Genomic DNA, 57,671 nt, shown 5'->3' with positions numbered 1-57,671 from the left:
GTCCATTATAATGTGCCGATCACTGCGAATACAGCAACCACAGAAATTAACACGACATTTTCTGTAAACGATAACTAAGGCTTTTCTATTACTTTAAACAGGTACCCAAATGCAGTAATGGATAAACTAAGAGTGGTATTGCAAACGAAAGGTGAGTTTAGATTGAAAATTATAAATGGACGAGACCTATTTATAGTACCTTTTAATACAGACGAAAACAGTTTAGATTTGGAAAGCTTATGTAACGGACTCTATTTTTTGTAGGTTAAAACATCTAAAGGTAATTCAATTAAAAAAATAATTAAAGAGTACCTTTTATCAGTTATATTGAGGAACACTAATTACTGTAAAACATTGCGCACCATTGAAACATAAAAAATGGCATATAACTCTATTACTTCTATTATTATGGAATGTGTTATTCGCGCAGCAGTATACCAATTATTCTACTAAAGACGGCTTGCCAAGTAACCACGTCTATACAATTATGCAAGATGCTAAAGGCTATATGTGGTTTTTAACAGATAAAGGAATGGTAAAGTATAATGGTAAAACTTTTAAAACTTTTACAACTAAAGAGGGGTTGCCAATTAACGATGTTTGGGATGCTTTTGTAACACCAGATGGTAAAATTTGGTATTTATCTAAATCTTCGCGCTTAGGTTTCATTGAAAATGACAGTGTTTTTTCATTTCCTAACATGGCGAAAAACGAAATTATGAATCCCATTTTTTCCTCTCAAATACAAAATAGCGTGTATCCCAATGGGCCTAATAAGATGTTCACTTTAAAGGATACCATTTGGGAACAGATAAAAGAGCCTGAAAATAAATTAGGTAACAAAGATTTTGTTAAAATAATCAATAATAGTAATGTCTCTTATTTAACGTACAGTTACACTACAGATAATTTAATTGTTTATGATGAAAATAGCACTATTCTTAAACAATTTCACGCAAAAAATACAGTATACCACAAGACATCGAGAGGTCAAATAACAGAGAACTTGTTTTTTTGGGTATCAGATAAAAAATATTACATTTTAAATTTTGATACATTAGAATTCAAGACCTTTACTTTTAAAGATGAAATCGACATAGATTCTGTAAAACACGCCAGAATAAATGTGGTAGGTGATACATTTCAAATTTCTGGAGCTTCTTTTGTTGGGTATTTAGATGAGAACTTTCATATTTCTAAACCCTTTTTTTTTCCGCCGCATTTAAATGCTCATTTTGGTTTTATAGATAATAAAAATACAATCTGGTTATCTACTTTTAATAAAGGCGTTTACAAACTGCCTGACCTTAAACAAAATATTATTTATGATTTTGAAGGTGATAAGATTCAAAATTTAAACCGTATTCATAATAATTTAATTGCGAGTGTTTACAATCAAGGCTTTTTTAAGTATGCTGAAAGTGATAAAACATTTAAGCCTTACCTCTCTGTAAACGACTATATTTATGGCGCATCTGAAATCACGGCTCTTAATACAGCCTATTATTTTACGCCAAACATTATTTTTAAAGAATTTAGGGGAGAGAGACCAATTGCAACGTTTAAAAAAGAGTCTTTAAATCCAGAATATGCTACTAGACATTTAAAAAAGGTTGTTCTTTTTAATTCAGAGTTATATGCAATTTATTCCTTTGGAATCTATAAAATAGATGATGAAACCTTTAAGATTAAAGCTGATATCTCTCAGAGAGGGAGTAACGACTTGTTAGTTTTTAACTGTCGCTTAATTATTGCTACCAATAGTGGTTTAAAGGAAATAGAAAACGATGCTGTAAAAAACGTCATTTTTAAAACCCAAACTTTTAAAAAACCTGTATTAAGTATTAAACCACTTTCTGAAACTGAACTATTAATAAATACAGATGGTTTTGGAAGTTTTATATCAGATTTAGACACCATTAGGCCGTTAAATGGTTCTGAGTTTTTAATAGTTCAAGATGCCTTTGTTAAAGATAATACCATTTGGTTAGCTACAAATACAGGTGTATTGCATCTTGAAAAAAACAACGGTGAGTACCAATTAGTAAAATCTTATGGTGTAAACGATGGACTGCCTAATAATAATGTAAATTCTATTTTTGTAGACAATCAAGATTTAATTGTGGGTACTAACAATGGGTTGGCTATTTTACCTATCCACCAAGAAACACAAAATTTGTTACTTGATGTTTTTATAGAAAAGGCCACTTATAATGATGAGGTTATTACGGAGTGCGACAACACTTTTTTGTACACCAGTAATAATGTGGTTAACTTAAAATCTGATATCATAAATTTCTCTGAAGATAATGAAATCCTTCTTAATTATAAATTAGAACCTATTCAAAACGAATGGATAACAACGTCATCAACTATTTTTAATTTCAATAATTTAAAACCCGATCATTACACTTTTAATTTAGAATCCGGTACTATTAAAAAGCAACTCAGCTTTACAATTTTGCCTTTGTGGTGGCAAGCGTTATGGGTAAAAATAATGTTAGTTTTAATTGTGGTCGCTGTAATCGCTTATTTAGTTTGGGTGGTGAGTAAAAGCGTTCAGCTTAAAAAAAATAACGCCCTCATTCAAGAAAAAATGATGATTGAAATTCAGCTCAAAGCGTTGCGCTCACAAATGAATCCTCATTTTGTGTTTAATTCTTTAGCTGCGATTCAATATTACATAAATAACAATGAAATTGAAGCTTCAGAAACTTATTTAGTTAAATTTTCTAAGCTTATTCGCCAGTTTTTCGAATTGTCTAAAGAAACTGAAATCAGTTTAAATGAAGAAATTAAGCTCATTCAAAATTATTTGGATATTGAAAAATTACGATTTAAAGATAAGTTTCAATACCATATTAATTGCGATGATACAGTGAATACTAAGCAGGTAAAGTTGCCAACAATGTTATTGCAACCTATAGTAGAAAATGCCATTAATCACGGTATTTTTAATAAGGTAGAAAATGGAAATGTCTTTGTAAATGTTCTCTATATTTCAGAAAAAAGCTTTAAAGTTGAAATAATAGATGACGGTGTAGGATTTGTAAACACCCAAAAGCCGAATAATCGTAAAATAAAATCTTCGAATGTGTTAGAAGATCGTTTGAAATTTTTGAACAAAACAGGGCAGTGGTCTATATCTTGCACCGAAGAAGAATTAAACCCCAAATTAAGTGACAGAGGTAGCGTATCGACTTTTATAATCACACAACTATAATTTATGAGCAAGATAAGCGCTATTTTAATTGATGATGAAATTACTAACCTGAAAGGTTTAAAGCAGAAACTCGGAAAATTATTTCCAGAAATACAAGTAGTTCATACTTTTCAGAAGCCAGAAGACGCAATAAAAGGGTTGCAAGAGACCCAACCAGATTTGGTGTTTTTAGATATTGAAATGCCTCGTATTAGTGGTTTCGATGTGCTAGCTAAACTTGAGAAAATCGAATTTCAAGTTATTTTTGTTACCGCATACAGCGAATATGCCGTGGAAGCCTTTAAACAAAATGCTGTAGATTATATTTTAAAACCAATCGATGACGAAGATTTAATAGTTGCAGTGGAGAAGGCGGTTAAAATAGTACAAGAAAAAAAAGACTTTAATACCAACTCCAAATTAGTAAACTTATTAACCAATACGCTCTCTAATAATAAAAAGATAATAGTGCCAACCGCTAAAGGGTTATCCTTTATACCGCAAGAAGAAGTCTTGCATTTAGAAGGGTATGAAGGCTATACAAAAATACATTTAACCAATCTTACCACAATAATTAGCTCTTATAATCTTGGACGTTTTGAGAAACTATTGAGCAACATTTTTTTTAAATGTCATAAATCTCATATTGTAAACTTAGAAAAAGTGCGTCATTTTGAAAACGAAGGCTACCTTTTGTTACAAAACGACCAACGTGTGCCTATTTCCAGAACCAATAAAAAAGCCTTTCTAGCACTTTTTAAGTAGCGTTTTTAAAGAGGCGCTTTTTACAATTTATTACAAGGAGTTTATGAGCAAGTATTAAAATTGAATTAAAAATAAAGACTAAAAAAAAGCCTAGAATTCTTATTCCAGACGCTTTACACTTTCTTTGTTACTTTTATTTAATTAGCTAAAGTATTACTTTCATTGCTATTAGTTTCTGCTTTCAACGTTTTACCGTCCTTTCCGCCTAAGTATATGCACTCTTTCAAATCTTGCATACGTGTAAAGGGAACGAGTGTTTTATTGTATTTAAAAGCACTACTTAATTCTTTGGTCAATTCTCTATCATTAATATTTAAATCGATATCATCCATTGTAAATTGGCAAGGGTGTTCGTAACCTGCGGCGTGCGTAATTTCTATAAATTCTTTTCTAAAGGTTTTAAAGTATTGCGCTAAACGAATGGATTTTAAAGTTGGGTCTATACCATTTTGTAACCACTTACTTTGGGTGGCAACACCACTTGGACATTTATTGGTGTGACAAATTTGCGCTTGAATACAACCAATGCTCATCATCGCTTCACGCGCCACATTTATACAATCTGCACCCATTGCAAATGCCATAGCAGCTTTCGCAGGGAAACCTAACTTACCACTTCCTATAAAAACAATTCTCTCGGTAAGGTCTCTTTCTTTGAACACTTTATATAAGTCACTAAATCCGTACACCCACGGTAGCGATACATGATCGGCAAAACTTGGCGGCGCTGCTCCAGTACCTCCTTCACCACCATCTACGGTAATAAAATCGGGGCCTTTACCTGTTTTTTTCATTAAGTTCGCTAACTCTTTCCATTGTTCTAATTTTCCTATGGCAGCTTTAATTCCGACGGGTAAACCGGTAACTTCAGCTATATCTTCAATGAGTTGAAGCATTTCTGGAACGGTGCTAAATGCCGAATGTGTTGGTGGAGAAAGTACATCTTGTCCTAGCGGGACACTTCTAATATTTGCAATTTCGGGAGTAATTTTAGAAGCTGGTAAAACACCTCCTTTACCTGGTTTTGCGCCTTGAGATATTTTAATTTCTATGGCTTTTATATAAGGGAAATCTTCCACTAACTTCTTCATTTTATCCATAGAAAAATTACCGTTATCATCTCTAACACCAAAGTAACCTGTACCAAAATGAAAAACAACGTCGGCACCATTTCGGTGATAATGAGATAAACCACCCTCTCCAGTATTGTGGTAAGCTCCAGCAATTTTAGCTCCCTTATTCATAGATTCTACAGCTTTTGCTGAAAGAGATCCAAAACTCATTGCCGATACATTTATTACAGAAGCAGGGCGAAACGGTTTTCTTCTTTTATTGAAAGATCCCATTACCTTTGCACAGGGCAAAAAAGCGGGGTCTACAGCATTTGGGTGATCTACAGGAAACTTATAAGCGAACATTGCATTATTAATAAAAATGTGCTGATGTGCGTAAATATCGCGATCTGTACCAAAACCTTCGTAATTATTTTGGTGCTTTGCTGAGGCATAAATCCAACCCCGTTCAATACGGTTAAAAGGTAATTCTTCGCGATTATTTGCAACAAAGTATTGGCGTAATTCTGGTCCTATACTTTCTAATAGATACCTAAAGTGTCCTGCAATAGGAAAGTTGTGACTAATGGTATGTTTTCTTTGTAAAACATCTCTAAGAGCAATAAGTATAAGGGCTATAAGAACCCACATCCACCAAGAAATATTAGATAGAAAATCTAGAACAGTATCCATAATAGTTTAATTGTAAATTTTTACTCAAAAATAATCAATTTATAATACAAAGACAATTATAGGGTGATAGAAAAACTTTAACCGATTAAAATGATGCGCTCTCTAAGTGCATTCTGTAGCTATTGCTAAATGTTTAAAATTATTACCTAAACCAGTGGGGTAATGCCAACGACAATTACTATTTTTATACCCTAAAAATAACAAGAGTTTGGAGAAGTATTTAAGTCAGTTAAACGAAGCACAATTAGCACCTACGATACAAAAAGACGGCGCAATGATTGTTATCGCAGGTGCAGGTTCTGGAAAAACACGTGTATTAACCTTTAGAATTGCCTATTTAATGAGTCAAGGTGTCGATTCGTTCAATATTTTAGCGTTGACCTTTACTAATAAAGCAGCAAAAGAAATGAAAGGGCGTATCGCCGAAATTGTTGGTAGTGGTGAAGCTAAAAACTTGTGGATGGGAACCTTTCACTCGGTATTCGCTAAAATCTTAAGATTTGAAGGACATCATTTAGGCTTTCCTAGTAATTTTACGATTTACGATACTCAAGATTCTCAGCGCTTAATGGGCTCTATTATTAAGGAAATGGGTTTAGATAAAGATGTCTACAAAACAAAACAGGTGTATTCGCGTATTTCCTCTTATAAAAATAGTCTGGTTACAGTTAAAGCATATTTTAAGAATCCAGAACTAATGGAAGCCGATGCTATGGCGCGTCGTCCGAAAATGGGAGAAATTTATGCAGAATATGTAGACCGCTGTTTTAAAGCAGGCTCTATGGATTTCGATGATTTACTTCTAAGAACTAACGAGCTCCTTACGCGGTTTCCAGCCGTTTTAGCCAAATATCAAGATAAATTTAGATATATTTTGGTCGATGAGTACCAAGATACCAACCACTCCCAGTATTTAATTGTTCGTGCTTTGGCCGATCGTTTTCAAAATATCTGTGTTGTTGGTGATGATGCGCAAAGTATTTATGCCTTTAGGGGAGCGAATATTAATAACATCTTAAATTTTCAAAAAGATTACGATGACGTAAAATTATATAGATTAGAACAAAATTACCGCTCTACAAAAAATATTGTAAATGCGGCAAATTCTGTTATCGAGCACAATCAAACTAAATTAGAGAAAGTGGTTTGGACTTCCAACGAAGAAGGGCCTAAAGTTGTTGTTCACCGGTCGCTTACCGATGGCGACGAAGGGCGATTTGTAGCAAGTAGTATTTTCGAAAACAAAATGCAACACCAAATGCCTAATAGCGATTTTGCTATTTTATACCGTACCAATGCGCAATCGCGTGCTATGGAGGACGCTTTAAGAAAACGCGAAATTCCGTATCGTATTTATGGCGGATTATCATTTTACCAACGAAAAGAAATTAAAGATGTTTTGGCGTATTTGCGTTTGGTGATAAATCCTGCCGATGAAGAAGCGTTAAAGCGTGTTATTAACTATCCGGCGCGAGGTATTGGTCAAACAACCATAGATCGTTTAATGGTTGCAGCCAATGGTTACAAAAAAACTATATTTGAAGTCTTAAAAAATATCGATAAAGTAGATATTAAAATTAATGGCGGAACACGAAATAAATTAAAAGACTTTGCAACGCTTATCGAAAGTTTTCAAGTAATGAATCAAACTGCGAATGCTTTCGATTTAGCAGAATACATTACTAAAACTACTGGATTACTTAAAGAACTTAATAAAGACGGTACACCGGAAGGTGTTGTTAAACTCGAAAACGTCGAGGAGCTTTTAAATGGTATTAAAGATTTCGTTGAAGGACAACTAGAACTTGCTGATGCTTCAGATTCGTTAGCCGAATTTTTAGAAGATGTGGCGCTAGCTACTGATATGGATTCTGATAAAGGAGATGAAAACCACGTCGCATTAATGACTATTCACTTAGCAAAAGGGCTAGAGTTTTCTCACGTTTATATTGTAGGGCTTGAAGAAGATTTATTTCCTAGTGGAATGAGTATGAACACGCGAAGTGAGCTTGAAGAAGAACGCCGTTTATTTTATGTTGCGTTAACACGTGCCGAAAAGCAAGCGTATTTAACCTATGCGTTATCGCGATATCGCTGGGGTAAATTAATAGATTCAGATCCTAGTCGCTTTATTGAAGAAATAGATGAACAATATGTTGAAAATTTAACGCCTATTGAAGAGCGTCGTATAAACCCAATGCTCTCCGAAGATATTTTTGGAGATGCACCACCTAACAAAATAAGATTTAAAAAAGCCGTGCAACCTAAACTCCAAAAGAAGTCGAATAAAAAGGAACCAGAAAATTTTAAATTAAGCGTTCCTAAAAAATTGAAAAAAGTTGAAAAAACAGCCGCTACGGCAGAGAATACTAATTTGTTCGATGGTGAATTGGCCGTTGGTAACTTTGTAAAGCATTTACGCTTTGGAAAAGGAGAAGTTCTTAAAATAGATGGCAAAGGCGGCGATATAAAAGCAGAAATTAGATTTGAAGTTGGTGGCGTTAAAAAGCTATTGTTGCGTTTCGCAAAGCTTAAAATTATTGGGTAACAATTAATAACTGTTTAGTACGTGTTTTGTAGTTTAACAAAAAAAACAGTTTAAGCGTAGTCTTTTAAGGTCTACTAGCAATAATAAATATACTAGCGTTCGTTCGTAGTTTAGAACGCCCCGTTAACTTTAAGGTGTATTTTAATTTAGCCTGATCAATAAGGATAATTTTAATTAATTAAATTATTAGTAATCAGCTTATTTGTAAAATTATAATTATTTTTAAGTACAAAAAAATACGGTTATGGCAGAATTAATAAGAATTTACGAAGAAAACCCAAATCCGAAGGAAATAAAAAAGGTCGTTGATTGTTTAAAACGCGGCGGACTTATTGTTTATCCAACCGATACGGTGTATGGATTAGGTTGCGATATTAACAACACGAAAGCGTTAGAGAAAATCGCTAGAATAAAAGGAGTGAAACTTGAAAAAGCTAATCTGTCGTTTATTTGTCACGATTTAAGTCACCTTAGCGATTATGTAAAACAAATAGATACCTCGACTTTTAAAATATTAAAACGAGCGCTTCCTGGGCCTTATACTTTTATTTTGCCAGGGTCGAAATCGCTGCCTTCAGTTTTTAAAAAGAAAAAAGAAGTAGGAATTCGTATTCCTGATAATGCGATTACGTTAGAAATTGTAAAAGCATTAGGAAACCCTTTGGTTTCAACTTCTATTAGAGATGAAGATGCCGTTTTAGAATATACTACCGATCCTGAATTAATACTTGAAAAATGGGGTAACCTAGTCGATTTAGTTATCGATGGTGGTTATGGCGATAACCACGCGTCTACTATTATCGACTTATCTGATGGTGGTGACAATCCTGTTATTATTAGAGAAGGAAAAGGAAGTCTGGAGATTTTTTAATTAACTTAAAATAGTGTCATAAAAAAAAGCCTAATCGAAAGATTAGGCTTTTTATAGTATATAAAATGAATAGGATTATTCTTTAGATAAACTCTTCATTTCTTCTTCAATCATATTATAAAACTGATCAATTCTAGGTAAGATTAAAATCTTAGTACGTCTGTTTGTTGCACGGTTTTCAGCTGAATTATTTTCAACTAAAGGCACATACTCAGATCTACCAGCAGCAATTAATTTAGAAGGATCTACCCCTAAATCTTGTAATGCTCTAACGATAGATGTACTACGTTTTACACTTAAATCCCAGTTGTCTAAAAGAGCATCTCTTTTTCCGTAAGGAACATTATCTGTGTGACCTTCCACCATAGCCTCAAAATTAGGCTTGCTGTTTATAACAGTTGCTACTTTAGCTAAAATTTCTTTTGCTCTCGTAGTTATGTTATAGCTTCCGCTTTGGAATAATAATTTATCAGATAGAGAGATAAATACAACACTTTTTTCAACGTTAATTTCAATATCTGGATCGTTTAATCCAACTTCTTTCTTAAGACTTGTAACTAAAGCTAGCGTAACACTGTCTTTTTTAGTTAAAGCATCTTGTAAACGCGTTATTTTTAAATCTTTCTCTTTTAAACTTTCAAGAGATTTTTCAAGATTAGTAGCGCCTTTAGTAGTAAGAACCGTCATATCTTTAGACGTTTCAATTAACGCTTGGTTAGTCGATTTCATATCGGCTAAACGTTCGCTAAGTCCTTTTGCTCTAGCTGCCGATGCTGCTTCATCCGCTAAACAACGATTTAATTTAACTGTTGCGGTATTTAGTAAGTCTTGTGTTTCCTTGTGCTTACCTTCTAATGCTAAGTATTCCTTTTTAGAAACACATGAACCCAAAGTAAGTAGTGCTACGGCACCAAACAATATGATTTTTTTCATAATTTTAATAAGATGGTTTAATTGTTGAACAATATCAAAAGTATATAAAAATTAAATGTTAAAAGAAGCATTAACAAAACTTTTACTATAACAGTTACAAATCTCTGTAATAACGCTTTTTTTGAGCGAAATACAGCCATACAATACTGTTTTTGGTGTAGTAGTTTTTAATTTGAGGACTCTTTGTACGCTTTTTTAAAAGCGTGCTAAGATGTCTATAAAAGCTAAAATGTGCTTGTAAAATGGCTAAAATATGTTTCGGTTTTAAATCAACTAAAAATTTTAAAGCAGCAAAACCATCAAATACCAAACGTACGAAAATTAAGGCGAATAGATTGCCAGAGGCATTTTTAGACAAACAAAACAAACTATTTCTAAAGTTTAAGTATGTTTTTTTAGGGTTTATAGCGTTTAGCGTTGCGCCGCCAACGTGGTAAACAGTGGAGGTTCCCACGTATTTCGTTTTATAATTTAAATTATAAGCACGCCAGCATAAATCAATTTCTTCCATGTGCGCAAAAAAGGATTCGTCAAATCCATTTAAAGCAGTGAAAACTTCTTTTCTTATAAAGAAACAGGCACCCGAGGCCCAGAAAACAGGAGTAGTGTCGTTGTACTGATTAGTATCTGCTTCAATGGTGTTAAAAAGGCGCCCTCGGCAATACGGGTAGCCATATTTATCTATAAATCCTCCCGCAGCTCCCGCATATTCAAAATGAGATTTCTTTTTATAATCTAAAATTTTAGGCTGAATGATTGCTGTTTCCAGTTCTGCTTTAAACGTGTTAATAATAGGAGTGAGCCAATTTTCGGTAACCTCTACATCGCTATTCAGTAAGCAAAATAAAGGCTCTTCAACGTGTTTTAAAGCGTCGTTATAGCCTTTTGCATAGCCACCATTACTTTTATTTTCTATGATTTTCACTGAAGGATAATGCGTGCGGATAAATGCCAGTGAAGCATCGGTAGAGGCATTGTCGGCCACATAAATCGTCGCGTTTTGTGAGTGTTTTACGACTGAAGGTAAAAAGGTTTCTAATAACTCTTTTCCATTCCAATTTAATATAACAACAGCTAATTTCATTCTTATTTTTTATAATTGGGAATCTCTTTTAGAAACTGATACTTTTCAGCATCAAAATCCATTTGACAATAATAGTGATTCAAACCATTAGTCACCATTAAATAAGTAGCATTTAACGCTAAATTATAACGCGCCACTTGGTCGAAGGTGTTTTGTTTTATAGCAATTTTCGGAGCTTTACATTCCACAATTAAGTGAATACTGCCATCGGGATTAAACACCACTATATCATAGCGTTTTTTTAAATCGTTGATGATAAGTTCTTTCTCAACATTAATAAGGGATTTCGGGTAGTTTTTCTCTTCGATTAAATACCACACACAGTGCTGGCGGACCCATTCTTCGGGTTGAAGAATTACGAATTTTTTACGAATAGCATCGAATATAGAAACTTTATTTTCGCTATTTTTGAATCGAAACGAATATGTAGGGAAATTTAATTGTTGCACTACACAAATTTGGTGAATTTTTTTTAATGGACGAAGTTAAACAGTTAGTAACTGATATAAAAAAGAAAAACCTAAAACCTATTTATTTATTAATGGGTGAGGAGGCGTATTACATTGATAAGATCTCAGATTTTATTGAAGACACCGTATTAGCCGAAGAGGAAAAAGAATTTAATCAAATGGTGTTGTATGGTCGCGATGTTACCATAGACGATATCATAGGGCAGGCAAAACGCTACCCAATGATGTCTGATAAGCAGGTGATTATTGTAAAAGAAGCTCAAGATTTATCGCGAACCATAGACAAGTTAAACGATTATGCTAAAAACCCACAACTCTCTACAGTGTTGGTTTTGTGTTATAAATATAAGTCGGTAGATAAGCGTAAAGCGGTTTACAAAACCATAAAAAAAATGGGGGTTATTTACGAAAGTAAAAAATTATACGATAATCAGGTGCCAGATTGGATTCGCCGTGTGCTCTCTACAAAGGGCTATACGATAGACCCAAAGGCCTCGCAAATGCTAGTAGAGTTTTTAGGAACTGATTTAGGGAAAATAAACAACGAGTTAGAAAAACTGCAGATTGTGTTACCTAAAAACTCCGAAATTACACCATTGCATATCGAAGAAAATATAGGGATTAGTAAAGACTATAATAATTTCGAATTACGAAAAGCTATTGGAGCAAGAAACGATGTTAAGGCGTATATGATTATTAAGTACTTTGGCGAAAACCCAAAAGACAACCCTATGGTTGTTACGGTGTCTTTACTGTTTAATTTCTTTTCGCAGTTACTTCATTTACATGGAATGAGCGATAAATCGCCGAGAAATGTGGCGTCAGCATTAAAAGTGAATCCTTATTTTGTAAATGAATATATAGAGGCCGCCCGAAATTTCCCAATGCGAAAAGTGAGCGGAGTTATTGGTCGTCTTCGAGAATTTGATGTTAAAAGTAAAGGTGTCAATTCTAACGCTACGCCGCAAAAAGATTTATTAAAAGAAATGTTGTTTAACATATTGAATTAAAACATTCTGCGTTTAACTTTTCAAGCCCGCCTCTTAACACTTTATATTAAATTCTCGTTAAAATTATGTTGTAATTATTTGAAGTTTTGATTTCTAAGTATATTTAATAGGAATTAATACTAATATTAAACATCAAAAAATGGAAAATTTAAATAAAAAAAATCGCAATCTTAGCGACTAATGGATTTGAAGAAAGTGAATTAAAAGAACCTAGAAAAGCACAGGAAGACGTCGGAGCAGAAGTACATATTATCTCAGAAAAATCTGGAGAAATAAAGTCTTGGGCCTATGGAAATTGGGGAAAAGCATATAACGTGGACAAAACCTAGAACGACGTATCTCAAAGTGATTATAAGGCACTAATGTTACCGAGAGGGGTGATCAACCCAGATACGCTAAGACGAAATGAGAAAGCAATTGCCTTTATAAAATCGTTTTTTGAAAACCACAAACTTGTAGGAGCTATCTGTCACGCACCTTGGTTATTAGCGGAAGCTGAAGTTTTAAAAGGGAGAAAAGTGACCTCTTACGGTTCTATTAAAACTGATATTGTTAATGCAGGTGCTAAATGGTACGATGAAGAAGTTGTGGTAGACGAAGGTTTAGTAACCAGTCGAGACCCTAACGATTTACCAGCTTTTAATGCTAAATTAATAGAGGAAATTTTCGAAGGGAAGCATTCAGGCCAAACACAATAATATAGCAAATAAATAAGGTCCTAAAAGCAAATCGAAATGATTTGCTTTTTTTATACCCCAATTTAAGTCGTTTACAAATCTTCAAGTTTTAAGTTAAAATCGTATTGTAAATCTTCGTGAAGTGCGGGGATTTTCTTTTTAATAATTACAATCTGCCTGTTGTAAATTAATAATAAGGTAGTATTGGTTTTTATAGAAGGTTTAAAAGCTTTTAGTTGTTCGCAAAAATAAATGAGAAGCTCTATTTCTGTTTCTTTCTGGCTAGAATAGCGCACATATTTCTTAATAATTCTCAGTATTTTCCGAACACTTTTTTTAATATAGAAATAACTGTTTGTGTTAATCTGCCGGAACTGTTCGCTTATTTCTTCTTTTATACTTTCAATATAATCGGCTTCATTTTGCGACGCGAAGAGTAAATAGGTGAGTAGCTCTTTGTTCTCTTTCTTAAAACGAGAGAGTCTTAAACATAAGTTCATTAAATCTTCTTGAGAGGTGTGTTTTAATTCGTCCTTAAGTTGTTTTACGGAAGCAGCTTTCATACTATTTATAGTGATTTCTAATAACTTTCTTAACGTACACCAAGCGTACAATGCCTACAATTAGTAGTAAAGGCGAACAAAATAATAACACAACTCCAAACCACTTAATATCCGAAAACCATTCCAGTTTTAGAATCGTTATACCCGAGCCTAAAAACACAATAAAGGTTCTAAAATAGGCCAAAAAAGTACGTTCGTTCGCTAATTTTGTGCGCTCAATGGCTAACCAATCGCGAGTGGTTAATTGAGGGTTTTCTGTATTTTGCATTGTACTATGGACTATTGTTTGCCGTAAGATAATACGTTTAAAGATAATTTATAAATAGCTAATATATTTTAATAAAAACTAATTGTTGGCTAATTACAAAGAAATAATAAATGTAAACATCCCTTTTAAAAAGAATGGCAGTTTACAATCCGACTATTTTTTAACCAAAAAACCTTTCGAACTGAATGCGTTGAAAGGTTTTAGGTTGTTATATTTATTCGAAAGGTAACTTATCTTAATTTCGGAAAATCTTTAGGGTTAACTTCGTTCATTATTTCGTAAACCGCTTCAAAAATATCTTCGGCAGACGGTTTAGAGAAGTAATCTCCATCCGTTCCATAAGCTGGTCTGTGTGCTTTTGCTGTTAATGTTTTAGGTTGGCTATCTAAATGCTTATACCCGTTTTGTGTGTTTAACACCTCGTTTAATAAGTACGCCGAAGCTCCTCCAGGAACATCTTCATCAATCACCATTAAACGGTTTGTTTTTTGAAGACTTTTCACTACATCATGGTTTAAATCGAAAGGTAATAACGATTGTGCATCAATCACCTCAGCATTAATACCAACTTCTAGTAATTCTTTAGCGACTTGCTCTACAATTCTTAACGTAGAACCGTACGATAATAACGTAATATCAGAACCTTCTTTTACGGTTTCTACCACACCTATTGGTGTTGTAAACTCTCCGAAATTAGTCGGTAATTCTTCTTTTAGACGGTAGCCATTTAAACATTCTATAATAAGTGCAGGCTCATCACTTTGTAATAATGTGTTATAAAAACCAGCAGCTTTAGTCATATTTCGTGGCACTAAAACGTGTACACCTCTCACTAAGTTAATAATACCACCTAATGGGGAACCAGAGTGCCAGATACCTTCTAAACGGTGACCACGGGTACGTATAATTAGCGGGGCCTTTTGGCGTCCTTTGGTACGGTAGCGTAAGGTTGCTAAATCGTCACTTATAATCTGTAAAGCATATAAAATATAATCTAAATATTGAATTTCGGCAATCGGGCGTAAACCACGCATCGCCATTCCAATACCTTGACCTAAAATAGTCGCCTCTCTAATACCCACATCCGATACACGTAATTCGCCATACTTCTCTTGTAAACCTTCTAGACCTTGGTTAACATCGCCAATCGCTCCTGAATCTTCACCAAAAATTAGTGCTTCTGGATATTTACTAAATATAGCATCGAAGTTGTCTCTCATTACAATACGTGCATCTACTTCCTCAACATTGGAAGCGTATTGTGGTTTTACTTCTTTTACATTAATTACTGAAGAGGCTGTATCGTTTACTAAATTATTACTGAATTCAGGTTGAATTTTTACAAAGTAAGCGTTTATCCACTCTTGTAATTCTTGTTTTGCTGACGAGTTTTCGTTTAAAACATAACGCAAAATTTTACGAGCAGAAGACAGAATGTCTTTTCTGTTAGGTTCGCTAATTTCTGATAAATCGTTAACTATTTTTTCAATAAATGCTTTGTTAGAACTCGCTGAAGCTACTTTATTAAGTATCTCTAAGGCTTCTTTACGTTCGGCTTGAAAGGGCTCTATAAAAGCAGACCAAGCGGCTTTTTTACCGTCTCTTACTTGCTTTTTAATTGTTTTTTCTATGTCTTTTAGCTCCTCGTCTGTAGCAATACTACTAGCGATAACCCAAGATCTCATTTTTACATTACAATCGTTTTCTGTTTCCCATTCTAAACGCTCTTTATTCTTATAACGTTCGTGAGAGCCTGAAGTAGAGTGTCCTTGAGGTTGCGTTAATTCGCTAACGTGAATTAAAACAGGAACGTGCTCTTCTCTTGCTATTTTTGAAGCTTCTTGATACGTTGCCATTAAAGCAACATAATCCCAGCCTTTAACACGTAATATTTCGTAGCCATTAGTTCCTTCTTCACGTTGAAAACCGTTAAGAATAGTAGATATGTTTTCTTTGGTAGTTTGGTGTTTCGCGTGCACCGAAATGCCGTATTCGTCATCCCAAATACTCATTACCATCGGTACTTCTAAAACACCAGCGGCGTTAATAGTTTCGAAAAACAAGCCCTCACTAGTACTAGCGTTACCAATAGTACCCCAAGCGACTTCGTTACCGTTAACAGAAAAATTATCGGCAGTGATGCCTTCTACATTTCTATATATTTTTGAAGCTTGCGCTAAGCCCAATAAACGTGGCATTTGTCCTGCGGTAGGAGAAATATCTGCACTCGAGTTTTTTTGTTGTGTTAAGTTTTTCCAGTTTCCGTTTTCGTCTAAACTATGAGTTGTAAAGTGTCCACCCATTTGGCGCCCTCCAGACATTGGCTCTTGCTCTAAATTTGTGTTACCATACAATCCTGAAAAAAACTGCTCAATAGAAAGTTCTCCTATCCCCATCATAAAGGTTTGATCACGGTAGTAACCTGATCTAAAGTCGCCATTCTGAAACGCCTTAGCTAATGCTAATTGTGGGACTTCTTTACCGTCTCCAAAAATCCCGAATTTGGCTTTACCTGTAAGCACTTCTCGTCTTCCTAATAAGCTACATTCTCGACTGGTTACAGCGGTCTTATAATCGTTTAAAACTTGTGCTTTAAAGTCTTCAAAAGACATGTCCTTTTTTAAGTCTGATAATGTTTGCATAATATGTGTAGTTTTCTGCAAAATTAGGCAAAATTTATAAATTTCACAATACCTAAACGGGTCTAATTATTGCGAATTATGGCGCAAAAAGAGGTTTTTATTGCGATATTTTTACTAAATGCGATAAATCGCGATTTTCGCTAATAATATAATAATGAGTTTTTGTTTTGTGTTAGCGATAGTAGCGATATCCTTTTATTTTTTCCAAATAAAAGATTTAGCGTATAGCGCGGTGCTAATTTTTTTTAATTAGTAAACACCATAAATTTAAATAGTAACATACTTAATACCAGCGTCTAGTGAACAGTTTTAAGAGTGTGTTGGGCGATAGTGTAACGATAAAACGGATACTTTTATCGTACTCTGGTTGTGCAATTTCCCAGCCTTTATTAGAGTAAATAGGGAAGTACAATTCGAAATAATTTTCGACTAAATTTAAACGGATACCACTGTCGTAAACAAACTTAGGGCTCGTATCGTGATTTTTTAAGACACCGACATCGCCGTAAGCCATAATGTAACGCCAAATCGTGGTGCTGGTATTTACGGTAGAAATCCATTGGTTTGCAAATGGCGTCTCTAATTGTGATTTGAAACCACCTTCGGCAATTATTAATTGCTGACTTAATATGCCGGCTTCTTCTGTACGCCCTAAATAATCGTAGTCGAAGAGGTAATCTGTTGGGCGGTCTAGGGCAAAACTAAAGAAATTGGTGTCTTGATACGTTTTATTGTAAATAAAGGTACCAAAATAGGCACGCAGATTGTATTGGCGATTGTTTTCGGTAAGGGTTCTAAATTCTAAAGTGGTCGATAATTTACCGAAATTTTGCGCGATTTGTAAATCAGTATTCCAAGAACTGTAGTTTTTTAAATTAGGATTCACCTCGGTATAGCTGGCGTTAAAAACGCTGTATTTTGGTTCGCCTTCCGTTTTAAATTCTCCCATTAAATCGATTTCACGATCGATATTTACGTATCTAAAATCGAGATATTTCTTTTTATTTTTGCGTAAATCGTCTGGGTTTCTAAATCTAAAACTTACGGACGGTGTAAAGGAAGTGTACGACAAGTTAGGCGCATAATTGTAGTATTCTCCACGAAGGGTATAGCGGGTAAAATAGTGATTGCTATCTTCTTTGCGATCGGCGTAACTAAAGTAGGCGCTACCCACTAATTGGTCGCTTTTAAAGGCGTATTTTGGACTAAATTTATATAGAAAATCTTTAGAGAGTACTGTTTTATTATACAGTTTTAAACCCGGTGAAAAACCGTCGTAAAAATTATACGCAAATTCTGGCATAAAGAAAATCTGACTGTAATCGGGGTCTTCAATGTCTTTAAATAATCGAAATTGAATAGGTTTATCTAGAAACGTATTAACGCGTTTCCAATTATTTCTAGTATTAACTTCTGGTATGATTTTGTTATAATTTATCGCTAAACGATCGGCATCGGAATTTGCTATAGTAATGGTTTTGCTATCTCGAAATCCAGAAATCCATTGTTGGGCAATTACGGAGTCGTTTTTTAGGGTATATAAAGAAACTGGCATTTCGTTATCTCTGCGATTTTGTAAGGTTACCCGTAAGGAGTCACCTACTTTTTTAACGCGCTTTATTTTGAAGTCTATTTTTTCGCTGGTCGTTACGTAATCGTTGTAAAACCAATCGATATCTTTATCTGTGTTGTCTTTTAAGTAGGAAATAAAAGTTTCTGCATTTGTTGGCTTTAGGGCATTGTCTTTAAAAAACTCTTTAATTGCTTTTTCGCCAAGCGCGCTGTTTGTATAATCGTCTAAATAACGCAATCCAGCACCAGCTTTGTATTTGTTTGCAATGTTTTCGTTAAACTTAAGTAGGGAGTCTTTAGCCATACTAAGCGGTTGGTCTAAATGAGCTCTTGCCATATGAATATAGCCTAAGTTGTATTGGTCGTTAAATTTTAAATCGGCGGCGTGAAAGGCGCGAAGTCCCCAAATGTTTCCTAAAGTGCCTGTAAGTTTAATTTCGGGGTAATAAATGTCTATATATTTTATTAATAAATACGTCTGAATCCCATCGATAACCCATTGCTCTTCTCTGGGATTGACAAGAACTGTGTTTTCTAGAAAATTTCGTAAACCTGTTTTCAGTAATTTTAATTCGTATTGAAAGGTGTCTGGAAATGGACGGATAAAACTTGGTAATAGGTTTAGGCCGTAAATAGGATCTCTTTTATAATCGATAGCCGTTAGTAATAGCTTCTCGTGTGGGTAATCTCCTAAATGATTAGTGATAAAACCTGACACCTTATCGGAAGCTAAAACCATTTGGGTGGCTTTTAAACCCTCATTATCGATATTAGACTGAATGGTTAAGAAATCGGTTTCTACGGTTTTAAACGTATTAGCTTTGTTTAAGAATAATTTTGAATTGATTCTTGCCTCTCCTTCTAACAGTGTTGTTTTCTGTGCGTTATTAACCGTCGTTTCTACGGTGTTTAATTCGGAAATTAAAGTGTAGTCTTCTGGATACGTAAATTGCACCGTAATATTAGATTTTGGTACATAGGCATCGTTTAAATCTTTATTGCTAAAGTAGTGCCATTCGCCATCGAAAACGGCGGGTGTTATGTACCAAAATCTTAAATTATAATCATTAGTATCTGTAACGCCATACCTCGTAAATTTATCGTTAGGGATCTGTAGCGTGTACTTTAAACTAAGATGGTACGCCTTATTTGGCAATAGCGGTGTGCTTAATGCTACTGCAATAATATCTGGATTATTTTTTAATCGGTTGTAAGTAACCCCTTTGTTTTCAGCTGTAATTTCTGACAATACTGTAAATCCACGGTCTTCGTTTTTCGCGAAATGAAATGTATTCTTAAACTCTTCGGCAAATCGGGTAGCCAACGGTGTGTTTTTAGTTGAATAACTATGACTCCAATCGGTTAAATAAATAGTGTCTAAGGTTTTATTAGAATCGTTAAAATACGTGATGTTTTGCTCAATATGAATGCTTTTTGTTTCAACATCCAAATCGGCAGTAATAGCCATTGTATTCTGACCAATAGTAGTAATACTGAAAAATAGACACGCGAGTAGTGTGGTGTAAAAATATTTCAATGGGGTGTAGCGTTTTTTTTAGTAATAACGAAAAAATTAAGAGATTAGCATAGCATAATGATTAAAAGTTTGGACTTAAGCGGTACTCCTTGTAGAAATCGTCCAAAATCGTAACCACTTCATCTTCGGTGTCTACTAGATGTATTAAATCTAAATCGCCAGGACTCACGTTGGTAAATTTGTCTAAAACGGTCTTTTTTATCCAATCAATTAAGCCTTCCCAGAAATCTTTACCGACAAGAATAATAGGGAATTTTTCAATTTTATTGGTTTGAATAAGGGTAATCGCCTCAAAAAGTTCGTCTAAAGTACCGAAGCCTCCAGGCATTACAACAAAACCTTGCGAGTATTTTACAAACATAACTTTCCGTACAAAAAAGTAATCGAAATCTAAAGATTTGTCATTGTCGATGTAGGGGTTGTCATGCTGCTCGAAAGGAAGGTCTATATTTAAACCTACCGATATACCGTTGGCTAAGTGCGCCCCTTTGTTACCTGCTTCCATAATTCCTGGTCCACCACCAGTGATAACACCATAGCCCGCTTCGCAAATACGTTGTGCTATAGCCTCTGTAAGCTTATAATATTTATGATCGGGTTGCGTTCTTGCCGATCCAAAAATGGATACACATGGCCCAATTTGACTCATTTTTTCAAATCCGTAAACGAACTCTCCCATAATTTTAAAAATGGCCCAAGAGTCGTTTGTTTTATTCTCATTCCAACCTTTGTGATGTTGTTCTTCTCTCATTTAATATAGTATTTGAATCGTGTTTATTTTGAATTGTTAAAAACAAATTTAATAGAATTTAGGACATAAAAAAGGTATTCAATTTTTTTTAAAAATTTATTTGTTTTGGCGTCCGTTATGTCCCAAAAAAAACGAGCCATTTGGCTCGTTTTTGAACGTGTTTTATCTATTTTTATAATGGTTTACGTCCAGTAATTATATTGTATAGTATAACTATTACAGCTATTACTAATAATATGTGTATTAAATTGTTAGTTCCAATGCCTGGCATCACTCCTAAAAAACCTAGGAGCCAAACAATAATACAAATTACGGCTACAAGCCAAAGAATACCTCTCATAATATTTTGGTTTTAAGTTATGTTACTAATATAGTAAACAAAATTTTATGATAACGTTAATTTTTTATCAAATAACTAATATATTAACGCGATAGTTATTGTAACTCTTTTTTCAGGAATTTTGCGGTGTAACTTTTCTTGTGTTTTGCAACGTGTTCTGGCGTGCCTTCTGTGATGATTTCACCGCCTCCTTTTCCGCCTTCGTAACCGATATCTATAATATGATCTACCGTTTTTATAACATCTATATTATGTTCAATAATTAGCACAGTATTGCCTTTATTGGCCAATTCGTTTAACACTATCATTAGCACTCTAATATCTTCAAAGTGAAGTCCTGTTGTGGGTTCATCTAGAATATAAAAGGTATTTCCGGTATCGCGTTTGCTTAATTCGGTAGCAAGTTTAATACGTTGGGCTTCACCACCGGATAAGGTTGTGCTTTGCTGCCCTAATGTAATATAACCTAAACCAACCTCTTGAATGGTTTTTAGTTTTCTATAAATCTTCGGAATGTTCTCAAAAAAGTCAACCCCTTCATTAATAGTCATATTTAAAACATCGCTGATGCTTTTACCTTTATAACGAATTTCTAAGGTTTCGCGATTAAAGCGTTTCCCTTGGCAGGTTTCGCATTCTACGTACACATCTGGAAGGAAATTCATTTCTATAACCCGTAAACCACCACCTTTACACGTTTCGCAACGTCCGCCGGAGACATTAAAACTAAAACGTCCGGGCTTGTAACCACGAATTAGTGCTTCGGGAATTTTTGCAAATAAACTTCTTATTTCTCCAAAAGTTCCTGTATAAGTTGCAGGATTACTTCGTGGTGTTCTACCAATGGGAGATTGATTAATATCGATTACTTTATCAATATGCTCTAAACCTTTAATGCTTTTATAGGGCATAGGTTTTTTTACGCCATTAAAATAATATGCGTTGAGAATAGGGTAGAGGGTTTCGTTAATTAAAGTCGACTTACCGCTTCCGGAAACGCCAGTAACGCCAATCATTTTTCCTAAAGGAAATTTAACCGATACGTTTTTTAAGTTGTTTCCTGTACAGCCTTTTAATTCAATAAAGTTGCCGTTTCCTTCACGGCGCTTTTTAGGGATTTCTATTTTTCGCGTACCATTAAGGTATTCGGCAGTTAGCGTGTGCTCTTTTAATAGTTGTTTTGGTGTTCCTTGACTTATAATTTCGCCACCGTATTTTCCAGCGCGCGGTCCGATATCAATAACATGATCGGCACGTTCTATCATATCTTTGTCGTGTTCGACAACAATTACCGAGTTTCCAATATCGCGCAACGCAATTAATGAGTTGATTAGTTTTTCGTTATCGCGTTGATGTAAACCAATACTTGGTTCGTCGAGAATATATAACACACCCACTAATTGCGAACCAATTTGAGTCGCTAATCGAATACGCTGTGCCTCGCCACCAGATAGTGATTTCGAGCTTCGGTTTAGGGATAAATAATCTAAACCAACATCGAGTAAAAACTGAAGTCTAGCTTTAATTTCCTTAATCACTTCCTCTCCAATTTTAAGCTGTTTCTCTGTTAGATTTTTGCTTAGCGTATCAAACCATTCCGCTAAATCTACAATGTCTTTACTGGCTAATTGTGCAATATTCTCACCATTCACTTTAAAATACAAAGATTCTTTACGTAAACGCGCACCTTTGCACACCGGACATTCTACTTTGTCCATATACTCTTTAGCCCAACGTTGTAAAGATTTAGATTCAGCAGTGTTGTATTGGTTCTCGATAAAATTAGCAATCCCTTCAAAATCTATTTTGTAATCTCTGGCGATGCCAAGCGTTTTACTGTCGACTGTAAATTTCTCGTTACCACCGTATAAAATAATTTTTTTAGCTTCTTCGGGAATGGATTTATAAGGATCGGTTAATTTAAAATTATAGCGCTGTGCAATAATTTCTAATTGCTTGAAAATCCAACTTTTTTTCTCTGGACCTTGCGGCGCTAATGCTCCGTTTTTTATCGATAAGCTCTCGTCGGGAACAATTTTATTTTCATTGACCTGATAGAGGTCGCCAATACCACTACAATTGCTACAGGCGCCTTTTGGAGAGTTGAATGAAAAATTATTAGGTTCTGGATTGGGATACGAAATACCAGAACTTGGGCACATTAAGTTTCGGCTAAAATAACGTGCTTCTTGCGTGTCTTGATCGATTACTAAAAGCACATCGTCTCCGTGATACATTGCCGTATTAATGGTCTCGCTTAAGCGTTTGTCATTTTCTGTTGTATCGTCTATTTTAAGTCTATCGATTACAATTTCAATGTCGTGCATTTTGTAACGATCCAGCTTCATTCCTTTTTTAAGGTCTACAATTTCGCCATCTGTTCTTACTTTTACAAACCCTTGTTTTGCAATTTGCTCGAATAATTCGCGATAGTGTCCTTTACGAGAACGGACCACAGGTGCTAGAATATTAATGCGTTTACCTTTAAAATCGGTTATAATTAATTCTTTGATTTGCTCATCGTTATAGCTCACCATTTTATCGCCTGTATTGTAACTGTAAGCATCGCTGGCACGCGCATATAATAGACGTAAAAAGTCGTAAATTTCGGTAATCGTACCCACTGTGGAACGCGGTGACTTACTTGTTGTTTTTTGCTCGATAGCAATAACAGGCGAAAGTCCGTCAATTTTATCCACATCGGGGCGCTCTAATCCGCCAAGGAATTGCCTCGCATACGCCGAAAATGTTTCAATATAACGACGCTGTCCTTCAGCATAAATAGTATCGAAGGCTAAAGACGATTTTCCACTTCCTGACAACCCTGTAATAACTACAAGTTTTTCTCTAGGAATGGTAACATCTATATTTTTTAAGTTATGTACTCTGGCACCTTGTACCTCAATATTATCTTCAAAATTGGTCATAAAATAGCTGTTTTGCCTCAAATTTTAGCAAGATGGCAAAGATACAATTTTTGCCAATGGTTTTGAAATGGAATACGTTAGGTTTTTCTTAAACTACATTGATGCGTCGTTGGGTGTTGTTTTAATATTTTCTAATTCAATACCCAAGACTAACATTTTATGAAAGGTTGGTAAAACGGCACCGGTCTCTGTGGTCGTCCAATCGTTCCAAGAGGCTTCTAGCCCGTTGATAGGTAAAACATCGACCCACATTTGAAAATGAGTAGGCTTCCCGGAATCGTCTAGATGCCACAAATACGAATCTCCAGGCGTTGTGCCACCAGAATTATAGGTAACCAACAACGCTTTCTTAGAGTTTTCTAAAGTAACAATTTTTCGGGTTACGCCGGGATCGAACACTTTGTAAGGTGCAACCAACCAAAAGGAATCGTTATTAAAGTATTTGGTTGCTTGTTCAATATATTGGTGCTTGTCGTCACCTTCAATTTTTACATTATTTTTAAATACCTCACTTTGCGATGGTGTGCCTAAATCTAGACTTACTTTATAGTCTTTCCATAAAACTTCACACGTATTTTTGGCTTTATTCCACTTAAAATGATGACGTCTTTTAAAGGTCCATTCTATATAATCGGTGTTTTTATAAGCTTCATAATTTAATTCATCCAGCATACGCTCTGCTAAAACATTGGCTTGTTCGTTTTCTATTCCCGTTGGGAGTTTTTCGTTGTATTTAAGGTATACAAAGCCAAAAAGAAGCAGCGAAGGCAAAGTGAAAAATATAATTATTCCGATGACTATTTTTAATCCTTTTTTCATTGACGTTTATTTTTATAGCGTTGATTTAAATCTGAATAGATTCTGATTTGTAACTGTAAATTTAAATAGATTTTTCGTTTGAAAGCCTTTAATACGCTTCAAATTAATCTTAAGCGGAGTCTGTACATTATGTTTTTAAAACCCAGCAGCTGCATCGTCGCCTCGTTTATCTGCACCACCTTCTAATGTGCCATTGTCTAATACTAAAACGCCATCTACTTTTCCTATAACTGGCGTTCGCGTTTCGTTAGTTATATATCCTTTTTCGTTTAGCTCTTTAATAATAGCCCCTGAAAAACTATGCGGTTCCATTCGTATTTCGTCTGGTAACCATTGGTGGTGAAAACGCGGCGCATTCACCGCATCTTGCATCGTCATTTTATACTCGTGAACGTTTAAAATAGTTTGTAATACCGATGTTATAATCGTCGACCCACCCGGTGTACCCACACTCATAAGTAGTTTGCCGTCTTTTTCTACAATGGTTGGCGTCATTGTGCTAAGCATTCTTTTTTCAGGGAGAATAGCATTTGCTTCGGCACCAATTAAACCATAGACATTTGGGACACCCGGTTTACTAGAAAAATCGTCCATTTCATTGTTTAAAAAGAAGCCCAATTCACTACAATATAATTTAGAACCGTACCCCGAGTTTAAAGTGGTCGTTACGGAAATAGCATTACCAAACTGATCGACAATAGAATAGTGCGTGGTTTCGTCACTTTCGATAATATCTACTTTTCCGTGTTCTATTTCGGTTGACGGTGTTGCTTTTTCAAATGAAAAGGTAGCCATTCGGTCTTTTAAATACGCCTCACTAATCAGTTGGTCTTGAGGTATGGTTACAAAATCAGGATCTCCTAAATAGTAACTTCTATCGGCATAGGCACGGCGTTCAGCTTCGGCAATCACTTGAATGGCTTTTACCGAGTTATGGCCCATCGCCTCTAAATCGAAAGGCGCGATAGATTTCATTATTTGTCCTAAAGCAATACCACCACTCGACGGCGGCGACATAGAAATAATGCGTAGATCATCGTAATTAAAAGTGACTGGTGTACGCCATTTGGCATCGTATTTTGCTAAGTCGTCTTCCGTAATAATACTGCCATTCTCTTTAAGAAAACGAACTAATGTTTTTGCAATGTCCCCTTTATAAAAAGCATCGGGTCCCTTTAGCATTATCGTTTCGAGTGTTTTTGCTAGATTTGGGTAAGCTATAGTGTCGTGTACTTTCCAATGTTTCGCTAAGTGAATGGTATCGGTATTCGTTACTAAAAAATCGTTGCGTTTTTCGTTTAAACGCGCTTCTTGTTTTTCGGTAACGACAACCCCTCTTTTTGCAAGAGCGATTACCGGTGTCAAGATGGTCTTTATAGGTAGCGTTCCAAACTTTTCGTGCGCTGCAAATACGCCGGCGATTGTACCGGGCACACCCACGGCCAGAGCACCACGTGTACTTAATTCTGGAATGACGTCTCCGTTTTTATCTAAATACATATTTGTAGTTGCGGCCGACGGTGCTTTTTCTCTATAATCTAACGCACCGATATCTCCATTATTTAGTCGGTAGACCATAAAACCACCACCACCAATATTCCCGGCGTAGGGATAGGCAACAGCCAAAGCGAGTTCGGTGGCCATCATAGCGTCGAAAGCATTTCCGCCGTGTTCTAAAATACGTTTTCCGATCTCTGAAGCTTCAACGCGGGCAGATACTACCATTGCTTTTTCTCCAATAACACCACGTGTATTCGTGGTGTTGTCCGTTGTGGTTTTACACGACCAAATAGTTAGTACGCTTAAAATTAGTAGGTAGTGTTTTTTCATTCTTGTAATCTCTTTAATTGTTCTGCTGAAAACGCAATAAGCTCCTCAAAGAAAGCCGTAAACTCCTCTTCAAATTCATCATAAAACTCTATGAGCTCGTTTACGGCTAAATTCATTTGTGCTTTATTTTTTGTTCGTCTATTCATTCCCTCTAATGTTTGGGAAATTCCTTCGATAGTGGCATAGTTTAAAATCCAATTATCGGCCATCATATAAGGCATCATATTTGTGATGCGGGTAGGCAGTGCCTCTGTATTATTGTTAAGTAGTGTATAAAAATCATCGACATAGTCTGCTAGCGGCACGTTAGAGTAACGCGACCAGTTTTTTGCTAGAAAATGATCGTATAAAATATCTACGATAATGCCCGAGTAGTGTCCATAATTTTTATGCAGTTTTTTGGTGCTTAATCTTACGGTTTTATGCGCATCGGTAAAGGTATCGATTTGGCGGTGTAATAAAATACCTGTTTTAATATCCTCTGGATAATCGCGATACTTTTTACCGCGAATACCATCGGCAATAAAATTACCTATAGTAACGCCATCGTTATCCCCTGAGAGGTAAATGTGTGCTAGAAAATTCATTGTGTGAAATTACGAATTAGGAGCTGACTAAAACAATTTTGAAATGTTATATTTGTAATAAAACTAACATACTTTATGACACTTATAAAATCAATTTCAGGAATAAGAGGGACTATTGGCGGGAGAGTAGGTGAGAATTTAACGCCTATAGATGCTGTAAAATATGCTGCCGCTTATGGTACGTGGATAAAACAACAATTAAATAAAGACAGTTATCGCGTGGTGGTGGGGCGTGATGCACGGCTATCTGGTGAAATGATTCAGAATTTAGTAATGCAAACGCTGGTAGGTTTAGGGATTCATGTTATTGATTTAGGCTTATCGACCACACCAACCGTAGAAATTGCTGTGCCTTTAGAGCACGCTGATGGCGGAATTATATTAACGGCGAGTCACAATCCAAAAGAATGGAACGCTTTAAAATTACTGAATGCAAAAGGTGAGTTTTTAGATGCTGTTGAAGGTGCTAAAATATTAGCCTTGGCAGAATCGGATGCGATGCAATTTGCAGCAGTGGACGACTTAGGAAAGATTACAAAAAACGCGGCGTATATCGATATTCATATTGATTCGGTTTTAGATTTAAAAGTAGTGAATACCGATGCTATCGCGAAAGCTAATTTTAAAGTGGTTGTAGATGGCGTAAATTCTACTGGTGGTATTGCTATTCCATTATTATTAGAACGTTTGGAAGTGGAAGCCGTAAAATTATACTGTGAGCCTACCGGGCATTTTCCGCATAACCCAGAACCTTTAAAAGAACATTTAACCGACTTGTCTGAAGCTGTTAAAAAAGCCCACGCCGATTTTGGTATTGTAGTAGACCCAGACGTGGATCGTTTAGCATTTGTAGATGAAAATGGCGAGATGTTTGGAGAGGAGTATACTTTGGTGGCTTGTGCTGATTATGTATTGAGTAAAACCCCAGGTAATACGGTAAGTAATATGAGTTCTACGCGAGCACTTCGCGATGTTACGGAAAAGCACGGTGGTACTTATGAAGCGAGTGCGGTTGGCGAGGTGAATGTTGTCGATGTAATGAAAAAAAATAATGCGGTTATTGGTGGTGAAGGTAATGGCGGAATTATCTATCCAGAATCGCACTACGGAAGAGATGCCTTAGTAGGGGTTGCGCTTTTTTTGAGTTTATTAGCTGAAAAGAAAATGGCTGTTAGCGAATTGCGCAAAACGTACACAAGCTATTTTATGAGTAAAAAGAAGATTGCCTTAACTCCAGAAATTGATGTGGATGCTTTATTAGTGGCAATCACCGAAAAGTATAAAAACGAAAACCTTACAACTATAGATGGTGTAAAAATTGACTTTGCCGATAATTGGGTGCATTTACGTAAAAGTAACACAGAGCCTATAATTAGAGTTTATACAGAAGCAAAATCGCAAGAATTAGCCGATACGTTAGCGGATAATATGATTGCAGAATTACACGCTATAGTAAAGGCGTGGTAAAATAAAAAATGAGTAAAATTGTAATTGCTTACGCCATTTTACTCAAATTATACAGAATACAAGTGTCTCTAGTGTTTTTTATTGAAACTCTGGCGGCACTTTATCTCTATGTTTCCAACGTTTATGCGTCCATAGATAATAGTGTGGATCGGCGTAAATTTGTTCTTCGGTGAGTTTTAAGAATTTATCTGTAATTTCATAATCCTTAAAGTCATTAGGCTGTACTGCCAATGTTGTAAACGTGGTTTCGTAGTAGCCTCTTTTAACACGTTTAACTCCAAAATACACCACTGACATATCAAAACGTTTCGCTAGTAATTCGGCACCCGTATGTACAGGAACTTTAATACCCATAAAATTTTGCCAATGGTGCGCCTTGTAAGGTTTTGGTGATTGATCGGATACAAAACCGTTTATTGTTAATTCGTTGTTTCTCTTAGCAGTAAGAAGTGCTTCGGCAGTTTCTTTAGTCGTAATTAAATACGAGTTAAACTTAGCACGAATTCGTTTAACTAATTTATCGAAATACGGATTTCCTAAACGTTTATAAACCGCATAGCCTTTAGATTTTACATAGGTCTGTAAGACAAAAATCCATTCCCAGCTGCCATAATGAGCGCACATTAATATAACGCTTCGGTTGTTTTCTTCGTGTTGTTTTAATTCTTCTATATTAGTGAAGGTAAATCGTTTTTGCATTTCCTTTTTAGAAATGGTCAATGATTTTAGGGCTTCGACAATCATATCACATAAATGATGATAGAATTTACGCATAATTTCTTTAATCTCAACGTCTGATTTTTCAGGAAATACCAGACTTAAATTTTCTTTAACGACAGCTGCTCTGTAACCGAAAATTTTGTAGACAAAAAAGTATAATACATCTGAAAATGCGTATAGTAACTTAAAAGGAAGCATAGAAATTAACCATAGTAATGGATAAACTATAATATAGACTAGAAATTGCATTAAATAGGTTTAGTTTTACAAACGCAAATATATGTTATATTTGAAACAAACGTAAAGGAATAAATGGGCAATTTAAATAGCATTACAATTATGCTTATTGCAGCAAATGCAATATTTTCATATAAAGGATTTAACAATTACGCTTTTTTCGAGAAGTTCAAATTCGATATCGGAGCCATTCAACGCGGACAAAAATATAGAATGGTGAGTTCTGGATTTTTACATACTAACCCAGCTCACTTATTTATGAATATGTTTGGGTTGTTTTTATTTGCAGATCAAGTTATTGCTGGTGTCGGCGAGATTGGTTTTCTAATCGTGTATTTTGGTAGTTTGCTTGCTGGAAGTCTACTGTCGTTATATTTTAATAAAAACGATTACAATTATACGGCAGTTGGCGCAAGTGGCGCGGTGACCGGGGTATTGTATTCGGCTATTGTTTTGGGACCAGAATTAAAATACTATTTTATATTCTTACCGTCGCGCATAGGGAGTTTCGATTTAGGTATAAAAGGCTACCTTTTAGGAATAGGCTATATGCTGTATACTATTTATGCAATGAAAAAGAAAACGGATAATGTTGGTCACGATGCCCATTTTGGTGGCGCAATTGGCGGTTATGTGTTTACTTTGTTATTAGCAAGCTCGTTGCTAACGGTAAACTTAACCGTAACATTATTATTGGCGTTACCGATTGTTATTTTATTTGTTATGAAGAAAGCAGGGAAATTATAAGTATAAAAAAAGCCTACAACTTGTAGGCTTTTTTATGTTATAGCGAGCGTTATTCTCTTAGCTTTTTGGCTGTAATAATTCAGCGACTTTATCTTCTAACTGCTGACCTCTTAAATTTCTTGCAATTATAATTCCGTTTTCGTCTAAAATAACGGTGGCAGGAATAGAGCGTACACCATATTGTACGGCGATACGTTCTTTCCAACCTTCTAAGTTAGACACCTGTGGCCACGTTAATTTATCATCTTCAATCGCTTTTATCCAACGGTCTTTTTGAGACGCTTTATCTAGTGATACGCCAATAATTTCTAGACCTTTACTATTGTATTTGTTATACATTTTAACCACATTAGGATTTTCTACGCGACACGGTTTGCACCACGACGCCCAAAAATCGATAACCGTCACTTTCGCTTTTATATCGCTAAGAGCAATCGCACTTCCTTCGGGTGTAAACCCTGAGAAATCTGGAGCTTTACTACCCACATTAATTGCGCCTGTAGATTTAGGAGCTACAGTTTTTGCTGCGTTGTTTTTAGTGATAGTTGCTTTTGCATTCTTAACCGCTTCAGAATTTTTAACACTTTCAGATAAGGCCTCATAAAGCGTATTAAATTCAGATTCTTCAACTTTATTTGTTTTTGCCAAACGTTCCAAAGTGATTCCCGAAATTATAGCGTCAGTATTCTTTTTAATAAACGTTTTATCGTTTTTAACAGCTTCAACCATTAAACTATCGTAAGACTGTTTAACAGCTTCCATACCTTCTGTGTTATTAGCTACTTGGGCCGTTTTATAGCGATCGCGTAACTTGTTATTAAAATTTCTTAGAGTTAAGTTGCTTTTATTATATGCAGCAACATAATCATTTTGTTTACTTCCTGTAATTTTAGAACTTTGTAAACTATCCTTATAAACTTCTAAAGTCATCTCTTCATTTTCAAGAATTATAGGAATCACACCATTAAGGGTTTCAATAGTAATATAATAACCATTAGCAGCATCTACACTTCCTACAAACTTGAATGCACCATCTTTAATGACAGCGGTATCTATTACCTTATTCTGAATACCATAAACCGAATGTATTTTCGCAATTTCATCGTTTAGAGCCGAATCGATAGAGGCATTAATTTCGTAGCTTGTATTTTGTTTTTCACAAGAAAAGCCTAAGAGAACAAGGCTTAAAAGCGCTATTTTTTTTATCATAATGGTGTTGAATTTAAATTTAAAATCAAATATAACAGATAAAATGTAGAGGACTAAAATTTTGGCAAAACCTTTTGAGTTTTATCTCTTTTCAATTTAGTATTTTTGCACTATGATGTATAACGATACTATTGTCGCTCTAGCTACCGCTTCTGGTGCTGGGGCAGTTGCTATTATTCGCGTTTCGGGTGTGGATGCTATTACTATTTCAGATTCTTGTTTTAGATCTGTAACCGCAAATAAATCCCTTAAAAAACAGAAAACGCACACACTTCACTTGGGGCATATTATAGATGATAAACGCACTATTGATGAAGTTTTGGTTTCTATTTTTAAAAATCCGAAATCGTATACAGGTGAAGATATAGTCGAAATTTCGTGTCACGGTTCTATTTATATTCAGCAAGAAATTATTCAGTTATTGCTTCGGAAAGGTTGCCGTATGGCCGATGCGGGAGAGTTCACCTTGCGTGCTTTTTTAAATGGTAAATTAGATTTAAGTCAGGCAGAAGCTGTAGCCGATTTAATTTCTAGTGATAATGAGGCCTCTCATCAAGTGGCTATGCAACAAATGCGTGGTGGTTTTTCGAGTGAAATAGCCAAACTGCGTAAAGAACTTTTGGATTTTGCCTCGCTTATTGAGTTAGAACTCGATTTTGCTGAAGAAGATGTAGAGTTTGCCGATCGCTCGGAGTTTAAGGCATTGGTAAAACGAATCGGGATGGTGTTACGTCGTTTAATAGATTCTTTTGCTGTGGGGAACGTTATTAAAAACGGAATTCCAGTGGCTATTGTGGGAGAACCCAATGTGGGGAAGTCTACGTTGCTAAATGTTTTGCTGAATGAAGAACGCGCGATTGTTAGTGAAATTGCAGGTACTACGAGAGATACTATTGAAGATGAATTGGTAATAAATGGTATAGGCTTTAGATTTATAGATACTGCGGGAATTAGAGAAACAAAAGATGTTGTTGAAAGTATAGGGATCAAGAAAACCTTCGAGAAGATGGAGCAGGCGCAAGTGGTTGTTTTATTGTTTTCGGCGATTGAATTTAAAACGGAAGCGGCCCGACTAAAAGTCGAAATAGAGAAAATTAAAAACCGATTACCCTTAAAACCGATGGTGATTATAGCTAATAAAGTCGATACCCTAAATGCTGAAGAAATAGAGCGTTTACATACTGAATTTGAAGATGTTCATTTGTTATCTGCCAAAACCGGAGAAGGAGTAGACGCTTTAAAAGACAAACTAATTGGTTTTGTAAACACAGGTGCTTTAAGAAATAATGAAACGATTGTAACTAATACGCGTCACTATTCTTCTTTATTAAATGCTTTTGAAGAGATTGAAAAAGTGAAATACGGATTGGAAAACGGTGTTTCTGGCGATCTTTTAGCTATCGATATCCGTGAAGCTTTATTCCATTTTGGCGAAATTACAGGACACGTTACTAACGATGAGTTGCTAGGAAATATTTTTGCTAATTTCTGTATTGGAAAGTAATAACAAGTCGTATTTAATAATCAATTAAACAAGTCGTATAATTATTTCATAATAATATTAACTTATCTTGCGGTCTTTTATTTGTAGTCAATACAAATCATATAAAAAGTTATAATCATGGAGAATACTCGTAATAGCGAAGGTAAAGTCGCTGAAATAAATAAGGTAATAGAAAATTACTTTAATACGCATACTAATAAGAACTGGATTCCTGCAAAAGACATTATGCTCGATTTAATAGCAGCAGGCGTTTTTACAAAAGATCAAAAAAAAGGATTACCATTAAGAAAAGTCTTACGCGCTTTAGATAAAGAGAATGCTTTAGATACCATACCTTCTGTACATACCGAGCGTACAGAAACCGCTGTGTATTGGTATTTGGTTAGAAAAGGTGCTACGTTCTCACCAAATGAAGCTATAAACGCAGTCTCAAAAAAAGAAAAAACGAAAGCAAATAGAGAAAATAGCGATGAATTCTACATCTTAGATCTTTGCGACGAATTGCTAAAAGAAAAAGCATCACGTAAGCATACCTTTACTTTTTTGTTAGGTGATATGCATAAAAAAGGAAAAACAAGAACAAAATTACCTTTAGCAGGTTTTTATGAATCGGCTAATTTAGTAATTGAATTTGTAGAAAAGAAAAATAAAACAGAACAGCATTTGGACAAACTAGAGGTTATGACCGTTAGTGGTATTACTCGAAGTGAACAAATAGAAAAGTACAACAAAAGACGACGAGATGTGTTGCAAAAAAAGAATATCAATTTAATTGAAATCGATTATGCTTTATTTGAATGTGATGCTAAAAAGAACTTAAGTCGTAATAAGGATAAAGATATTACCCTCCTTAAAAAAATACTAAAACAGTATATAAAATAGCGTACCAACGGGTATAATAATAGCGGGTTTTATTAAGCATTAGCGCCGTTTGTTTACCATCATTTTAAAATCTTAAAAAAACAAAAGTAGTTGTGGCGTTACTCGGTATTGGGGGCGCTATAGACGATTTGTATGTGCTAATTTAAAAGGATTTACAGCGTCTCTTGGTCGCTATGTCCATACATTTGTTTCTTTAGCGTTGCTTTGCGTGGGGCTTTATCGTAAACAAAGGGTTGACCTATTTAAATAACTATATATTATAATAGACAGAAGTGGTAGGCGTCAGCTCACTATTTATTGGCATAAATGATTTAGATTCTTATACTGTTACTTACTAATAATGTCTTTCTGCGATGGATATTAGCTTTTTGCGATTGTAAAATTAAATGACGTACCGATGCCTTCTTCAGATTCAAAACTTATTTCTCCGTCTTGATTATTGATGAGTTTTTTTACTGCGGCTAAACCAATCCCTGATCCGATGTTGCCGTACCTGTCTTTTTCTCCAACCACTTCAAAAAGATCAAAAATTATAGGAATAAATTTTGCAGGGATGCCGTTACCATTGTCCTTAACGATAAAATGGTAATAATCCTTAGTGTCTTTACAAAATATTTCGATTTTTACTTCTGGCTTATTGTTATACTTAATAGCATTGGTAACTAAATTTACTAAAACTTGAAGTAAAACTGATTTATTAGCAGTAATATATTCGGTTTCTGTGTTGTAATTATAGGTAATATTGTCCTTTTTATTATCAGATATTTTCTTGATAATATTAATTAAATCACTAAATAAAATAACTTCTTTTTTTCGATTCAGCAGTTCATCATTTTCGTAAAAGGTGTACAACCCATCTATATAATCTTTTAATGCGTAGCTAGAAGTTTTTAGGTAATCAATATATTCTAAGGACGATTTATTTAGTATTCCTCTGTTTTCTTCAGCTAATAAATCGGTTAAAGAAATAATATTTGCTAGCGGCGATTTTAAGTCGTGAGACACAATATCTGTATACTTTTTTAAATCAGTATTTCGTTTTTCTAATTTATCTTGCAATTGTAATAACTGCATATTTTGCAAATGTTTTTCAAAAAGAATAACAACTTGCTTTGCCAATGTTTTTAATGCCTTTATTTGCGCGTCATCGAGTTGCCTTGGTATGTGGTCGAACACACAGAGGGTTCCTAACTTATAGCCTTGAGGATTAACCAATGGTACGCCTGCATAAAAAACGGCATCGTGCTCTGTAACAAAGGGGTTGTCTGCAAATCGTTCGTCTTCTCTCGCGTCTTCAACAATTGTTATATCAGACTCTGAAAGTATAGCGTGTGCGCAAAAGGATATTTTTCTTGGCCATTCGTTTAATTCGGTTCCCTTATGAGATTTGAAAAAATTACGATCATAATCGAGTAACGTAATTAAACTAATAGGAGCATCTAAAATATACGACGTTATAGAAGTGATGTTGTCATAAGTTTCTTCAGGAAGCGTGTTTAGTAATTTATAGGTATCAACAGCCTTCTGACGGTGATCCTCATTGTCTGGAAATTTAGCGACTGTCATTTATTTTTGTTTTTTTATTCGCAGATAAATATATACTAAATAGGGTTTAGTTTACTGAAATTCGATGTTTTATTTTGTTTTCTATGCGCTCATTTTATTTATATAATGGGGTAATAAACCAAATCCCATAAAGTGTTATATCTTTATGATGAAACTGTTTTAGAACACCATTGTGTTTTTTACGATATTGAAATTAATTTCATTAAAATGATTAATAACGCGGTCTGCTTGCGAATAATCTTGATTTTTAGAATTTAAACTATCGTAGCCCACGCAGTAAATTCCTGCCGATTTTGCTGCTTTTATACCGTTAGTAGAATCCTCAATAACAAAGCATTCATTTTTGTTTATCCCTGCAGTATCTGCCGCTTTTTCAAAAATTTCAGGATGTGGTTTAGACGCTTTTAAGTCGGCACCACTTAATTTCGCTTTAAAATAATAGTCTAATTCAAAACGTGTAAAGACATTATTAATAGTAAACATAGAGGCCGATGAAGCCAAAATTAAAGTTAAACCATTGTTGTGATAGTCTTTAATAAGGTCTAAAATACCTGGTAGTAATTGTAAACTAGGATCGTTATGAAAAAGGGACGTAAAGCTTGTTCTTTTGTGTTGTACTAAATCTTCGGGGTTGCAGTCTAAACCAAACGTATCGCACAGTGCTTTACAGACATTTAAAGTCGATTGCCCAGTAAACGATTCGTATAATTTCCGCGACACCTCCATATTATAGTGTTCAAACATCATATAATATGCTTTAGTATGTAACGGTTCTGTGTCTACAATAACACCATCCATATCAAAAAGAACTGCTTTAATCATATTATAAAGAATTTTAAAAGCGCTAATATAACTACTATTTTACTGCTCTTGTTAATCTTATTATAAAGAATATTTATAACTTGAATATATTATTTACATTTCAGTTTTAGCTCTATATTTTTATGATTTACATTATACTTTTTATTATTTTAGTTGGTTTTGGTATTTTTGCCTTTTCTAAATTGAAACGCAAAGATGTCGCTCCTTTTCCTAAACATTGGGGTCCTGTTTTAGAGGCTGAAGTCGCGTATTATAACATCTTGTCATCTTCCGAAAAACAGCGCTTTAGAAAACGAATGATGGCTTTTTTAAGCGAAGTTACTATTGAAGGTGTAAAGTTAGAACTAGAAGATTTAGATCGTATTCTAATAGCTGCAAGTGCCGTAATTCCGGTGTTTGGCTTTAAGGAATGGTATTATAATAATTTAAGTGGTATTATTTTGTATCCCGATACTTTTAATAGTGATTTGCAATTCGCAGACCAAAATAAAGACAGACGCATTTTAGGGATGGTCGGTAACGGGCGTTTCGAAAACCAAATGTTATTGTCGCGTCGTGCGTTACGTCAAGCTTTTAAAAACGACACCGATAAATTAAACACGCCAGTGCACGAGTTTGTGCATTTAATAGATAAAATGGATGGCATAACAGATGGTATTCCTGAGCAATTATTGGGACGCGATTATATAAAACCGTGGTTAGAATTAATGCATCATGAAATGCAAGCCATTAATAATGATACTTCAGATATAAGAAAATATGCTAGTTTTAATGAAGCTGAATTTTTCGCCGTTGTTTCAGAATATTTTTTCGAGAGACCACAACTTTTTAAAAAAAAGCATCCAGAGTTGTTTAAAATGTTAGTTTTATGCTTTCAACAACAACCCGGTAAAAAACGTAAAAATTAATGTTAGACGATTTAAAACACCATTACGGCTATCTTTTTGAAGATGAGCTACTCAACGAAATTACAGCGGTAGGTGTGTTAAAAACGGTCCGTGCCGACGAGATTCTTATGGATATCGGCGAAACAGTAACGATGATTCCTTTGGTGTTAGCTGGAGCAATAAAAATTTTTAGAGAAGATACTAACGGTGACGATTTACTGCTTTATTTTATAGAGCAGGGCGATACCTGTGCGATGACACTGACGTGTTGCTTAGGCGTTAAAAAGAGCGAAATTCGTGCTATTGCCGAAACAGATACTACTTTATTAATGATTCCAGTGGCGTATATGAGTTTGTGGATGTCGCGCTATACTTCTTGGCAAAACTTTATTTTACAGAGCTATCATGAAAGATTAACGGAGCTTTTAGAGGCTTTGGATGCCGTTGCTTTTTTAAAACTCGACGAACGGCTATTAAAATATTTACGCGACAAGGCTATGATTAATCATAATGACACTATACACGTTACACACCAAATTATTGCTCAAGATATGCATACGTCTCGTGTGGTTATTTCTAGGTTATTAAAAACGTTAGAAAATGACAAAAAAATTGAGTTAAACAGAAATCAAATTAAAATCTTAGACTTGTAACATTTATCACTTAAAAATCTTATTATCTAAAGTATATTTGCACCAATACTCAAAACTATGGATTTCTTACACATTCTAGGCTATTTTGGAGCTTTAATTATTGGTTTGGTTATGGGGCTCATTGGTGGTGGTGGTTCTATTTTGAGCGTGCCTATTTTTGTGTACCTTTTTGCATTCAATCCTATAATTGCGACGTCTTATTCTTTATTTATGGTCGGTGTTTCTTCTAGTTTTGGTGCCTTTAAAAATTACAGAAAAAATAATATCAATTTTAAAATGGCTTTTCTATTCGCTATTCCAGCGTTTATAGTCATTTATTTAACACGTCGTTATTTTTTACCAGAAGTGCCAGATCAGTTGTTTTCAATTGGTACTTTCAACGTAACTAAAGGCTCAGCTATAATGCTATTATTTGCCGTTGTTATGTTGTATTCCGCTACAGTAATGCTGAAAAGGAGTACAGAGATTGTAGTAAACAATAATAGAGCGTCTTATAATATTCCTAAAATTGTGTTTCAAGCCGCCGTAATTGGTTTCTTTACGGGGTTAATCGGTGCGGGCGGAGGTTTTGTTATCGTACCTGCACTAATACTTTTAGGAAATCTAACAATGAAGCAAGCCGTAGGCACTTCATTATTTATCATTTCCATTAACTCTTTAATAGGGTTTACTGGCGATTTTGGACATTTAAATATTGATTGGCTGTTTTTACTTAGTTTTACAGCAATAGCGGTGGTTGGTATTTTAATAGGAACCTCACTGGCTAATAAGGTGGAAGGTGCTAAGTTAAAAAAAGGCTTTGGGTGGTTCGTTTTAGTAATGGCGATCTTTATTTTAGTTAAAGAACTCGTATTCTAGTGCAACATAAGTCCCCTTTTAAATTAATTGTAAATGCTATTTTTGTAATAGCTAAAAATAAAATAAAATGAAAATAGAACAAATTTATACAGGATGCCTATCACAAGGCGCATATTATATTGAAAGTAAAGGAGAAGTCGCTATTATAGATCCATTACGTGAGGTCGATAATTACATAGAGATTGCAAAGAAAAATAATGCCGCTATAAAATATATTTTTGAAACACATTTCCATGCCGATTTTGTTAGCGGGCATTTAACGCTTTCTGAAAAAACAGGCGCTCCAATTGTATATGGGCCAACGGCGAACCCAAAGTTTGAGGCTATAATAGCAACAGACGGACAAGTTTTTAAGTTGGGTAATATTACTATTACAGCGTTACATACTCCGGGTCATACTATGGAGAGTACAACGTATTTAGTAAAAGACGAAAACGGAAAAGACCACGCTATTTTTAGTGGGGATACCTTATTTTTGGGTGATGTTGGACGACCTGACTTAGCGCAAAAAGCGGCTAGTATGACAATGGAAGATTTAGCAGGATTATCTTTCGATAGTTTACGTGAAAAAATTATGCCCTTAGCCGATGATGTTACGGTATACCCCGGCCACGGTGCAGGTTCTGCTTGTGGTAAAAATATGATGAAGGAAACCGTCGATACTTTGGGTAACCAAAAGCAAATGAATTACGCGTTACGTGCCGATATGACCAGAGACGAATTTATTGCTGAAGTAATTGATGGCTTATTGCCTCCACCATCGTATTTCCCCTTAAACGTTAAGCTTAATAAAGAAGGCTACGAGCATATTGATAAAATTATAGAAAAAGGAACAAATGCACTTACCCCTGATGCTTTCGAAGCAGCAGCAAATACATCTGAAGCTTTAGTTTTAGACGTACGTCATCAGTCCGATTTTATAATAGGTCATATCCCGAGATCTATATTTATCGGCTTAAAAGGAGGTTTTGCGCCGTGGGTTGGAGCTCTAATTCAAGACGTAAAACAACCCTTATTATTGGTGGTTGATAACGGTCAAGAAAAGGAAGCCATTACGCGTTTATCTCGTGTAGGTTTCGATAATACTATTGGGTACTTAGACGGTGGAATAGCAGCGTGGAAAGCATCAGGTAAAGCCATGGATTCTATGGAATCTATTTCGGCCATCGAATTCAAATCACGTTTAGAATCTCAAGACATTCCTGTATTCGACGTTAGAAAAGAAGGCGAATTTGAAGCTGGACATATTGATATAGCGAAATCAACTCCTTTAGATTTTTTAAACGAGCATTTAAGCGAATTACCTGAAAAGGAACCGTTTTATGTGCATTGTGCAGGAGGATATCGCTCGGTGATTGCGTCTTCAATTTTAAAAAGTAGAGGTATACATAATCTAATAGAGGTTGCAGGCGGTATGGGTGCCATCAAAGAAGCCGGTATTCCTATAACAGATTTCGTTTGCCCCTCAACTTTAAAATAATTATACAATTTCTTAGATAAATGGAGTATTTATACAGCGCATGGCCTTGGTATGTATCAGGGCCTTTAATTGCAGGTGCTATGGTCTTACTTATTTTAATGGGTAAGAAATTTGGTATGTCTTCCAACTTAAGAACGTTATGTTCTATTGGCGGTGCAGGAAGGCTGGTCGAGTTTTTTAGATTCGATTGGAAAAAGGACCAATGGAATCTCTGGGTTGTGGTTGGTGTTATTGCCGGTGGTTTTGTAGCGCTTCAGTTAAGCCCAAATGCGCCGCAAATAAACGAAGATATTGTTATACAACTTCAAGAATTAGGTATTAACAGTACCAATAGCAGTTTTTTGCCTACCGAGTTATTTAGTTTAGACGCTTTATTAACGATTAAAGGCTTTTTAATTTTACTTATTGCAGGGTTTTTAGTGGGGTTTGGGGCCCGTTATGCTGGCGGATGTACTTCTGGCCACGCCATTTCAGGACTTAGCAATTTGCAAGTGCCCTCCTTAATAGCCGTAGTTGGTTTTTTTATTGGTGGTTTAGTAATGGTTCATTTACTATTTCCTTTAATTTTTTAATATGAAAAAAGTGTTATCATTTTTAGCAGTAGGGTTTTTGCTTGGCGTTCTTTTTATCAAATCTGAAGTTGCGTCTTGGTTTCGTATTTACGAAATGTTCCAATTTAAAAGTTTTCATATGTACGGCGTAATAGGCTCTGCAGTAGTCTTAGGAATTATCGCGGTACAGTATTTAAAATACAAAAAGGCCTTAGATTTTTCTGGCGAAACTATTACAATAGTACCCAAAGAGAGGAGTATAGCGCGTTATTTAATAGGTGGTATTATTTTCGGATTAGGATGGGCATTAGCCGGCGCTTGTCCCGGCCCTATGTTCGTGCTTATAGGAACAGGTTTTGTAAGTGTTTTAGTATTGATTTTTGGAGCCTTGTTAGGTACCTTTGCTTATGGTGCTATTCGTAATAAATTACCGCATTAATTAGATTTAGAATTGGTTAACGATTCTCTAGTTTTAATGAATTTAGAAGCGCAATATAATAATAGAGAACATTTTAGTGATAGACTATCAAGCGTGATTAAAATTTTAAGTGTTCCGTTATAAATTTAGTTTAAAGTTACTGTGTTGCTTTGTGTTTGTTCGCGAACGCACTATCTTTAGTTTGAGTTTAACCCGTTAAAAAAAAGTATTATGACATCATTTTCAGAAATTATAAATAAAGACACACCCGTATTAGTAGACTTTTTTGCAACGTGGTGTGGCCCGTGTCAAACGATGTCGCCCATTTTAAAAGCGGTTAAAGATACATTGGGTGATAACGTATCAATTTTAAAAATTGATGTGGATAAAAATAAAGCCTTAGCTTCAAAATTTCAGGTGCGCGGTGTACCCACTTTTATTCTTTTTAAGAACGGAAAACAGGTCTGGAAACAGTCCGGGCTAATTCAAAAAAAAGAGCTTATACAAATGATACAGTCAGCCTAATGGAATGGTCAAAAAGCTATTGGAACGACCGTTATAAAGCAGAAGAGATAGGTTGGGATTTGGGTCAAGTATCACCGCCTTTAAAGGCCTATTTCGATGGGTTGCCAGAAAGCGACAAAGCAATAACAATTTTAATTCCTGGTGGCGGTAACGCTTACGAAGCTGAATATCTACACCATCTCGGGTTTAAAAATGTGTTTGTTGTCGATGTTTCGGAACGTGCGCTGTTGAATTTTAAAACCCGTGTACCAAGTTTCCCGGAAGAACACCTTTTGCATCAAAATTTTTTTGAAGTAGAACTCACGTTTGATCTCATAATTGAGCAAACTTTTTTCTGTGCGTTAGATCCTAAATTACGACCAGATTATGCCCGAAAAATGCACGAATTACTCACAGTAAATGGTATGGTAACAGGGCTGCTATTTAATTTCCCCTTAGCGTCAACACAGCCGCCGTTTGGTGGAGAAACCTTAGAATACCTTACGTATTTCGAGCCGTATTTTAAAGTGACTGTAATGGAGCCGTGTTATAATTCTATTGAAAGTCGCGCAGGGAAAGAGTTGTTTTTTAGTTTAACAAAACAGAAGTAGGGGCTTAGTAGCGTTGTAATGGTCTTTTAACGTCTTATCTATTAGTAAAAACAAACACTCTTCATTTCCAGTGAAATTGTTTTCACAATTTTGTATCGAGAACAGTATTACGTGTATATTAAAGTCTAAACTTTATTTACAAAACTCCGCGACACCTTTTTATCCTATCGCGAAAACGACGCGAAGGGACGGAAATAAGAAGCACTAAAACGGGGTTCGCCAATAGACTCAACATTTACCATTCTCTTTTTTACTATGCTGTATAGTGAACAACATAGAAACACTACAAAAAACAAAAAAAAAACGCTAACTTTTTAAAGTGAGCGTTTTTTGTTTACAGCTTTAGTATAAACTGTTATCTTTAAGAGAGAACGATTAGCTATTAAGCATCACGGGCATAACAAGCATAGTTACGTGTTCGCCTTCGTCTAAACCATCAATGGGAGTTAAAATTCCCGCTCTATTAGGCATACTCATTTCTAATTGTACTTGGTCTGAGTTTAAGTTGTTTAACATTTCTGTTAAGAAACGAGAGTTAAACCCGATTTGCATATCATCACCTTGGTAGTCGCAAGTTAAACGCTCTTCGGCTTTATTACTATAATCAATATCTTCCGCAGAGATATTTAATTCGGCTCCAGCAATTTTTAAACGAATTTGGTGTGTTGTTTTATTCGAAAATATACTTACACGTTTTACCGAACTTAAAAATTGAGAACGGTCGATACTAAGTTTATTCGGGTTTTCTTTTGGTATTACCGCTTCGTAATTTGGATATTTTCCATCAATTAAACGACAAACTAATACCGTATTTTCAAAAGTGAATTTTGCATTAGATTCGTTGTACTCGATAGTTACATTTTCATCGCTAGCCGCTAAAATTCCTTTTAATAAAGTTAACGGTTTTTTCGGCATAATAAATTCTGCCTGTTGCGATGCGCTAACATCCTGACGTGTATATTTTACTAATTTATGGGCATCGGTGGCTACAAATGTTAAGTTATCTGTAGAAAACTGAAAGAATACACCACTCATTACTGGTCTTAAATCGTCGTTACCCGCAGCAAAAATAGTTTTGCTAATGGCAGTCGCTAAAATATCACCGGCAATGGTAGTTGAACTCGGCTCTTCTAAAGTAATAGCTTTCGGAAACTCCGCGCCATCGGCGTAAGCTAAAGCATATTTACCGTGATTAGAACTAATTTCAACGGTGTTGTTGTCTTCAATAACAAACGTTAAGGGTTGTTCTGGAAATGTTTTTAAAGTGTCTAAAAGTAAACGCGCAGGAATAGCAACGCTACCCTCACTGTCACTTTCTATATCTAAAACAGAAGACATTGTCGTTTCTAAATCACTAGACGACACCGTTAATTTTGAGTGGTCGATGTCAAATAAAAAGTTGTCTAATATAGGTAAGGTATTCGAACTGTTAATAACACCACCTAAAACTTGGAGTTGTTTTAGTAAATAGGTACTTGATACTATAAATTTCATGTGATTGCTTTATTTTTAAAGGGTAAATGTGCTGCTCTTTTTTTATAAGATACATTCCAGAAATATAATCTTTAGAGAACTACCATTCCATTTGTAAGTGGTCGTTTACTAAAGATAAATTACTATTACAAATATATTATTTAACATCCTAATACTGAAACAAACTTATTAACACTTACAAATGTTAAAAACGTATTATTAAGCACTATTTTCTAAGCCGTTTTCGCATATTTGTTACGTCTATAATAATAGAATAAAACACCGAAAACACCTAGGAATACTAATGGTAGAAGAATATTTATGACTTGCCATTTCGTTTTTTCGTCGGCAATTTTTTGCTGATCTAAAAAGGCAACTTTCACTTCTTTAGAACGAATGTTTATAAGTCCGTCGTCGTCTAATAGGTAATTTACGGCATTTAATAGAAATTCCTTATTACCATAGGTTTCCTTGGTCCATTTGTCGAAACCTAAACTCAACGGCCCACTTCTGTCAATGTCATTCTTAATCACATCGCCATCGGCAATAACAATCATTTTGGTGGGCACACTCGTGTTTTTCTCTTCGGAAAGCCTAAGGGGTTTTACACGGTTTTTATAGGCCGAAGTAAATTCGCCTTCTAGAAGCACCGCCAAATTTTGAGCTTTTTTATTGAAGAGTTTCGAATCGGGTTCTTGTAAAGCAAATGCTAAACTTATTTCCAATGGCGTACCTTCTAACCGTGCAGGAGCGTCAGACTTTAATAGAATCGTTTTAGAGATGTTATTTTTTAAGGTGTCTATTTGATTGGCGAAGTCGAACTTTACCAAATTAATATTATTAGAAATAGGATGATTGGTATCGCTCATTCCCAAGGGGGAATACGGCCAATTGAATAATTGAATTTTTGAGCGTTCACTTTCACCACTTTCTAAAGCAATACGACCAATATTTTGGCTTTTTACACTGGTTAATAACGGATTGACACGTACACCATATTTAAAAAAGAAATCGGTTAAATTCAAGTCGCGAGGAATAGCCACATTTTTACCTTCAAGATTGAATAAACTATCCTTTTCCATAGTAATGGCATCAATTAGCCATAAACTTTTGCCGCCATGCATGGTGTATTGATCTAGTACAAATTTTTCGTGCTCGGTAAACGCTTCAGTAGGTTTTGCCGCAATAATTAAATCGTAATCATTTAAGGCTGATGCTGTTTTTTGCGGACTCACAGCGACGCTATCCAATGTAAAAGGCGCGATGAAATAATAGTCGCGTAAGGTGGTTACAAAGTCGGCAATGTATTGGTTTGGCATTTCTCCGTTTCCTTTTAAAACCGCGATTTTACGTTTTTTAGGAGTGATTAGTTTCCCTAATCCATCGGCAATAGCATACTCTAAATGCTGTACAGAATTGGTTACCAGTTCTTGTTGGTCGGCGTTGACTTTATATTTTACCAATGCTATTTTTACGGTCTCACCATTATAGCTCGCTAGTGCCCAAGGGAAAATAATGGCCTGCGATTGCTTGCCATTTTCTTGTACATTTACTTGCATGGGCGTTAACCCACGCGCATTTAATTGTTCGATGTTACGCTCGCGTGTCGCCTCATCTTCAATCGGATTTAAAAAATTATATGAAATATTGTTATTGTAAGCCGAGAACTCTTCTAGCATCTGTCGTGTTTCTGACTGTAAGCGTCTAAATTCCGAAGGAAATCCTTCACCTTCTAAAAACACATCGATAACAATAGGAGAATCAATTTCTTTTACACTATTTAAGGTCGCATCGCTAAGCGTGTAACGGTTATCTGAAGTTAAATCAAAACGACTATACACAGAACTACTTAAAAAGTTAAGAGCCACTAGCGCAACAGGTACTATAGCGATTATCGCCCATTGTATAGCTTTCGAAGCTTCACTATTCACCCGTTTTACGGTAAAGAATAAAAATAGCGCTGTCACACTTAAAAAGTAGATGATATCGCGGGTGTCTAAAACGCCACGGCTCATACTTTTATAATGCGAACTCATTCCCAACTGTTCTATAAAACGACTCGAAGTAACCTCGGCAATACCTTCAAAACCCACATAAAAAAAGAAGCATAAAAAAACAGCGCTAATAAAAGCGACGATCTGGTTATCGCTTAATGTCGAAGCAAAAACACCGATTGCGGTGTACGCCGCGATTAAAAATAACAACCCGAAATATGAGCCTAAAGTGCTTCCTATATCTAAATTTCCAATAGGGTTACCTAATTGATAAATGGTAACGACGTAGAGTAGTGTTGGTAGTAATGCTAATAGAATAAGTACGATTGCACCAAAGTATTTACCGAGTACAATGTGTAAATGACTAATGGGTTTGGTGAGTAAAAGCTCTAAAGTTCCTTGTTTTTTCTCATCGCTAAAACTGCGCATCGTTACAGCAGGAATTAGAAATACAAGAATCCAAGGTGCTAATAAAAAAAACGAATTCAGATCGGCAAAACCATATTTTAAAATATTAAACTCGCCTTTAAAAAGCCATAAAAACAGACCATTTAACAACAAGAAAATAGCAATGACTAAATACCCAATTGGCGATGCAAAAAAGGATTGTATTTCTTTTTTTAATATGGCAAACATAGTGAGTTTGTTTAAATTATTAACGCGTTGCTAATTATTGCAACGCCTACTTATCGACTTTAATTTTACTTTAAAGACGCTAATTTGTTTACGCTCCAAGCTTCTGGTTTGTCGCAAAACAAAGGCTTGGTTTCTGCCCAAACACTTTTAAAAAGTGCGGAGTGCCGGTAATTTTCTAAATCGGCTTCAGTAGACCAATAACTATACGTAAAAAAGATATTTGTATTGTTTTTATCGCGGTAAAGCTCTAAGAAATTACAGCCTTCAAAATTGCGAATGCGCTGTTTTACAAGTTCGAAATTAGATAAAAATAAAGGAATATTTTCTTCGGCGAACGTTAATTTTACAATGCGTACTAAGTCGGTTGTTATCATTTGTTATTCAATAAAATTTACAGTTACGGTGTCTCTTAATTTTAAGCCCATTAAGGTGCTTGCTCCACCTACGGTTACGGTGTTACTTTTATAAATGGCAATTTCTAAATAGCTGGACGAGTTAAAAACAACTAGTGCACGGCCTTCATCATTTCTTTCACTTTCTGGCGTATCAAAATTAATAATATCACTGTATTTAGAATGTATTGCTTTCAGTTTATGGTTTCTTGCCGAAATAATAAACGGGCGCCCTTTTTGTATCGCTTCAAAAAACGATTGTTTAATATTACTAATCACATTTCCGTAATTATCGATATAGATAATACTTCCAATAATTTGCGATTGCTCTTCGTTAACATGTGGCTTAATTTCGGTAATGGGTTTAATCTGTTCTATCCGTTTCCCTATCACGTCCAACGTGCCACCGCGAGCGATATGGCAGGCTACTTTTACAAAAACATCTAACACTGGAAAGCTCGATTCTATACGATCATGAATATTAATTTCTACAATTTGTTCGGGCGCTATTTCGGCACAAATCATACTCATAATTCCGTTATTAGCACAAATAAAATAATGGCCGTCTAGCTTGACGGCAATATGCTTATTTTCAATATTAAGCTCAGAATCAATACCAATAATATGTATGGTTCCTTTAGGAAAACTACTGTACGCACTTTGAATAATATAAGCGGCTTCCGGAATGCTAAATGGTGCCACAGAATGAGAGATATCAACAACCGTAACGTCACGTAATTCACTATAAATAGCTCCCTTTACCGCGCCAGAAGAGTGATCTTTCTCTCCAAAGTCTGTTGTTAAAGTAATAATTGCCATGGATTAATTGTTGATATTTTTTTTATTATTAAACACAAAATTGTGTAAGTTTGTTAAGCTAGTTTTCGGAAACAAAACTAATAAAACTTAACAGATTAATTTAATTAAATCGTCTCGCTTTTGAATGAAATTATTATAGAACTTGAAGAAGTTACGCCAAGAGATTTTTTTGGAGATAGTAACGCCAATATAGAACTCTTAAAAAAGTACTTTCCTAAACTTAAGATAGTCGCTCGAGGTAATAAAATTAGGGCTTATGGCGACCAAGAGTTGTTAGAAGAATTCGATAAACGCATTACCATGCTTATTAAGCATTTCGGCAAATACAACAAGCTAGACGAAAACGTTATAGAGCGAGTACTTACCAGCGAAACTAGCGACGATTATAAAACATCCGATAAAAGTGGCGAAGTGCTACTGCATGGCGTTGGCGGTAAACTTATAAAAGCACAAACGGCAAACCAGCGCAAACTGGTGGAGCTCGTGCGTAAAAACGATATGGTTTTTGCGATAGGTCCAGCCGGAACCGGAAAAACGTATACCGGTGTTGCTCTAGCCGTTCAAGCACTAAAAAATAAAGAAGTAAAACGAATTATTTTAACCCGTCCAGCCGTAGAAGCGGGCGAAAATCTTGGCTTTTTACCTGGCGATTTAAAAGAGAAACTAGATCCCTATATGCAACCCTTATACGATGCGCTGCGCGATATGATTCCTGCCGAAAAGCTAGAGAGTTATATAGAAAATGGTACCATACAAATCGCCCCATTAGCCTTTATGCGCGGTCGTACGCTAGATAATGCCTTCGTAATATTAGACGAAGGACAGAACACCACACACAACCAAATGAAAATGTTTTTAACCCGTATGGGTAAAAACGCGAAATTTTTGCTCACTGGCGATCCCGGACAAATCGATTTACCAAGACGTACCGTTTCCGGCCTTAAAGAGGCCCTTTTAATATTAAAAGATGTAGAAGGAATAGGAATGGTTTTCTTAGACGAAAAAGACGTCATTCGTCATAAATTGGTCAAGAGAATAATCGGTGCTTACAAGCAAATAGAAAATATAGATTAGTTTTTTAATTAGAAGCTATTTCCTGCTTTCGGCAGTCGCTTTTTTATATTTTTGAAAAATAAAAAAAGAGCTCCAACAAAGCCTCAATCAGGGCTAGGGGTAAAGTCCTTAGTATTAGAATAGGCCTTAGCGCTTTTATTACAACACAACAACAGCACAACAAAAACAATGTCAACTCAAACAATTACAGATTCCAATTTTAATTTCCCTGGTCAACACAGCGTTTACAAAGGAAAAGTAAGAGCCGTTTACAGCTTAGAAAACGATATTTTAGTAATGGTCGCTACCGATAGGTTAAGCGCTTTCGATGTCGTTATGCCAAAAGGTATTCCTTTTAAAGGGCAAATCCTTAATCAAATCGCTACTAAATTTATGGCACAAACCGAAGATTTAGTACCAAATTGGTTAATTGCGACTCCCGATCCTAACGTAGCCGTTGGGCATTTATGCGACCCTTTTAAAGTCGAAATGGTTATTCGTGGGTATATGTCGGGTCACGCAGCTCGCGAATATAAAGCAGGAAAAAGAATACTTTGTGGTGTTGCTATGCCAGAAGGAATGAAAGAAAACGATAAGTTTCCTGAGCCTATTATTACACCAGCTACCAAAGCAGAAATGGGCGATCACGATGAGGATATCTCTCGCGAAGACATCATTAAAAAAGAAATTGTTAGCGAAGCGGATTATTTAGTCTTAGAAGATTATACCCGTAAATTATTTCAGCGTGGTACAGAAATCGCAGCCTCTCGGGGCTTGATTTTAGTCGATACGAAATACGAATTCGGTAAAACTAAAGGTGGTAAAATCGTTTTAATTGATGAAATCCATACGCCAGATTCTTCACGTTATTTTTATGCAGACGGGTATCAAGAGCGTCAGGATAAAGGAGAAACCCAAAAACAATTGTCTAAAGAGTTTGTACGCCAATGGTTAATCGCTAATGAGTTTCAAGGTCTAAAAGGACAATCTGTTCCAGAAATGAGTGACGCGTATATTACGACCGTTTCAGAACGATATATCGAGCTTTACGAAAACATAATGGGCGAACCGTTTGTAAAAGCAGATGTTTCTAATATTCAGGAACGTATTCAAAACAATGTAGAAGCGTTTTTAAAAACGTTATAAGGTAGTGAGTATTTATACCTCTTTAACACTTTCAACTAATAACAAAAAAGACCTTGCCTTCGCAGGGTCTTTTTTTTGTACTTTTTAAAAGAATCCTTTCGTTACTCATTTTCTTCTTCCAACTGCGATCGGATAAAAGGAATTCTTGGCGCTAGAAAATAGCCTGTTAAGCTGGCGAAAAGAATAGGGATAAAATAAGAAAATCCGGTTAGGGTTGCTAACAAAATCGTGGTGCTCATTGGCGTACGCGTCACACAAGCATTTATACCGGCCATGCAGCTCACAATCGTTAAAGTTAGATTAGTGTTTGGAAACAGCTGATGAATAATCAGTCCTAAGGTCGTTCCTACAAAAAACAATGGGATAATAAATCCACCACGCCAGCCCGATGTAACGGTTACGGCAATCGCTATAATTTTAAAAACTAAAATAGCCACTAAGGTTGTTAGGGGTAAACTCTGACTAAGAAGCTCGTTAATTTCGTGGTGCCCAAAATAGCGTGTTAAAGGTAAATAGTAAGCAATTACTCCCAGAATAACACCACCAATAGTTGTTTTTACATAAATAGGAATCGTAAAGCGTTCAAACACTTTTTTAAAGAATTTGGTACAGTAAATAAATAGCCAGCCCATAAAGGTTCCGGCGAGAGCAAATAAAACGGCGTAAGCAAAATCGAAAACCCCGTCGTATTCGTAAGCAGATAACGTCCAAGTGGATCCCAAACCTATTTCGATAATAATGGCAAATACCACATAACTAAAACTACTGGCTACCAACGCTGGGATAATGGCTTTGTAATATTCAACAGCGTGTTTATGATGTAATATTTCTAATGAAAATAAACTCCCACCCAGTGGCGCACCAAATAGAGCGGTGAAGCCAGAAGCCATTCCAGCAATACTTAAGGAACGGAGTTCTTCACCTTTAAGTCGGAATAATTTCCCTAACCATGTTCCTGTAGATCCTGTCACTTGTATTAGAGGTGCTTCGGGGCCTAAACTGCCTCCAGAAGCAACACATAGTAAAGAAGATAATACCATAGACGGATTGTTTTTCGGGTCCAATTTACCGTTATTAAAACGGATGTTATTCACTATTAAATGAATCTCGCCCGGATCTCCAATCCAATGAATAATTAATCCTGCCAAAAGCCCACAAATAGTCATTGCAGGTATCACTTGCCATCCTTCAAAAAAAGCAATTGTATGCGTTAAATAGTCTAAAATTAGCCAATAAGAACTGGCAATCAATCCACCCATTACACCTAATAACGCCCATAATAAAAAGGTTCTATTAAATACAAACGGATTAAACCTAATGGGTTTATCTAATATATTTAGATAGGTAACGAGTTGTTTTTTGCGTTTTAGTTTCACTATAAATCCCTATTTTAAGACTACTAATAACGTGTTAAAATTTAGTTTTCGTTATAAAAGTAAATCAGTTTTAATACATTTATGCAAACTTACTTTACTTAGACAATATATGCAATTAGTTAATGAGATTATAGAGCGCTTTGCGTCATTTGTTTGGGGTTTACCCTTATTAATTTTGTTGATTGGTGGCGGATTGTATCTGCTCATATTATCTCGGTTTTTACCATTCCGATATTTAGGACACGCCATTCAAGTAGTATTAGGGAAATATGATAATGCCAACGACCCGGGAGATATTAGTCATTTTCAGGCCTTAACCACTGCGTTATCGTCTACCATTGGTATGGGGAATATCGCAGGGGTAGCCGTTGCCATTTCTATTGGTGGTCCCGGTGCTGTATTCTGGATGTGGATTAGTGCCGTTATCGGTATGTCGACAAAATTCTTTACTTCGAGTTTAGCAGTTATGTATCGCGGAAAAGATAGTAATGGCGATATTCAAGGTGGCCCGATGTATTTTATTACTGAAGGTTTAGGCAAACGGTGGAAACCTTTAGCTGTCTTTTTTAGTTTATGTGCGATGGTTGGTGCCTTACCCGTTTTTAATGTGAACCAATTAACCCAAGCCATTAATGGTATTTTATTGGTGCCTAATGGGGTGGAAGTATCGACTTACACTAATTTAATGATAGCGGGTGCTTTAGTCCTTATTACTAGCATCGTTATATTAGGTGGTATTAGTAGAATTAGTAAGGTCGCTTCGACGTTAGTTCCGGCTATGGTGATTTTGTATTTCGTGTTAATCCTTTATATTTTAGTGCTAAATAGTGAGGTGGTTCCTGGCTATTTCAAACTCATTTTCACAGATGCTTTTGCTGCCGATTATTTTAAAGGCGATCGGTTTTTAGGCGGATTAACGGGAGGATTAATCTTATTAGGGGTTCGTCGTGGCGCTTTTAGTAATGAAGCTGGAATAGGTATGGCACCAATGGCACACGGCGCTGCAAAAACTTCCGAGCCTATTCGGGAAGGGTTAGTCGCAATGTTAGGACCAGCGATCGATACACTTATTGTCTGTACTTTAACGGCAATGGCGATTTTAGTTACGGGCGTTTGGCAAACCACCGATGCTAATGGGGTTTCTTTAACCGCTTCGGCTTTCGATTCTGCCATACCAACGTTTGGTAATTATTTATTACTACTTTGTATTGCGGTATTTAGCGTGTCGTCTTTATTTTCATATTCGTATTACGGTACAAAATGTATGTCTTTTCTATTTGGCGCCCATAATAAGAAGTATTATAATTATATTTATATTCTGAGTATTATAGTAGGAGCAACGACCTCGTTAGGATTAATTATAAACTTAATCGACGGTTTCTTTGCCCTAATGGCAATACCAACAATGTTGGCAACCCTAATTTTAGCACCAAAAGTACTCAAGGAAGCCAAACGTTATTTTAATAAGATGAAGTTAAATCACTAGTGTTTATTTACTACCTTCTATTTTTATGATTTTACGTTTATAATTTTAAAAGTTAAAAGTTAAAAGTTAAAAGTACTATTATGAGTAATTACCATATAAAACATTTAGAAGAATATTTTCAAGTATACCGTAAATCGGTACGCGAACCTGAGAAATTTTGGGAAGAAATAGCCGAAGAACATTTTCTCTGGCGTAAAAAGTGGGATTCGGTTTTAAAATGGGATTTCAAAACGCCAGAAGTAACGTGGTTTGAAGGGGCGAAATTAAACATTACCGAGAATTGTATCGATAGACATTTGGCGACTCGAGGCGATAAAACAGCCATTCTATTCGAACCGAATGATCCTAAAGATCCCGCAGAGCATATTACGTACAGACAATTATACGAACGTGTTAATCAGTTTGCTAATGTGTTAAAAGCGGAAGGCGTTAAAAAAGGAGATCGTGTGTGCATTTATGTACCAATGATTCCAGAGTTGGCCATTTCTATTCTGGCCTGTGCGCGTATTGGCGCTATTCACTCGGTGGTCTTCGCAGGGTTTTCTGCCACCGCTTTATCCACTAGAATTAACGATAGCGACTGTAAGTTAGTTATTACGTCTGATGGGTCTTACAGAGGTGCAAAAACGATAGATTTAAAAGGTATCGTTGATGAAGCTTTAGACTCTTGCCCGGGAGTGTTAACAGTGTTAGTAGCAAAACGTATTCAATCGGATATTGTAATGAAAGACGGGCGTGATAAATGGTTACAACCTTTATTAGATGCCGCTTCAAAGGAAGGGGACGCTGAAATAATGGATGCTGAAGATCCGTTGTTTATTTTATATACATCGGGATCCACTGGGCAACCTAAAGGGATGGTGCATACTACGGCTGGCTATATGGTATATACAGCGTACACCTTTAAAAATGCGTTTCAATATCGCGAGAATGATGTGTATTGGTGTACCGCAGATATTGGTTGGATTACTGGGCATAGTTATATTGTTTATGGACCATTAGCCAATGGAGCAACTACCGTTTTATTTGAAGGCGTACCCAGTTATCCTGATTACGGTCGTTTTTGGGACGTCGTTCAAAAGCATAAAGTTTCACAATTTTACACTGCTCCAACAGCCATTAGAGCCCTGGCAAAACAAGGTGCGGAAATCATAGAGAATTACGATTTATCGTCATTAAAAGTATTAGGCACGGTGGGTGAACCGATTAATGAAGAAGCTTGGCATTGGTATAATGAAAATGTGGGCAAAGGTAAAAGTCCGATAATAGATACGTGGTGGCAAACGGAAAATGGTGGGATAATGATTACACCGATACCGTATGTAACGCCAACGAAACCCACCTATGCAACGTTGCCATTTATTGGAATACAACCTGCTTTAATGGGCGATAATGGTGAGGAATTAATAGGAAATCAAGTGGAAGGACGCTTGTGTATAAAATTTCCTTGGCCAAGTATTGCACGTACTATTTGGGGCGATCATAAACGGTATAAAGAAACATATTTTACGGCTTACGAGAATATGTATTTTACTGGTGATGGTGCTTTGCGTGATGAGGTTGGCTACTACCGAATAACAGGCCGTGTGGATGATGTGATTATTGTATCGGGACATAATTTAGGAACTGCACCTATTGAAGATGCTATTAACGAGCATCCTGCCGTTGCCGAGTCGGCTATAGTTGGATTCCCGCACGATATTAAGGGAAGTGCTTTATATGCATACGTCACGTTAAAAGATGTTGGCGAAAGTCGCGATCATTCCAATTTGAAAAAGGAAATAAATCAGTTGATTTCAGATCGTATTGGAGCGATTGCTAAGCTAGAGAAGATTCAGTTTACTTCGGGATTACCAAAAACAAGAAGCGGAAAAATTATGCGTCGTATTTTACGTAAAATAGCAGAGAAAGATACTTCTAATTTAGGGGACACAAGTACCTTATTAAATCCTGAATGTGTAGAAGAAATTATTAAGAATGCGTTGTAGAGTTTGGGCGTAAGATGAGTAGTTATAATCTTCTCGTGGTTATCAACTACATATTTCGCTATAATTGTAATTGGTTAAATAGTAGATTTAAGAGGTTTTATAAGTATAGATTTATCTAGTATTAAACACGTTTTTGAGAATGGCGCAAAAAGGCTTGAATTGTCATGAAATAATGTGGATTTATCACATCTATTACTTTCTATTATCTCAAAGAAGAAAAGAACAATATTTGACTTAAACAAAAAAAAGAGCATACGAGAAGTATGCTCTTTTTACTTTATAATTAATTTTTATTGTAAGTGTTGAAAAATTAAAGACTCAATCTCATTAAAACCTCGTGAGTTCCATTGTCTATACTTCTAATTGAATTTTCCAATGGTGTTTCATAAGCATAACCTATTTGTAATGCATTAGAAGCTTTAAACATTAAAAGACCACTTATGCTTTCATCAATTCTGTAAGCGGCACCGAGATCAAAATATTTATTAAATTCTAATAAAGCAGTTAAGTCAATAGATAAAGGAGAAGCTTCAACATGTCTAATTAAGACGCTAGGCTTTAAAATTATATTTTCTGTGATAATAAAATTATAGCCTCCAGATAAATAAACATGAACTTTATCGGTACCTACAGTGGCTATTCCATTTTCTTCTTCTAATCTGTCAGGGCTTAGAATTCTAGGAACCGAAAAGGATATAAAACAGTCATTATGTTTTAAATAAACACCAGCTCCAATGTTTGGATTGAGTTGGCCACTAAGATTCATAAGGTTGGGATCTTGTTCTATGCTATATGTTATTAAACCCCTCGTGTTTGCATCGTAAGAGTTTAATCCTGCTTTAATACCAAAATATAAATCATAATTATCATTTAGCTTTAAAAGATAAGAAAAATCTAAAGCAACAGATGTTTGATTTTCTATAAAGGTTTTATCGTTAATTATTGATAAACCAAGCCCTACATTTTTACCTAATGGGATTCCAAAAATAAAGCTTTGTGTTTCCGGCGCTCCTTTAACATTGGACCATTGGCTTCGGACGCTGGCACCAAAATCAATAGTTTCGTTGGCTCCGGCGTACGCGGGGTTTATTAAATTCATACTATAACGGTACATTGTATAGCTAGGGTCTTGTTGAGCACTTACTGTCGTGGCTATAAATAAGCCCAACATTAAAATAACTTTATATAAATATTTCATTTAATTGACGTTTTTTTATTAATAATTGATAAATATCCAACCTTGTAATATTGCTGAACCATTTCCTAGGTCAATTATATACAAGTAAGACCCGGGCGGAACTTTTTCGGAATTAGATTTATAAATTCCGTTCCAATCGTTTTTATAGCCTTTAGACGCATACACCTCATGACCCCACTTGTTATAAACTTTAACAATAGAATTGGTGTAGCTATCAATCCCTGGAATTAACCATAAATCATTTATATTATCACCATTTGGTGTGAATGCCTCAGCTGGAACTATTAATGGTTCACTAACAAAAGGAGAACTATCATTGTAGTCGAGAATACCGTCGTTATCGTCATCAAAATCGCAAGAGTCAGCTATTAAATCTCCGTCGAAATCACTACCAGTTACGGTTAGTATTACAATTTCTGTATACACATTTCCTGAAGAGTCGGTCGCTGTCAAGTTAATTGAGTAATCTCCTAAGTCAGCACAGTCAAAATTACTTTGGTCAATAATTAGGCTTGAGATGCTACAATTATCATAACTTTCAACTATAAACTCTTCTGCGATAACACTTCCTAAACCGTTTTCATCTAGCTCTATGGTTAAGTCTTGAGTAAAAAGTACTGGTAATATATTGTCTTCTACTGTAATTATTGTTTCTGCTATCGAGCTATTGCCACTAGAATCTATTACGGTTAAAGTAACCGTATTATCTCCTAAGTTATCACATGTAAAAGTATCTAAGTCGATAGTCATTGATGCTATTGAACAATTATCAGTTGAACCATTATCTATAGTATCAGCATTAATGAAAATAGCAGTTCCTTCTTCATCCAATTGAATAGTGAAAGGCGTAATTGCTAACGCAATAGGAGCAATATTATCTTCAACTTGGACTGTCGCTGTAGCTTGTGATTCATTACCATTGATGTCGGTTATTGTTAAAGTCACTGTATTTGAACCAAGGTTTACACACGAAAAGTCGTAGATATCTAAAAGATAGGTAGCAATACCACAATTATCTGTTGATACATTATCTATTTGTGAAGGAGTAATACTTGCTACTCCGTTTTCATCTAATTCTACAACAATATCTTGAGTTATAATCGATGGGGCCACAGTATCCTCTACAGTCACAATTGCTGTAGTAGTATCACTATTACCATTAAAATCTGTTACCGTTAAAGTCACTGTATTTCCTCCAATGTTTTCACAAGAAAACGACGTGATATCTAAACTGAAACTTTCAATTCCACAAGCATCCGTTGAAACATTATTAATTTGTTGAGGTGTTATGGTTGTCGTTCCAGCTGCATTTAGTTGTACTGTAATGTTTTGTGTTACAGCTGTTGGAGCTGTTACGTCTGCCAATGTTACATCGAAAGTTGTAGTGTTTGTGTTTCCGTTGCCGTCATCTGCCGTAAGGGTAATGGTTTGCACGGTATTGTGCCCACTAATTACAGTGCCCACAGTTGGTGATTGACTTAGAGTTGCGGTTCCACAATTATCGGTAGCTGTTGTTAATCCTGAATACTCTGGAATAGAGAATTCGCAACTTGCGTCTACATTTTCGGTAATGTTATCTACCGCAGTTAATGTTGGTATTATGGAATCTGCCAATGTTACATCGAAAGTTGTGGTGTTCGTGTTTCCGTTGCCGTCATCTGCCGTAAGGGTAATGGTTTGCACGGTATTGTGCCCACTAATTACAGTGCCCACAGTTGGTGATTGACTTAGAGTTGCGGTTCCACAATTATCGGTAGCTGTTGTTAATCCTGAATACTCTGGAATAGAGAATTCGCAACTTGCGTCTACATTTTCGGTAATGTTATCTACCGCAGTTAATGTTGGTATTATGG

General features: G+C 35.5%; 46 protein-coding genes and 2 pseudogenes. 23 read left to right on the top strand and 25 right to left on the bottom strand.

Features of this window, described 5'->3' with window-relative positions; all coding sequences use genetic code 11:
• Nucleotides 1-117 precede the first annotated feature (117 nt).
• The 3 genes from ES676_RS14650 to ES676_RS03180 all read left to right on the top strand — a co-directional run bounded on the left by ES676_RS14650 (nt 118) and on the right by ES676_RS03180 (nt 3,967).
• Nucleotides 118-264, top strand: a complete 147-nt coding sequence (locus ES676_RS14650) for a hypothetical protein (RefSeq protein ID WP_170234417.1) — start codon at nt 118-120, stop codon at nt 262-264.
• Nucleotides 265-364: 100 nt separating this feature from the next.
• A complete protein-coding gene (locus ES676_RS03185) occupies nt 365-3,223 on the top strand; it encodes a sensor histidine kinase (RefSeq protein WP_148368599.1) in 2,859 nt (952 codons plus the stop codon).
• A gap of 3 nt (nt 3,224-3,226) precedes the next feature.
• Nucleotides 3,227-3,967, top strand: coding sequence for a LytR/AlgR family response regulator transcription factor (locus ES676_RS03180; RefSeq protein ID WP_148368598.1), 741 nt, complete (start codon nt 3,227-3,229; stop codon nt 3,965-3,967).
• A gap of 137 nt (nt 3,968-4,104) precedes the next feature.
• Here the strand turns inward: ES676_RS03180 and ES676_RS03175 are convergent, their stop codons facing one another.
• The gene (locus ES676_RS03175; RefSeq protein WP_148368597.1) at nt 4,105-5,712 is read right to left on the bottom strand and encodes an FMN-binding glutamate synthase family protein; all 1,608 of its coding nucleotides are present in this window, start codon (nt 5,710-5,712) and stop codon (nt 4,105-4,107) included.
• Between the two features lie 208 nt (nt 5,713-5,920).
• Between ES676_RS03175 and ES676_RS03170 the strand changes: the two genes are divergently transcribed.
• Nucleotides 5,921-8,260: an ATP-dependent helicase gene (locus ES676_RS03170; RefSeq protein ID WP_148368596.1), complete on the top strand. Its 2,340-nt coding sequence runs from the start codon at nt 5,921-5,923 to the stop codon at nt 8,258-8,260.
• A gap of 244 nt (nt 8,261-8,504) precedes the next feature.
• Nucleotides 8,505-9,131 carry an L-threonylcarbamoyladenylate synthase gene (locus tag ES676_RS03165; protein ID WP_148368595.1) on the top strand — a complete coding sequence of 209 codons (627 nt, stop codon included), beginning with the start codon at nt 8,505-8,507 and terminating at the stop codon, nt 9,129-9,131.
• Nucleotides 9,132-9,206: 75 nt separating this feature from the next.
• Here ES676_RS03165 and ES676_RS03160 read toward each other — a convergent pair whose 3' ends face one another.
• The 3 genes from ES676_RS03160 to ES676_RS03150 all read right to left on the bottom strand — a co-directional run bounded on the left by ES676_RS03160 (nt 9,207) and on the right by ES676_RS03150 (nt 11,597).
• Complete coding sequence (locus ES676_RS03160; RefSeq protein WP_148368594.1) at nt 9,207-10,064, bottom strand: OmpA/MotB family protein; 858 nt, start codon at nt 10,062-10,064, stop codon at nt 9,207-9,209.
• Nucleotides 10,065-10,158: 94 nt separating this feature from the next.
• Nucleotides 10,159-11,148: a glycosyltransferase family 2 protein gene (locus ES676_RS03155; RefSeq protein ID WP_148368593.1), complete on the bottom strand. Its 990-nt coding sequence runs from the start codon at nt 11,146-11,148 to the stop codon at nt 10,159-10,161.
• 2 nt (nt 11,149-11,150) lie between these two features.
• Complete coding sequence (locus ES676_RS03150; protein WP_148368592.1) at nt 11,151-11,597, bottom strand: type I restriction enzyme HsdR N-terminal domain-containing protein; 447 nt, start codon at nt 11,595-11,597, stop codon at nt 11,151-11,153.
• A gap of 26 nt (nt 11,598-11,623) precedes the next feature.
• On the opposite strand from ES676_RS03150, the gene holA reads away from it, so the two are divergent.
• Nucleotides 11,624-12,628, top strand: a complete 1,005-nt coding sequence (holA, locus tag ES676_RS03145; protein ID WP_148368591.1) for a DNA polymerase III subunit delta — start codon at nt 11,624-11,626, stop codon at nt 12,626-12,628.
• A gap of 139 nt (nt 12,629-12,767) precedes the next feature.
• Nucleotides 12,768-13,326 (top strand): annotated as a pseudogene (locus ES676_RS15230) (type 1 glutamine amidotransferase domain-containing protein).
• A 71-nt stretch (nt 13,327-13,397) separates the two neighbouring features.
• Here the strand turns inward: ES676_RS15230 and ES676_RS03135 are convergent.
• The 10 genes from ES676_RS03135 to ES676_RS03090 all read right to left on the bottom strand — a co-directional run bounded on the left by ES676_RS03135 (nt 13,398) and on the right by ES676_RS03090 (nt 27,141).
• Nucleotides 13,398-13,868, bottom strand: coding sequence for a hypothetical protein (locus ES676_RS03135; protein ID WP_148368590.1), 471 nt, complete (start codon nt 13,866-13,868; stop codon nt 13,398-13,400).
• A 1-nt stretch (nt 13,869) separates the two neighbouring features.
• Entirely contained in the window at nt 13,870-14,136 is a 267-nt protein-coding gene (locus ES676_RS03130) for a DUF202 domain-containing protein (RefSeq protein ID WP_148368589.1), read from the bottom strand.
• Between the two features lie 230 nt (nt 14,137-14,366).
• On the bottom strand, nt 14,367-16,778 hold the full coding sequence (locus ES676_RS03125) for an alpha-ketoacid dehydrogenase subunit alpha/beta (protein ID WP_148368588.1): 2,412 nt from the start codon (nt 16,776-16,778) through the stop codon (nt 14,367-14,369).
• A 283-nt stretch (nt 16,779-17,061) separates the two neighbouring features.
• Entirely contained in the window at nt 17,062-19,887 is a 2,826-nt protein-coding gene (locus ES676_RS03120) for a gluzincin family metallopeptidase (protein ID WP_148368587.1), read from the bottom strand.
• Nucleotides 19,888-19,948: 61 nt separating this feature from the next.
• Nucleotides 19,949-20,638 (bottom strand): LOG family protein, encoded by a 690-nt coding sequence (locus ES676_RS03115; protein WP_148368586.1) that lies wholly within the window; start codon nt 20,636-20,638, stop codon nt 19,949-19,951.
• A 172-nt stretch (nt 20,639-20,810) separates the two neighbouring features.
• Nucleotides 20,811-20,978, bottom strand: coding sequence for a lmo0937 family membrane protein (locus tag ES676_RS03110; RefSeq protein ID WP_148368585.1), 168 nt, complete (start codon nt 20,976-20,978; stop codon nt 20,811-20,813).
• Nucleotides 20,979-21,073: 95 nt separating this feature from the next.
• Nucleotides 21,074-23,905, bottom strand: coding sequence for an excinuclease ABC subunit UvrA (gene uvrA, locus ES676_RS03105; RefSeq protein WP_148368584.1), 2,832 nt, complete (start codon nt 23,903-23,905; stop codon nt 21,074-21,076).
• Nucleotides 23,906-23,998: 93 nt separating this feature from the next.
• A complete protein-coding gene (locus ES676_RS03100) occupies nt 23,999-24,724 on the bottom strand; it encodes a hypothetical protein (protein WP_148368583.1) in 726 nt (241 codons plus the stop codon).
• Between the two features lie 135 nt (nt 24,725-24,859).
• Nucleotides 24,860-26,554: a gamma-glutamyltransferase gene (ggt, locus tag ES676_RS03095; RefSeq protein ID WP_148368582.1), complete on the bottom strand. Its 1,695-nt coding sequence runs from the start codon at nt 26,552-26,554 to the stop codon at nt 24,860-24,862.
• Nucleotides 26,551-27,141, bottom strand: coding sequence for an acyl carrier protein phosphodiesterase (locus ES676_RS03090; protein ID WP_148368581.1), 591 nt, complete (start codon nt 27,139-27,141; stop codon nt 26,551-26,553). Before ES676_RS03090 ends, ggt begins: the two co-directional genes overlap by 4 nt.
• A 75-nt stretch (nt 27,142-27,216) precedes the next feature.
• On the opposite strand from ES676_RS03090, the gene glmM reads away from it, so the two are divergent.
• Nucleotides 27,217-28,608: a phosphoglucosamine mutase gene (gene glmM / locus ES676_RS03085; protein ID WP_148368580.1), complete on the top strand. Its 1,392-nt coding sequence runs from the start codon at nt 27,217-27,219 to the stop codon at nt 28,606-28,608.
• A gap of 78 nt (nt 28,609-28,686) precedes the next feature.
• On the opposite strand, the gene ES676_RS03080 is transcribed toward glmM, so the two are convergent.
• Nucleotides 28,687-29,577, bottom strand: coding sequence for a lysophospholipid acyltransferase family protein (locus tag ES676_RS03080; protein ID WP_148368579.1), 891 nt, complete (start codon nt 29,575-29,577; stop codon nt 28,687-28,689).
• 63 nt (nt 29,578-29,640) lie between these two features.
• Here ES676_RS03080 and ES676_RS03075 point away from each other — a divergent pair, with 63 nt between their 5' ends.
• The gene (locus tag ES676_RS03075; protein WP_148368578.1) at nt 29,641-30,312 is read left to right on the top strand and encodes a rhomboid family intramembrane serine protease; all 672 of its coding nucleotides are present in this window, start codon (nt 29,641-29,643) and stop codon (nt 30,310-30,312) included.
• A gap of 57 nt (nt 30,313-30,369) precedes the next feature.
• Here ES676_RS03075 and ES676_RS03070 read toward each other — a convergent pair whose 3' ends face one another.
• Nucleotides 30,370-31,521: a TlpA disulfide reductase family protein gene (locus ES676_RS03070; protein ID WP_148368577.1), complete on the bottom strand. Its 1,152-nt coding sequence runs from the start codon at nt 31,519-31,521 to the stop codon at nt 30,370-30,372.
• 112 nt (nt 31,522-31,633) lie between these two features.
• Between ES676_RS03070 and mnmE the strand changes: the two genes are divergently transcribed.
• Both mnmE and ES676_RS03060 read left to right on the top strand, forming a co-directional pair.
• On the top strand, nt 31,634-33,025 hold the full coding sequence (gene mnmE / locus ES676_RS03065; protein WP_148368576.1) for a tRNA uridine-5-carboxymethylaminomethyl(34) synthesis GTPase MnmE: 1,392 nt from the start codon (nt 31,634-31,636) through the stop codon (nt 33,023-33,025).
• 117 nt (nt 33,026-33,142) lie between these two features.
• Nucleotides 33,143-33,907, top strand: a complete 765-nt coding sequence (locus tag ES676_RS03060) for a hypothetical protein (protein ID WP_148368575.1) — start codon at nt 33,143-33,145, stop codon at nt 33,905-33,907.
• Between the two features lie 360 nt (nt 33,908-34,267).
• Here ES676_RS03060 and ES676_RS03055 read toward each other — a convergent pair whose 3' ends face one another.
• Nucleotides 34,268-35,473 (bottom strand): sensor histidine kinase, encoded by a 1,206-nt coding sequence (locus ES676_RS03055; protein ID WP_148368574.1) that lies wholly within the window; start codon nt 35,471-35,473, stop codon nt 34,268-34,270.
• Nucleotides 35,474-35,632: 159 nt separating this feature from the next.
• Nucleotides 35,633-36,295 carry an HAD family hydrolase gene (locus ES676_RS03050; protein ID WP_148368573.1) on the bottom strand — a complete coding sequence of 221 codons (663 nt, stop codon included), beginning with the start codon at nt 36,293-36,295 and terminating at the stop codon, nt 35,633-35,635.
• A gap of 122 nt (nt 36,296-36,417) precedes the next feature.
• On the opposite strand from ES676_RS03050, the gene ES676_RS03045 reads away from it, so the two are divergent.
• The 8 genes from ES676_RS03045 to ES676_RS03010 all read left to right on the top strand — a co-directional run bounded on the left by ES676_RS03045 (nt 36,418) and on the right by ES676_RS03010 (nt 42,257).
• The gene (locus tag ES676_RS03045; RefSeq protein WP_148368572.1) at nt 36,418-37,203 is read left to right on the top strand and encodes a M90 family metallopeptidase; all 786 of its coding nucleotides are present in this window, start codon (nt 36,418-36,420) and stop codon (nt 37,201-37,203) included.
• Nucleotides 37,203-37,835, top strand: a complete 633-nt coding sequence (locus tag ES676_RS03040; protein ID WP_148368571.1) for a Crp/Fnr family transcriptional regulator — start codon at nt 37,203-37,205, stop codon at nt 37,833-37,835. The genes ES676_RS03045 and ES676_RS03040 overlap by 1 nt, the downstream gene beginning before the upstream one ends.
• A 57-nt stretch (nt 37,836-37,892) precedes the next feature.
• Entirely contained in the window at nt 37,893-38,693 is an 801-nt protein-coding gene (locus ES676_RS03035; protein ID WP_148368570.1) for a sulfite exporter TauE/SafE family protein, read from the top strand.
• A gap of 67 nt (nt 38,694-38,760) precedes the next feature.
• Entirely contained in the window at nt 38,761-40,173 is a 1,413-nt protein-coding gene (locus ES676_RS03030) for an MBL fold metallo-hydrolase (RefSeq protein ID WP_148368569.1), read from the top strand.
• Nucleotides 40,174-40,193: 20 nt separating this feature from the next.
• On the top strand, nt 40,194-40,745 hold the full coding sequence (locus tag ES676_RS03025) for a YeeE/YedE family protein (protein WP_148368568.1): 552 nt from the start codon (nt 40,194-40,196) through the stop codon (nt 40,743-40,745).
• A gap of 1 nt (nt 40,746) precedes the next feature.
• On the top strand, nt 40,747-41,163 hold the full coding sequence (locus tag ES676_RS03020; RefSeq protein WP_148368567.1) for a DUF6691 family protein: 417 nt from the start codon (nt 40,747-40,749) through the stop codon (nt 41,161-41,163).
• A gap of 210 nt (nt 41,164-41,373) precedes the next feature.
• A complete protein-coding gene (gene trxA, locus ES676_RS03015) occupies nt 41,374-41,667 on the top strand; it encodes a thioredoxin (protein WP_148368566.1) in 294 nt (97 codons plus the stop codon).
• Nucleotides 41,667-42,257, top strand: coding sequence for a class I SAM-dependent methyltransferase (locus ES676_RS03010; protein ID WP_148368565.1), 591 nt, complete (start codon nt 41,667-41,669; stop codon nt 42,255-42,257). Before trxA ends, ES676_RS03010 begins: the two co-directional genes overlap by 1 nt.
• Before the next feature lie 375 nt (nt 42,258-42,632).
• Here ES676_RS03010 and dnaN read toward each other — a convergent pair whose 3' ends face one another.
• From dnaN to ES676_RS02990, 4 genes are all read right to left on the bottom strand, one after another.
• Nucleotides 42,633-43,751, bottom strand: a complete 1,119-nt coding sequence (dnaN, locus tag ES676_RS03005) for a DNA polymerase III subunit beta (RefSeq protein ID WP_148368564.1) — start codon at nt 43,749-43,751, stop codon at nt 42,633-42,635.
• A 212-nt stretch (nt 43,752-43,963) separates the two neighbouring features.
• Nucleotides 43,964-46,360, bottom strand: coding sequence for a gliding motility-associated ABC transporter substrate-binding protein GldG (gldG, locus tag ES676_RS03000; RefSeq protein ID WP_148368563.1), 2,397 nt, complete (start codon nt 46,358-46,360; stop codon nt 43,964-43,966).
• Nucleotides 46,361-46,425: 65 nt separating this feature from the next.
• A complete protein-coding gene (locus tag ES676_RS02995; RefSeq protein WP_148368562.1) occupies nt 46,426-46,734 on the bottom strand; it encodes a putative quinol monooxygenase in 309 nt (102 codons plus the stop codon).
• A 3-nt stretch (nt 46,735-46,737) separates the two neighbouring features.
• On the bottom strand, nt 46,738-47,571 hold the full coding sequence (locus ES676_RS02990) for an SAM hydrolase/SAM-dependent halogenase family protein (RefSeq protein ID WP_148368561.1): 834 nt from the start codon (nt 47,569-47,571) through the stop codon (nt 46,738-46,740).
• A gap of 120 nt (nt 47,572-47,691) precedes the next feature.
• Here ES676_RS02990 and ES676_RS02985 point away from each other — a divergent pair, with 120 nt between their 5' ends.
• Entirely contained in the window at nt 47,692-48,645 is a 954-nt protein-coding gene (locus ES676_RS02985; RefSeq protein WP_148368560.1) for a PhoH family protein, read from the top strand.
• Between the two features lie 168 nt (nt 48,646-48,813).
• The gene (locus ES676_RS02980; RefSeq protein WP_148368559.1) at nt 48,814-49,770 is read left to right on the top strand and encodes a phosphoribosylaminoimidazolesuccinocarboxamide synthase; all 957 of its coding nucleotides are present in this window, start codon (nt 48,814-48,816) and stop codon (nt 49,768-49,770) included.
• Nucleotides 49,771-49,871: 101 nt separating this feature from the next.
• Here ES676_RS02980 and ES676_RS02975 read toward each other — a convergent pair whose 3' ends face one another.
• Complete coding sequence (locus ES676_RS02975) at nt 49,872-51,146, bottom strand: chloride channel protein (protein ID WP_148368558.1); 1,275 nt, start codon at nt 51,144-51,146, stop codon at nt 49,872-49,874.
• Nucleotides 51,147-51,255: 109 nt separating this feature from the next.
• Here ES676_RS02975 and ES676_RS02970 point away from each other — a divergent pair, with 109 nt between their 5' ends.
• Nucleotides 51,256-52,632: an alanine/glycine:cation symporter family protein gene (locus tag ES676_RS02970; protein WP_148368557.1), complete on the top strand. Its 1,377-nt coding sequence runs from the start codon at nt 51,256-51,258 to the stop codon at nt 52,630-52,632.
• A 74-nt stretch (nt 52,633-52,706) separates the two neighbouring features.
• A pseudogene (acs, locus tag ES676_RS02965) lies at nt 52,707-54,620 on the top strand (acetate--CoA ligase); the annotation flags it as partial.
• Between the two features lie 310 nt (nt 54,621-54,930).
• Here acs and ES676_RS02960 read toward each other — a convergent pair.
• The gene (locus tag ES676_RS02960; protein ID WP_148368555.1) at nt 54,931-55,818 is read right to left on the bottom strand and encodes a PorP/SprF family type IX secretion system membrane protein; all 888 of its coding nucleotides are present in this window, start codon (nt 55,816-55,818) and stop codon (nt 54,931-54,933) included.
• Between the two features lie 18 nt (nt 55,819-55,836).
• Nucleotides 55,837-57,671, bottom strand: a 1,835-nt coding sequence (locus tag ES676_RS02955; RefSeq protein ID WP_148368554.1) for a gliding motility-associated C-terminal domain-containing protein, incomplete at its 5' end; no start/stop codon positions are given.

The organism is Bizionia saleffrena, from assembly GCF_008086175.1.
Lineage (GTDB): Bacteria > Bacteroidota > Bacteroidia > Flavobacteriales > Flavobacteriaceae > Bizionia > Bizionia saleffrena.
This window is presented reverse-complemented; position numbering and strand designations above follow the sequence as displayed.

Bases quoted from the DNA above. Each gene is read 5' to 3' on its own strand.
- ES676_RS02990 (WP_148368561.1), bottom strand. From the start codon at position 47,571: ATGGCAATTATTACTTTAACAACAGACTTTGGAGAGAAAGATCACTCT.
- ES676_RS03125 (WP_148368588.1), bottom strand. From the start codon at position 16,778: ATGCAAACATTATCAGACTTAAAAAAGGACATGTCTTTTGAAGACTTT.
- trxA (WP_148368566.1), top strand. From the start codon at position 41,374: ATGACATCATTTTCAGAAATTATAAATAAAGACACACCCGTATTAGTA.
- ES676_RS03090 (WP_148368581.1), bottom strand. From the start codon at position 27,141: ATGAATTTTCTAGCACACATTTACCTCTCAGGGGATAACGATGGCGTT.
- ES676_RS03110 (WP_148368585.1), bottom strand. From the start codon at position 20,978: ATGAGAGGTATTCTTTGGCTTGTAGCCGTAATTTGTATTATTGTTTGG.
- ES676_RS03010 (WP_148368565.1), top strand. From the start codon at position 41,667: ATGGAATGGTCAAAAAGCTATTGGAACGACCGTTATAAAGCAGAAGAG.
- ES676_RS03130 (WP_148368589.1), bottom strand. From the start codon at position 14,136: ATGCAAAATACAGAAAACCCTCAATTAACCACTCGCGATTGGTTAGCC.
- uvrA (WP_148368584.1), bottom strand. From the start codon at position 23,905: ATGACCAATTTTGAAGATAATATTGAGGTACAAGGTGCCAGAGTACAT.
- ES676_RS03050 (WP_148368573.1), bottom strand. From the start codon at position 36,295: ATGATTAAAGCAGTTCTTTTTGATATGGATGGTGTTATTGTAGACACA.
- gldG (WP_148368563.1), bottom strand. From the start codon at position 46,360: ATGTTTGCCATATTAAAAAAAGAAATACAATCCTTTTTTGCATCGCCA.
- glmM (WP_148368580.1), top strand. From the start codon at position 27,217: ATGACACTTATAAAATCAATTTCAGGAATAAGAGGGACTATTGGCGGG.
- mnmE (WP_148368576.1), top strand. From the start codon at position 31,634: ATGATGTATAACGATACTATTGTCGCTCTAGCTACCGCTTCTGGTGCT.
- ES676_RS03040 (WP_148368571.1), top strand. From the start codon at position 37,203: ATGTTAGACGATTTAAAACACCATTACGGCTATCTTTTTGAAGATGAG.
- ES676_RS02960 (WP_148368555.1), bottom strand. From the start codon at position 55,818: ATGAAATATTTATATAAAGTTATTTTAATGTTGGGCTTATTTATAGCC.
- ES676_RS03180 (WP_148368598.1), top strand. From the start codon at position 3,227: ATGAGCAAGATAAGCGCTATTTTAATTGATGATGAAATTACTAACCTG.
- holA (WP_148368591.1), top strand. From the start codon at position 11,624: ATGGACGAAGTTAAACAGTTAGTAACTGATATAAAAAAGAAAAACCTA.
- ES676_RS03160 (WP_148368594.1), bottom strand. From the start codon at position 10,064: ATGAAAAAAATCATATTGTTTGGTGCCGTAGCACTACTTACTTTGGGT.
- ES676_RS03045 (WP_148368572.1), top strand. From the start codon at position 36,418: ATGATTTACATTATACTTTTTATTATTTTAGTTGGTTTTGGTATTTTT.
- ggt (WP_148368582.1), bottom strand. From the start codon at position 26,554: ATGAAAAAACACTACCTACTAATTTTAAGCGTACTAACTATTTGGTCG.
- ES676_RS03115 (WP_148368586.1), bottom strand. From the start codon at position 20,638: ATGAGAGAAGAACAACATCACAAAGGTTGGAATGAGAATAAAACAAAC.
- ES676_RS03100 (WP_148368583.1), bottom strand. From the start codon at position 24,724: ATGAAAAAAGGATTAAAAATAGTCATCGGAATAATTATATTTTTCACT.
- ES676_RS03165 (WP_148368595.1), top strand. From the start codon at position 8,505: ATGGCAGAATTAATAAGAATTTACGAAGAAAACCCAAATCCGAAGGAA.
- ES676_RS03175 (WP_148368597.1), bottom strand. From the start codon at position 5,712: ATGGATACTGTTCTAGATTTTCTATCTAATATTTCTTGGTGGATGTGG.
- ES676_RS03060 (WP_148368575.1), top strand. From the start codon at position 33,143: ATGGAGAATACTCGTAATAGCGAAGGTAAAGTCGCTGAAATAAATAAG.
- ES676_RS03020 (WP_148368567.1), top strand. From the start codon at position 40,747: ATGAAAAAAGTGTTATCATTTTTAGCAGTAGGGTTTTTGCTTGGCGTT.
- ES676_RS03035 (WP_148368570.1), top strand. From the start codon at position 37,893: ATGGATTTCTTACACATTCTAGGCTATTTTGGAGCTTTAATTATTGGT.
- ES676_RS03135 (WP_148368590.1), bottom strand. From the start codon at position 13,868: ATGAAAGCTGCTTCCGTAAAACAACTTAAGGACGAATTAAAACACACC.
- dnaN (WP_148368564.1), bottom strand. From the start codon at position 43,751: ATGAAATTTATAGTATCAAGTACCTATTTACTAAAACAACTCCAAGTT.
- ES676_RS03055 (WP_148368574.1), bottom strand. From the start codon at position 35,473: ATGACAGTCGCTAAATTTCCAGACAATGAGGATCACCGTCAGAAGGCT.
- ES676_RS03075 (WP_148368578.1), top strand. From the start codon at position 29,641: ATGGGCAATTTAAATAGCATTACAATTATGCTTATTGCAGCAAATGCA.
- ES676_RS03030 (WP_148368569.1), top strand. From the start codon at position 38,761: ATGAAAATAGAACAAATTTATACAGGATGCCTATCACAAGGCGCATAT.
- ES676_RS03025 (WP_148368568.1), top strand. From the start codon at position 40,194: ATGGAGTATTTATACAGCGCATGGCCTTGGTATGTATCAGGGCCTTTA.
- ES676_RS02980 (WP_148368559.1), top strand. From the start codon at position 48,814: ATGTCAACTCAAACAATTACAGATTCCAATTTTAATTTCCCTGGTCAA.
- ES676_RS02995 (WP_148368562.1), bottom strand. From the start codon at position 46,734: ATGATAACAACCGACTTAGTACGCATTGTAAAATTAACGTTCGCCGAA.
- ES676_RS03080 (WP_148368579.1), bottom strand. From the start codon at position 29,577: ATGCAATTTCTAGTCTATATTATAGTTTATCCATTACTATGGTTAATT.
- ES676_RS03155 (WP_148368593.1), bottom strand. From the start codon at position 11,148: ATGAAATTAGCTGTTGTTATATTAAATTGGAATGGAAAAGAGTTATTA.
- ES676_RS14650 (WP_170234417.1), top strand. From the start codon at position 118: ATGGATAAACTAAGAGTGGTATTGCAAACGAAAGGTGAGTTTAGATTG.
- ES676_RS03070 (WP_148368577.1), bottom strand. From the start codon at position 31,521: ATGATAAAAAAAATAGCGCTTTTAAGCCTTGTTCTCTTAGGCTTTTCT.
- ES676_RS02970 (WP_148368557.1), top strand. From the start codon at position 51,256: ATGCAATTAGTTAATGAGATTATAGAGCGCTTTGCGTCATTTGTTTGG.